Annotated in this window: 44 protein-coding genes and 1 pseudogene (1 of these 45 cut by a window edge); 38 read left to right on the top strand and 7 right to left on the bottom strand. The window is 44.1% G+C overall.

What is annotated here, in order from left to right; all coding sequences use genetic code 11:
- The 3 genes in view from AC50YG_RS23865 to AC50YG_RS23855 are tightly spaced (at most 34 nt apart) and all read left to right on the top strand, a layout consistent with a single transcriptional unit that may run on beyond the window.
- Positions 1–508, top strand: partial view of a pyocin knob domain-containing protein gene (locus AC50YG_RS23865; protein WP_494830275.1) — the final stretch only. 728 nt of this gene lie to the left of the window's left edge; the window shows 508 of its 1,236 coding nt (coding positions 729–1,236); the start codon falls outside the window, past its left edge; it ends in the stop codon at positions 506–508.
- A gap of 34 nt (positions 509–542) precedes the next feature.
- Complete coding sequence (locus AC50YG_RS23860) at positions 543–986, top strand: hypothetical protein (protein WP_494830273.1); 444 nt, start codon at positions 543–545, stop codon at positions 984–986.
- A complete protein-coding gene (locus tag AC50YG_RS23855; RefSeq protein ID WP_494830271.1) occupies positions 983–2,353 on the top strand; it encodes a polysaccharide deacetylase family protein in 1,371 nt (456 codons plus the stop codon). Before AC50YG_RS23860 ends, AC50YG_RS23855 begins: the two co-directional genes overlap by 4 nt.
- A gap of 162 nt (positions 2,354–2,515) precedes the next feature.
- On the opposite strand, the gene AC50YG_RS23850 is transcribed toward AC50YG_RS23855, so the two are convergent.
- Positions 2,516–2,605, bottom strand: a complete 90-nt coding sequence (locus tag AC50YG_RS23850; RefSeq protein ID WP_074904961.1) for a putative holin-like toxin — start codon at positions 2,603–2,605, stop codon at positions 2,516–2,518.
- Positions 2,606–2,759: 154 nt separating this feature from the next.
- Here AC50YG_RS23850 and AC50YG_RS23845 point away from each other — a divergent pair, with 154 nt between their 5' ends.
- From AC50YG_RS23845 to AC50YG_RS23835, 3 genes are read left to right on the top strand one after another with little or no spacing between them, the layout of a single operon-like run.
- Positions 2,760–3,035: a hemolysin XhlA family protein gene (locus AC50YG_RS23845; RefSeq protein ID WP_494830269.1), complete on the top strand. Its 276-nt coding sequence runs from the start codon at positions 2,760–2,762 to the stop codon at positions 3,033–3,035.
- A gap of 15 nt (positions 3,036–3,050) precedes the next feature.
- The gene (locus AC50YG_RS23840) at positions 3,051–3,335 is read left to right on the top strand and encodes a phage holin family protein (protein ID WP_494830267.1); all 285 of its coding nucleotides are present in this window, start codon (positions 3,051–3,053) and stop codon (positions 3,333–3,335) included.
- On the top strand, positions 3,307–3,981 hold the full coding sequence (locus AC50YG_RS23835) for a M15 family metallopeptidase (RefSeq protein ID WP_494830265.1): 675 nt from the start codon (positions 3,307–3,309) through the stop codon (positions 3,979–3,981). The genes AC50YG_RS23840 and AC50YG_RS23835 overlap by 29 nt, the downstream gene beginning before the upstream one ends.
- A gap of 145 nt (positions 3,982–4,126) precedes the next feature.
- Here AC50YG_RS23835 and AC50YG_RS23830 read toward each other — a convergent pair whose 3' ends face one another.
- From AC50YG_RS23830 to AC50YG_RS23820, 3 genes are read right to left on the bottom strand one after another with little or no spacing between them, the layout of a single operon-like run.
- Positions 4,127–4,423 carry a hypothetical protein gene (locus AC50YG_RS23830; RefSeq protein WP_494830263.1) on the bottom strand — a complete coding sequence of 99 codons (297 nt, stop codon included), beginning with the start codon at positions 4,421–4,423 and terminating at the stop codon, positions 4,127–4,129.
- A gap of 57 nt (positions 4,424–4,480) precedes the next feature.
- Positions 4,481–4,654, bottom strand: coding sequence for a hypothetical protein (locus AC50YG_RS23825; RefSeq protein ID WP_494830261.1), 174 nt, complete (start codon positions 4,652–4,654; stop codon positions 4,481–4,483).
- Positions 4,647–4,946: a hypothetical protein gene (locus AC50YG_RS23820; protein ID WP_494830259.1), complete on the bottom strand. Its 300-nt coding sequence runs from the start codon at positions 4,944–4,946 to the stop codon at positions 4,647–4,649. The genes AC50YG_RS23825 and AC50YG_RS23820 overlap by 8 nt, the downstream gene beginning before the upstream one ends.
- A gap of 113 nt (positions 4,947–5,059) precedes the next feature.
- Here AC50YG_RS23820 and AC50YG_RS23815 point away from each other — a divergent pair, with 113 nt between their 5' ends.
- Together AC50YG_RS23815 and AC50YG_RS23810 are read left to right on the top strand one after the other, a co-directional pair.
- Positions 5,060–5,269 (top strand): helix-turn-helix domain-containing protein, encoded by a 210-nt coding sequence (locus AC50YG_RS23815; RefSeq protein ID WP_494830257.1) that lies wholly within the window; start codon positions 5,060–5,062, stop codon positions 5,267–5,269.
- On the top strand, positions 5,266–6,207 hold the full coding sequence (locus tag AC50YG_RS23810) for a hypothetical protein (RefSeq protein ID WP_494830255.1): 942 nt from the start codon (positions 5,266–5,268) through the stop codon (positions 6,205–6,207). Before AC50YG_RS23815 ends, AC50YG_RS23810 begins: the two co-directional genes overlap by 4 nt.
- Positions 6,208–6,267: 60 nt before the next feature.
- Here the strand turns inward: AC50YG_RS23810 and AC50YG_RS23805 are convergent, their stop codons facing one another.
- On the bottom strand, positions 6,268–6,600 hold the full coding sequence (locus tag AC50YG_RS23805) for a YolD-like family protein (protein WP_494830253.1): 333 nt from the start codon (positions 6,598–6,600) through the stop codon (positions 6,268–6,270).
- A gap of 212 nt (positions 6,601–6,812) precedes the next feature.
- On the opposite strand from AC50YG_RS23805, the gene AC50YG_RS23800 reads away from it, so the two are divergent.
- The 7 genes from AC50YG_RS23800 to AC50YG_RS23770 all read left to right on the top strand — a co-directional run bounded on the left by AC50YG_RS23800 (position 6,813) and on the right by AC50YG_RS23770 (position 10,502).
- The gene (locus AC50YG_RS23800) at positions 6,813–7,460 is read left to right on the top strand and encodes a hypothetical protein (protein WP_494830251.1); all 648 of its coding nucleotides are present in this window, start codon (positions 6,813–6,815) and stop codon (positions 7,458–7,460) included.
- A 1-nt stretch (position 7,461) separates the two neighbouring features.
- A complete protein-coding gene (locus AC50YG_RS23795; RefSeq protein WP_494830249.1) occupies positions 7,462–7,980 on the top strand; it encodes an accessory gene regulator B family protein in 519 nt (172 codons plus the stop codon).
- Entirely contained in the window at positions 7,961–8,077 is a 117-nt protein-coding gene (locus AC50YG_RS23790; RefSeq protein WP_494830247.1) for a cyclic lactone autoinducer peptide, read from the top strand. Before AC50YG_RS23795 ends, AC50YG_RS23790 begins: the two co-directional genes overlap by 20 nt.
- A 14-nt stretch (positions 8,078–8,091) precedes the next feature.
- On the top strand, positions 8,092–8,472 hold the full coding sequence (locus AC50YG_RS23785) for a LytTR family transcriptional regulator DNA-binding domain-containing protein (RefSeq protein ID WP_494830245.1): 381 nt from the start codon (positions 8,092–8,094) through the stop codon (positions 8,470–8,472).
- Positions 8,473–8,661: 189 nt separating this feature from the next.
- On the top strand, positions 8,662–9,060 hold the full coding sequence (locus tag AC50YG_RS23780) for a hypothetical protein (protein WP_494830244.1): 399 nt from the start codon (positions 8,662–8,664) through the stop codon (positions 9,058–9,060).
- A gap of 137 nt (positions 9,061–9,197) precedes the next feature.
- Positions 9,198–9,446 carry a S24 family peptidase gene (locus AC50YG_RS23775; protein ID WP_494830242.1) on the top strand — a complete coding sequence of 83 codons (249 nt, stop codon included), beginning with the start codon at positions 9,198–9,200 and terminating at the stop codon, positions 9,444–9,446.
- 321 nt (positions 9,447–9,767) lie between these two features.
- Entirely contained in the window at positions 9,768–10,502 is a 735-nt protein-coding gene (locus AC50YG_RS23770) for a class I SAM-dependent methyltransferase (protein ID WP_494830240.1), read from the top strand.
- A 188-nt stretch (positions 10,503–10,690) separates the two neighbouring features.
- On the opposite strand, the gene AC50YG_RS23765 is transcribed toward AC50YG_RS23770, so the two are convergent.
- Positions 10,691–11,038, bottom strand: coding sequence for a hypothetical protein (locus AC50YG_RS23765; RefSeq protein WP_494830238.1), 348 nt, complete (start codon positions 11,036–11,038; stop codon positions 10,691–10,693).
- A 351-nt stretch (positions 11,039–11,389) separates the two neighbouring features.
- Here AC50YG_RS23765 and ppc point away from each other — a divergent pair, with 351 nt between their 5' ends.
- From ppc to AC50YG_RS23660, 21 genes and pseudogenes are all read left to right on the top strand, one after another.
- Positions 11,390–14,194, top strand: coding sequence for a phosphoenolpyruvate carboxylase (gene ppc, locus AC50YG_RS23760; RefSeq protein WP_494830236.1), 2,805 nt, complete (start codon positions 11,390–11,392; stop codon positions 14,192–14,194).
- A 371-nt stretch (positions 14,195–14,565) separates the two neighbouring features.
- A complete protein-coding gene (locus AC50YG_RS23755; RefSeq protein ID WP_494830234.1) occupies positions 14,566–16,011 on the top strand; it encodes a S1C family serine protease in 1,446 nt (481 codons plus the stop codon).
- 353 nt (positions 16,012–16,364) lie between these two features.
- Positions 16,365–16,931, top strand: coding sequence for an RNA polymerase sigma factor SigW (sigW, locus tag AC50YG_RS23750; protein ID WP_046233638.1), 567 nt, complete (start codon positions 16,365–16,367; stop codon positions 16,929–16,931).
- Positions 16,932–17,011: 80 nt separating this feature from the next.
- The gene (locus tag AC50YG_RS23745; RefSeq protein ID WP_341279757.1) at positions 17,012–17,680 is read left to right on the top strand and encodes a zf-HC2 domain-containing protein; all 669 of its coding nucleotides are present in this window, start codon (positions 17,012–17,014) and stop codon (positions 17,678–17,680) included.
- Positions 17,681–18,004: 324 nt separating this feature from the next.
- On the top strand, positions 18,005–18,844 hold the full coding sequence (gene cdaA, locus AC50YG_RS23740) for a diadenylate cyclase CdaA (RefSeq protein ID WP_341279756.1): 840 nt from the start codon (positions 18,005–18,007) through the stop codon (positions 18,842–18,844).
- Positions 18,837–20,285, top strand: coding sequence for a CdaR family protein (locus tag AC50YG_RS23735; protein WP_494830227.1), 1,449 nt, complete (start codon positions 18,837–18,839; stop codon positions 20,283–20,285). Before cdaA ends, AC50YG_RS23735 begins: the two co-directional genes overlap by 8 nt.
- Positions 20,286–20,360: 75 nt before the next feature.
- Positions 20,361–21,701: a phosphoglucosamine mutase gene (gene glmM, locus AC50YG_RS23730; RefSeq protein ID WP_473758932.1), complete on the top strand. Its 1,341-nt coding sequence runs from the start codon at positions 20,361–20,363 to the stop codon at positions 21,699–21,701.
- A 509-nt stretch (positions 21,702–22,210) separates the two neighbouring features.
- On the top strand, positions 22,211–22,561 hold the full coding sequence (locus tag AC50YG_RS23725; RefSeq protein ID WP_494830222.1) for a hypothetical protein: 351 nt from the start codon (positions 22,211–22,213) through the stop codon (positions 22,559–22,561).
- Between the two features lie 17 nt (positions 22,562–22,578).
- Positions 22,579–24,411 (top strand): glutamine--fructose-6-phosphate transaminase (isomerizing), encoded by a 1,833-nt coding sequence (gene glmS / locus AC50YG_RS23720; protein WP_494830218.1) that lies wholly within the window; start codon positions 22,579–22,581, stop codon positions 24,409–24,411.
- Between the two features lie 212 nt (positions 24,412–24,623).
- On the top strand, positions 24,624–24,965 hold the full coding sequence (locus tag AC50YG_RS23715; RefSeq protein WP_494830444.1) for a helix-turn-helix domain-containing protein: 342 nt from the start codon (positions 24,624–24,626) through the stop codon (positions 24,963–24,965).
- A gap of 889 nt (positions 24,966–25,854) precedes the next feature.
- Positions 25,855–26,718 carry a DUF4007 family protein gene (locus AC50YG_RS23710; protein WP_494830216.1) on the top strand — a complete coding sequence of 288 codons (864 nt, stop codon included), beginning with the start codon at positions 25,855–25,857 and terminating at the stop codon, positions 26,716–26,718.
- Positions 26,715–30,158 (top strand): hypothetical protein, encoded by a 3,444-nt coding sequence (locus AC50YG_RS23705; RefSeq protein WP_494830214.1) that lies wholly within the window; start codon positions 26,715–26,717, stop codon positions 30,156–30,158. The genes AC50YG_RS23710 and AC50YG_RS23705 overlap by 4 nt, the downstream gene beginning before the upstream one ends.
- Before the next feature lie 18 nt (positions 30,159–30,176).
- Entirely contained in the window at positions 30,177–30,977 is an 801-nt protein-coding gene (locus AC50YG_RS23700; protein WP_494830212.1) for a phosphoadenosine phosphosulfate reductase domain-containing protein, read from the top strand.
- Between the two features lie 168 nt (positions 30,978–31,145).
- Positions 31,146–32,990, top strand: coding sequence for a hypothetical protein (locus AC50YG_RS23695; RefSeq protein ID WP_494830210.1), 1,845 nt, complete (start codon positions 31,146–31,148; stop codon positions 32,988–32,990).
- Positions 32,990–34,537: a methylation-associated defense system protein MAD7 family protein gene (locus AC50YG_RS23690; RefSeq protein WP_494830208.1), complete on the top strand. Its 1,548-nt coding sequence runs from the start codon at positions 32,990–32,992 to the stop codon at positions 34,535–34,537. The genes AC50YG_RS23695 and AC50YG_RS23690 overlap by 1 nt, the downstream gene beginning before the upstream one ends.
- A gap of 1 nt (position 34,538) precedes the next feature.
- A complete protein-coding gene (locus AC50YG_RS23685) occupies positions 34,539–39,800 on the top strand; it encodes an FtsK/SpoIIIE domain-containing protein (RefSeq protein WP_494830206.1) in 5,262 nt (1,753 codons plus the stop codon).
- A 715-nt stretch (positions 39,801–40,515) separates the two neighbouring features.
- The gene (locus AC50YG_RS23680; RefSeq protein WP_494830204.1) at positions 40,516–42,771 is read left to right on the top strand and encodes a sensor histidine kinase; all 2,256 of its coding nucleotides are present in this window, start codon (positions 40,516–40,518) and stop codon (positions 42,769–42,771) included.
- Between the two features lie 22 nt (positions 42,772–42,793).
- Positions 42,794–45,067 carry a hypothetical protein gene (locus AC50YG_RS23675; RefSeq protein ID WP_494830202.1) on the top strand — a complete coding sequence of 758 codons (2,274 nt, stop codon included), beginning with the start codon at positions 42,794–42,796 and terminating at the stop codon, positions 45,065–45,067.
- A 495-nt stretch (positions 45,068–45,562) separates the two neighbouring features.
- Entirely contained in the window at positions 45,563–46,669 is a 1,107-nt protein-coding gene (locus AC50YG_RS23670; protein ID WP_494830200.1) for a hypothetical protein, read from the top strand.
- Between the two features lie 516 nt (positions 46,670–47,185).
- Positions 47,186–48,125 (top strand): annotated as a pseudogene (locus AC50YG_RS23665) (IS30 family transposase).
- Between the two features lie 715 nt (positions 48,126–48,840).
- Positions 48,841–49,266 carry a hypothetical protein gene (locus tag AC50YG_RS23660; protein ID WP_494830198.1) on the top strand — a complete coding sequence of 142 codons (426 nt, stop codon included), beginning with the start codon at positions 48,841–48,843 and terminating at the stop codon, positions 49,264–49,266.
- 214 nt (positions 49,267–49,480) lie between these two features.
- On the opposite strand, the gene AC50YG_RS23655 is transcribed toward AC50YG_RS23660, so the two are convergent.
- Positions 49,481–50,659, bottom strand: coding sequence for an IS110 family RNA-guided transposase (locus AC50YG_RS23655; RefSeq protein WP_494830196.1), 1,179 nt, complete (start codon positions 50,657–50,659; stop codon positions 49,481–49,483).
- Positions 50,660–52,118: 1,459 nt separating this feature from the next.
- Between AC50YG_RS23655 and AC50YG_RS23650 the strand changes: the two genes are divergently transcribed.
- Complete coding sequence (locus AC50YG_RS23650) at positions 52,119–56,786, top strand: S-layer homology domain-containing protein (protein ID WP_494830194.1); 4,668 nt, start codon at positions 52,119–52,121, stop codon at positions 56,784–56,786.
- Positions 56,787–57,181: 395 nt separating this feature from the next.
- Complete coding sequence (locus AC50YG_RS23645) at positions 57,182–57,481, top strand: GNAT family N-acetyltransferase (protein WP_494830192.1); 300 nt, start codon at positions 57,182–57,184, stop codon at positions 57,479–57,481.
- Positions 57,482–57,671 lie beyond the last annotated feature (190 nt).

The following is a 57,671-nucleotide window of genomic DNA, read 5'->3' as shown; positions in this document are numbered from 1 at the left end:
ATCAGGACGGCTCTATATTAGGCCACCTGCTGCATACTGGAACGGCGCTTATTTTACTTACATCGATGACCCTGATTTTATCGCTTCAAACATTCGGAAGGATGTTGATATGTTCGGGCAGATCGGAACGCTCATTCCAGGTAAGCGAGTGATTACGGGGAGTGTTGTAAGTTCGTCGGCAACAATGTATTTTGATACGTTGGCTTCGGGAGGGAGTAGTGTAAATTACATTGAAATTACAGGCCATGGTTTTGTGCCGGGGTTAATTATTTGCGACAATATTACGCCGCCAAATAATTACAGACGTCGTGTGACTTACTTTTATGTTGGGGGTTATGGCCCGAATTACCCAATAATTGATCAAACCATAATGACAGGATCAATAGGACAGACTTCAACAGGCGATTACTATGCCACGACGGCAAGTGTATCACTGACTGCATCCCTGATAAGAATACCGACAAGATTCGCGTCATCCTCATTCAATTACTATATTGTGGAGGCTTAATATAGCAATTCTTAATTAAAGATGGGGTGTTGTAATGGCTGATATTCAAAGATTTGAAATGCATTCCGGTCGCATCATCGGTGAGGATGGCACTTTCGTTAATTTGGTTGATCTCATCCGAGGCATAAGCGGTGGTGGTGGAGGCGGGGTAACACCTACGCTCCATCCGTTTCACGCTGCAGCAACGGCTACGGGTAACGGAATGACGCTGACGGTGGGGGGTAAAACAGGTCTACTGGTTGAGATAGCAGGGACGTCAAGTAGCCGGACAATAGAGTTTAAGGCTAAGGGGCCACATGGCGAAGAGTGGCGACCGTTGCCTGGAATTAAAATAACAGATGTTAATTTTCCAGCGGGCGTCGGCTCGAGCGGAAATGGCGAGTTTTGGCGTTTTGATATTACGGGCTATAAAAGTATTATGATCGATCTTACAGCCATCAGCGGAGGTACGGTTATTGTTAAAGGGACGGTGACATGATGGATTTAATAGCAATATCCAAAGCCCAACAAGCAGCGGCCAAGGCTGAAAAGGCAAACGATTTACTTCCGGAAATGCGGAGGCAGCAGCTTGCTAATGCTTATGGCCATGTCATCGGCACGAACGGCAAGGGGGCCGTAGCAATACGGCTGGACGATAGCACCAAAGTGCTGAAGGAAAAATTCTTCCCTGAGCTTAAGAGCCGGGGGCTGCCTGCTTCCATGTCCATGATTACTAATCTAGCTAACGGCAATAATGCCGGCGTTACGATCGCAGATATACAAGCCTGGAATGTGAGCGGCGGCATACAGTTTCATTCGCATGGCTATAACCATACAGCGCCAGTTAATGAAGCGCAGCTTGATACAGAGGTCGTGCTATCAAAAACCAGTATGGATTCATATGGCGTAAAGTGTGCCGGTTGGAACCAGGTTGGTATATCAGGCGGGAATGACGGGCTTTACAACGGGATCGGATCAAACAAGCTTGCTTCAAATTGGGACAGTGCTGCGGGTAGGCTCATCTATAACACATATGATGCAGCCATGGGGTATTTAGGCTCTACGGTGCGCCGTCTTCCAAGCTACGGCATAGGATTGACGCATGTCAGCGTAACATCCTTTCCGAGCGGTACAAGTGCTGCTTGGCGTGACAGCATGCTCGCTTATATCGAGTTGGCAGTAAAGTATAAATTCGGCATCGTATTTTTGATCCACCCACAAATGATTGATTATGAGGATGGGAATGCTCCGAACTGGATGAATATATCTGACGTGCGTAATTTACTAGATCGCATTGCACAATACTGGCAGCAGGACAAGCTTGATGTGCTTACCCAAAACGGCATGCTGTTTGCCGATCCATCCGTTTCAAAACGCCTTGACTTGATGGACGGGAATAACGGGGATTTCGTGGGCATCTCGCAGGCGACGCCTGGCTTCTGGAGTAAAACGGTATCATGGGCCGGCAAGACATTTCCAACTAGCGGTAATCCAGTTGACAATGGAGCGTATTACGCTGTCGATAATACGACATCATCAACCGACAGTTTGCTGACTGGACAATTTGATTACATTTCGGATTACGCGGGGGAAACGTTTATTTTGGAGGTGTGGCTGCGATCGGCAGGCGCCGGGAATCAGAAATCCCGAATCTACTTGCGTACCAACATTGGGGATGTTCTTAATATTCAGGCGGGCACCAGTTACACAGAGCTGCTTGCTACTCCGACATGGACCAGGGTGCGTATTCCGTTTTCGTTTCAGCCAGGCGCAACATTCTATAATTTCAGCCTTGGGCGAGCTGGTGCAAACGCAAATGCTGGTTACGGGGTTAACTGGTACAGACCGCGCATTCTGAAAGTGTAGTGTTGAACTTCAGGAGTTGTGTTATAATACAGGAAGAAACAGCTTATAATGCAAAGAGAGCCGTGCGACAACACGACTCCCAGTGCGACAGCCGCTTTAAGGGCGGAAGGCTTCAGCTAGAAGGACTATAAGAATAGACCGCTTCCTTTGACCGAGGGCGGTCTATTTATTTTTATTGAACAGTAGTGCTATTAGCGCCACGAGAAGCGTACCAAAGGTAAGCATAAGCATGAGTGCTTCAAATACTGTCACAAGGCATCCCTCCCTTCTATCGAGAGGTAGCCGACCGCCCTTAAGCCTATTCTGTTGCTCCTTGATTATAGCATAATTTTACCTGTTAATATATTCATAACATTAAGCTCCGCTGCGGCGGGGCTATTTTTTATGCCGCTGGAGGTGAAATGCAGTGAACGATGATATCAAACAATTAAATGAGACCATCACAGGACTGAGGCTCGACATGAGGGAGTTATCAACAAAGATGGACGGCTTGAAAGACGTTTCGCGGAAGGTGGAAGAGGTTGAGGATATTGCAAAAAAGGCTCTGGACAGCACCAAAGCGGCGCACCATCGGTTGGACAAGATCGACCGTTTAACGAGTTGGCTTTCTACCACGGTAATCGGAGCGATAATACTTGCAATAATCGGCTTCGCGCTTAAAGGCGGCTTTGTAATTAAATAGAGAGGGTTGATAGAAATGGAATGGAATGTTATTCAAGGGCTTATTAAAGCGGAGCTGGTTATTTTGGTCGCAGCCTGCTGGGTGATTGGGTATGTGCTTAAGCAAACGCCGCGCGTACCAAATTGGAGCATCGTATACATTGTGACGGGCGTTGCTGTTGTGGCTTGCCTGTTGCTAACCGGCCTTAACGTAGAGGCATTTATTCAAGGCATCTTAGTGGGGGCTGTGTCCGTTTATGGTCACCAACTCGTAAAGCAAGGAGGCGTTGCTGGTGCTGACACTGAAGCAGGTAAAGAGTAAATCGGCAGCGCGGCTGGCGAATCTATTGCCAGTCGTCGCCGCTGCAGTTGAGCGACTAATCGAGCGGTCATATAATCGCGGCGTGCCGATCGTCATTACGCAGGGTTATCGATCGGCTGCAGAGCAGGACGCGCTCTACGCGCAGGGGCGCACCAAGCCTGGTAGCATCGTCACAAATGCGCGAGCCGGTTATAGCTATCATAATTTTGGTGTGGCCATCGACTTTGCGCTGCTGTCTGAGGACGGTAAGCAGGTTTATTGGGACACAAAGCGCGACGGTGATGCTGACGGCGTTGCGGACTGGTCAGAGGTTGTGCAGGAGGCCAAGGCGCTTGGATTTGCGTGGGGTGGGGATTGGACGTCGTTTAAGGACTATCCCCATTTTGAAATGACGTTTGGGCTGTCAACGGCACAGCTGAGGGCTGGCATTCGGCCGACAGCGAGACAGATTGATGCTGTAATGGCGAAGATTAATGCGAAAGGGGCGGAACCGGAAATGAAAGCAGAAGATGCGAACGCAATTATCAAGAAGTATTTACAGCCAGAGTGGGCGGCAGCTCACGCTAAAGGAGATGTACCAAGAAAGGCAGAAGCGAACCGGTTGGCAAACATCCTGCGACGGGCCAGTGGTCAGAAGGAGCAGTAAAAGCGAAAGCCCTGCTGACCTAATGGTTAGCAGGGCTTTTTGTGTTTATTGGTATAAAATAGAGACTACTAAAGCATTTGCACGACTCTTCGTGCAGTTCTGGCAACTAACCACTCATGAAATAATAATCCATCCACATGACTTTTCACTCCATCCACTCTTCCAGTGATTTAACCAAATCAGCTATTCGCTGATCGTTTTCGCCCCACTTTTTCAGCTTAGGAAGGAGGGCGAAGTCGTTTATTAAATACCGCGGATCGCCCAAAGCTCTCGTTGTTGAAAAACGATTCAGCATACCGTTGAATATTTCCCGTTTGGCATCTATCAGCCATTTACCCTCTTCTGTCATGACCTCCTGTGTATCGTTTTCTAAATCGCTGCAAATTGCACTTATTGCAGCCTCCATAGCGCCCAAATACTCGCCCTTTATCTTCATCGCCATCACCCGTACCTTTCTACTGGAAAGGCCGCCTACCCTAAACGAGTACGCGGCGGAACCTTAATCTATTTTGTGCTTTTCGAAGTAAGCGGCCATGTGCGGCTGGAGACTTTGTAGCTCCATCATTGCCATGTAGTTGCTGCTTTCCGCTATCGTCGCCACAATGTTAAATAGCGATGCGTTAATCTTGGACAACTCATTCACCTGCTGCTGCAATTTTTGGAATTCAGTCATGTTGAACCCCCTCTTCTTCTCCATACACATTCTTCCTTACCAACTTCCCGGACTCTTCATAGATAGACCTCATGAATGAGCTAATGCAGGCCATTTTGCGCGATATTTCTTGATATTTCTCCTCGCCACCCGGAAGCTCCCGGCCAGTAAACAAACCCTCATCATTAAGTTCCGCTATTGCGTCCAACTCCATCAATTGAACTTCCAACCTGTTACGTTCATCAAACAATGCCGGAAATACTACGTGAAACTGATCGAGAGACATTTCAACCATAAATGTTTTTACTGACATTTTTTCCAACTCCTTAAATTTGTTAATCTAAATATATGCGATCGTGAATATTTTGTCAATATCTTCTTGAAAATAAATATGCGATCGTGTACATTTGATTTGAGGTGATTACAATGCTTTCGTTTGCGCCGTTTCATGCATGGTACATTACAACCAAGAAAAAAAAGAACGACATACTTATTGATTGCGGTTTTGCTCCAGCAACTTCCGCGAAAATATGGAAGGACAAAATGCCGTTCCGCTCGGATGTGCTTGACACGATTTGTCGTGTCTACAATCTGAGGGTTGAACAAGTAATCGAATGGAAGGCGGATGAGGAATGAAGCAGATGTTTGATCCAAGGAATGGCTTCCCGTCAAGCTCTGAGGAGCGTGCAATGTATGGCCGTGGCGGGAATGGAGCTTTAAACGGAGTTGTTTATTTCCCTGTGGCTGCTGGAAATGTCCCTGCGGAATGGGGAACTATGAAGCCTACAAAGATAGAAGGCCAGGACGCATATGCCGTGCCGGAGCTGCGGCTTTTTGTCGGAAACACAAAGGACAGTAAATTGCTGCAACGTAACAAGGTACAGATGCATTTGCTGGCCCACAACGTTCAGGGTATCTACTTGGTGCATTGGTTGCTATGTATTCGGGACCAGTGGCCGAACCCATTCATTGTGGAGATTACACTTAACCCATCAATTCACTTTGAAACGCTGCAGGCGCTGGCAGAGTCTCCCGTCGTTTTAATCAACGTGTACAACCGTTGCGATTACGTAGAGACGCGATACATCGACAATCCGATTCGTGCGCAGGCTCAAGCAGCAGTTGAGCAATGCAAAGATGCACCGTTCCAGGAGAGTGGGGTCTTCATGCAAGCGAAGGCTGCTTTCGAGTCATTCATCAGCCTAGAATATCGGAATTTCGATTTTTCCGATATGCAGCAGGCTCTACGAGTTAACTTCGAGGGAAAGAAACAAGAGAGGGAAATCCGCCCTAGCTTGCAAGCGGTCAAGCACGGCGTTTCCATTCAACCATATCCGGGGCTGCCAGAGGAACTGGAGCCGTATCACTTTTACATTAGTGAGTCTGGTCACTCTATCATGTGCGTGCTCGAGAAGCATTGGCCAGCAGAAAATCCGGATGATAGGGAAGTTCCTATTCCAGTCAGATATGTACTGGAAAAGGGCTGGAGGAGCGAAGGTGGCTATATTATTGTCGATGCTCCCTATCATTCCACATTCGGCGTTGATATTCCGGAAGAATATGAAGAGTTCTAACAAAACAAGCCCTAGCCATTTGGCCAGGGCTTGTTTTATTTGGAAGTTTAATAATGCGACTCACCAGTCTTCGTATGGCTCTACCCGTTCTATGTCCTCGATTGCATACCAATCATCGTCCACTTTAAAGGCTCCGCGCAGATCGGCTAGGGCGTTCACAACGCCCTCCACGCGCAACTCCTCGAATGGATCGTACATTTGTATGCTCAATGGCACGCGATGCTTGTATGACGATCTCAAGGCTATAGATATCAATTCCTTTTCTTGTTCGTCCAACTCGATGCGCTCTCGCCGGTGACGTTCCTTCACAAGACTTAAATAAGCGTTTCGATGCTCTGGCAGTATGATACGGCTGCTCTCCCACAATCCATTACCTGTTAGCTTTTGTCCCATGACCAACGCCTCCTTGATGAATATATTATATGCAAACAAATGTTCTTATATCAAAGGGAATAAATAACTGTCGATGTATAGGACTTGTTATTCATTTAGCATCTTGCTAACCTCGAAGCAAAGTGCAATGATGGATTAAAAGATAAAGCGGCAGCGATCAACCAGACACTCACAGCAAAGACGCTATAGGGCCGTAAAGGGAGACTGTGTTTATGATGGAATTTGTTTGGTCGATGCTATTTTCGGCAATCGAGGGCATTGCGGTTTTTGTTTGGATTCTTTATATTTTTAGGTTCAATCCTCAAAAGTATATTGCTCCAATAATAAAGATAGTGCTTTTGATAACTATTCTAGGTTACCTAATTGAAAAATTCACGGAATACGCTTTTTTAGTGCCGATTATTAACTTGGTTATCACAATATTATTTATAAAATTTATTATTAGGGTGCCTATTGTATGGGCGGTGTTTTCTTCGCTGACAGGGTACTCCGTGTACGGTTCCTTGCAAGCGTCTATTTCGTATCTATCAATGGGGTACTTGTCAATAAACGAGGTGCAGACGGTAGAAGCGAAGGGCTATATACTGCAATTATTATCAGGTGTGATAAGCATCGTTCTGGCGCATGCGCTGTATAAAATAGGTCGAGGGTTTTCCTTTGACTTCACTCGCTTTCAATTCAAGTCTGAGGATATGATTATACTCAGCTTGAGCACGTCGTTTTCGGTAATTTCCAGTGTGATTTTACAAAGTAAAAATTTAGACTTTGCTTTTATCTTCTTCGTTTTATCAGTTGTTGGTTTTATCTACTATGCGAAACGGAAGGAGCGTGAGGAAATTGCTAGAGACTTTGGCGTCTAGGATGGCTGCAAAAATCAAATCAGAGGTGCCAGATCACCCAGTCTCCGAAGGGAAAATGCGAGTAGCGTTGTCGTTTCTCATGAACGTCATACCAATTTTTGTGCTGACATACTTCATCACGCTTTTTACAGGAAAGACACAAGAAGCATTTATAGCTATGTTGGTATTCGCGCAGCTCCGCCAGCTCGCGGGAGGCATACATTTAAAATCAACAGAGGCTTGCATAGTCGTATCAGTGGTTGGCGGGACGCTGCTGTCATTCGTTGATTTCCCACCTATATATATTTACATCATGTCGGGGGCGAGCCTTGTGTTGGCTGCGTTGTATTCTCCAGCCAACATCAAAGGCAAGACGTTGATGCCAGAGCGATTCCACCGCTATTTAAAGCCTGCTACGCTGGCATACATCAGCCTAAGCCTTTTTGCCGCATCGCCTGTGGTGGCTGCTGCTGTTTTTGCGCAATGCTTGACATTGATTCCAATTGGAGGAGGTGACAATGATGAAAAAACATTACTTTAAACTGTTAGCAACATTTTTAGGTGTGATAGCCATTCTAGTTGTATTGCCCGCAAGTTGGGTTTTTGTGCATCAGCCAGACATACCAGATGATTTTTGACACGGAGGAACAAAATGGACATAACAGTGGCAATTGATACATCAGCGGATGGCGGACTGAAAAACATACCGAGCTGCGGGGTTATCTATTTGGAGTTTGATGCTACAATTGATCGCGTAATAGCCCACACCGAGTATAGTAATTATTATTTGATAGGATCGCTGCGGTATTGGGCGCATGCATTAAACAACTCTGGCTGTAACTTCGCAATAGTCGATCGTAGCAATGCGGTCAACATTGACGCAATACGATGTATGGATTCAGGCTTTAAAAAGGCTTATTTTACCGAGTATCCAAAGCAAAAATCAAAGTTTTGTATAATGTCTGAGGAAAAGTTTAAGGCCGTTTCTGCGCTTTTGCCTCCGAGTTTCGACAATGCTAGAAACACGGTGTGATAATATTCGACGCTCATCTCCATAAGATGAGCGTCTTTTTTTGCTCCCTATAACATATAGAAAATGAAAAGTATGTCGTAAGATGTCGAGGAAATAGGGAAATTCACGACCGCCAATTTTCCTTTACATATCCCAACTACCGCCTAATAATACATGTATAAGGCAAACACATCAGGGAGGGTACAGGGAATGCATGTTCCAAATTTTGAAGTCATCATGATAAATATATTTAAGAAACTTAAAAAGGCATGGTCAGGAAAAGGTCCGTTAAAAACGTTATTTGATCTACAAACGGACACGGCCATATTGGTTTACGAAGCTGAGTTCACCAAATTTGAACAGTACCTGCTCAATCTTCTGAAGCGTGTAAATAAGTTTGAGTTTTTCTTAGAGGATGTAACATCGATAATGAAAGCAGACTTTGAACCGATTTTTGAATCGATGCATCCGGGGCTGAAAATTGAGAAAATGACGAGCGTTGTTGAGGGAGATAATTGCCTGCGGCAGATTGTCACGATTAAATTCAATCAAAATTTACGTGAGTTGGTCAATAACGATCAGGTTGATATGAGTAAATTAACAGCATAACCGTTGAACTGCAAAGGACAGCTATATCGTTTTGGGATATAGTGACGCCGGATCAAGCCGACACTGAGACGCTGACAAACAGCGGACTTTGTGTCGGCTTTTTTTGTAAAACATCGATTGAAGGAGACTGTCCAGACATGTATATTAATGTAGAGAAAAATTTTGTGAGTGAATTAAACATTGAGCCAGGCGACATGATACTGGTATCAGATACGAATATTTTTGAGCAGGGGGATATTGTGGCCATCCGTCTAAATGATGAAATAGCAGTTAGGAAATTACAAAGTTACGAGGATGAGCAACCTGTATATGAGGATAATGATATTGAAGGGTATAACGGCTGCGTACTTCTAGGCAAGGTGGTCCAAGTAGTGTATTCCCCCTAAAATAAAACTGGGGGGAATGAGGGGGAAAGGGGAAAAAAAGGGGAAAAAATATTCGTTCAATTGATATTCTGTGAGTTCGAGAGATGTTCAAAATTTCAGGAAATGCAGTAACGACGGAATTATGAAGCTAAAGGAATCTCTCTGAATGAGAGTTCCTTTAGCCTTCCAAGCTAATAGCGTGGGTTCGATTCCCATCACCCGCTTAAACGTTACAAAGTACGAAGAAAGCCTTGCGGTATGCAAGGTTTTTTTTGTTCCTGTTTTTAAAGGATGATAATTTTAAAAGACAAAATAGCCAAGCACTAAGGAGGTTGAAGGCGGATGAAGCAAAACAAATATGATGAGTCCTCTTTTTTCACAAATTATAGCCAGATGGCTCGTTCGATTGGGGGACTGGATGCTGCCGGAGAATGGTCGTTTTTTCGCAAAATGCTGCCGAAGCTGGAGGGTGCAAACGTGCTCGATCTCGGCTGCGGATTCGGCTGGCATTGCCGCTATGCACGGGAACAGCATGCCCGCTCGGTTGTAGGGATTGACCTTTCGGGCAATATGCTGGAACGGGCAAGGGAAATGACAGACGATGGACAGATTGAATATCGCCAGCTTGCGATTGAGGACATCGATTTTCCAGCGGAGGAGTTTGATGTCGTCATTAGCTCGCTTGCGCTGCACTATGTGGAGCAATTGGGCGGCCTCTTCAATAAGATTCACCATTCCCTTACGCCAGGCGGCACATTTGTCTTTTCGGTTGAGCATCCAGTGTTCACCGCGCTTGCCGGGCAGGATTGGCATTATGGGGCGGAAGGGGAAAAGCTGCATTGGCCGCTGGATGATTATCATAGGGAGGGCCAGCGTCAGTCCAGATTTCTGGAGCATGATGTCGTTAAATACCACCGTACGGTTTCGACCTACATGAACGCGTTGATTGAATCCGGATTCGAGCTTAAGCAGCTTTCGGAGCTGCAGCCGACAAAGGAGCTGCTGGCTAGCCATTCGGCTTGGCAGGAGGAAATGCGCCGTCCGATGTTTTTGCTAGTTTCAGCAGTGAAAAAATAACAAAATAAGTCCCAATACATCGATAATAAGTGACAATGGAGAAGCGATGAACAGAAAGCTTCTATGGCGAGTTTCAGCCATGGAAGCTTTTTTAGTAGCGTTTGTCTGATTGAAGAGGCTATAAAGGATCGTTTATTTACTGGAAAAAGATGCCTGTTAGCTGGAAAAAAGCATACGCGTGCTACCAGCTAGTTTATTTTTATAAGGGTAGAAATGATCCCCGATACGCAAGCGACAGCAAGAGAAAGGTAGGCCCATTTATTTTTTCTAAAATAGATGAGGAATACCGCGAGCAGGGCCAAGGCGGTGGACAGCAGCGAGGACAGCAATGCACCGCTCATAAATGCAGCATTCCGATAAGGGATATACAACTGTATGAGCATAAGAAGCAAACTGAAGGCGATAATGGCGATTTGATGAGGGGTCAGGCGCAGGTAGCTGCCTTTTTTAGCCGTAGCTTTAACCGTTATAAAAGAAATAGCTGCGATAATTATCAGCAATGGCAAGTAGAGCTGAACGATGAAAATCTCCTCCATTTCTTGATAAATCGAGGTAAATTCCTTTTTATACCATACCTAAAGATATGTGTGAATGGCAACTATTCTTTTTTTTATATCTTTTCTACAGCGTGAAAATGATTCTATTTATCCATAAAAAATGAATGAGATAGAATTGTATCATACAGGGGTAATGTATGACGTTAGCGGAAATCCAGGGGATCATCTCCTCATTTTATGATTAATGCTCCCTTTTTAGTTGTGAGCATAATAGACAGCCTCCCATACATCTTGGTAAATGGCGGGGCTTCAACCGTGAAGGATTTTGTAGTATAGTGTAAGATAGTTAAAATGAGTCCGTTATAGGGCACGCTACAGGAGGATTTCAGTATGTCGGAACAAGCTGCAACGAATTTATCGGCAAGCCGCCAGCAAGCGAACAATTTGCTGCGTAGGGATGTTCGGTTTCTAGGCAACATACTCGGCGAAGTGCTCGTCCACCAGGGCGGCAAGGAATTGCTTGAAATTGTGGAGCAAATCCGTGAAACAAGCAAATCGTTGCGAGCGGAATATATTCCGGAGCTATTCGCGCAATTCAAGACGACCGTGTCGTCATTGAGCCCGGAAATTAGGCACCAGGTTATTCGTGCCTTTGCGATTTATTTTCAACTGGTTAACATTGCTGAACAAAATCACCGTATTCGCCGCAAGCGCGATTATGAGCGTTCCACTGGGGAAGGCGTTCAACGCGGCTCCATTGAGAGTGCTGTAGCGGATCTGAAGGAACGTCAAATCGCAGTGGAAGATGTACAGCAAATGCTGAGCGGCATTTCGCTGGAGCTTGTTATGACTGCACATCCAACGGAAGCTACACGCAGAGCGGTACTGGATATCCACAAGCGGATTGCCGAAGATGTCATGGAGCTTGATAATCCGACGCTGACTTATCGTGAGCGCGAGAAGCTTCGCGAGAAGCTGCTGAATGAAGTGCTTATTTTGTGGCAAAGCGATGAGCTTCGCGACCGTAAGCCTACGGTTATCGACGAAGTTCGCAACGGCTTGTATTATTTTGATGAAACGTTGTTCGAGGTGCTGCCTGCTGTCTACGAAGAGCTGGAGCGCTGCCTTGAGAAATATTATCCAGGTGAAAAATGGCATGCGCCAGACTTTCTCCGTTTTGGCTCGTGGATCGGCGGCGACCGTGACGGCAACCCTTCCGTAACGGCGAAGGTGACGTGGGAAGCGCTGACGATGCACCGCCTGCTGGCAATTCGCAAGTATGAAGAAACGCTGAATGAGCTGATGGGCCAACTCAGCTTCAGCACGAATATTGTGGAAGTGTCGGATGAATTGATTGAATCAATTCGCCGCGACCGCGAGCAGGTTGAGCTGAAATGCGTAGAACTGTGGCGCAACACGAAGGAGCCTTACCGCATCAAGCTTGGCTTTATGCTGGAGAAGCTCGCCAATACGCGCAATGAGGCGCTCAAAGGGTCGGCTATGCGCTATAACAGCCCGGAAGAGCTGCTGGAGGATTTGAAAATTATTGACCGCAGCCTGCGCAATCACTTCGCGGATTATGTGGCAGACACGCATATCGGCAAGCTGGTTCGCCAGGTTGAGCTGTTCGGCTTCCACCTGATGACGCTGGATATTCGCCAGCACAGCAAAGAGCATGAAAATGCAATGACTGAAATTTTGGCGAAAATGAACATTACGCCGGATTATGCAGGTTTGAATGAGGATGAAAAGGTTGAGCTGCTGCATCGCCTGCTGAATGATCCGCGTCCATTGACGTCGAGCCACTTGGATTATACGGATGCAACGCGTGAATGTCTCGATGTGTACCATACGGCTTACCGTGCGAAGCAAGAGTTTGGCCCGAACTGCATTTCCAGCTACCTGATCAGTATGACGCAGGGCGCCAGCGACATGCTGGAAGTCATGGTCTTCTCGAAGGAAGTTGGCTTGTTCCGTCAAGATCGCGATGGCACGGTTCACTGCTCTGTTCAATCGGTGCCACTGTTCGAGACAATCGACGATCTTCATGCGGCTCCGGCTATTATGAAGCAGTTGTTCGAGCTGCCGATTTACCGTCAAGCCGTTGCGGCTCGCGGCGATCTGCATGAAATTATGCTGGGGTACTCCGACAGCAATAAAGATGGCGGAGCGGTTACAGCAAACTGGGAGCTGCGCGTAGCTCTTAAGGAAATTACAGCAGCGGCGAACGAATACGACATTAAGCTGAAGTTCTTCCACGGACGCGGCGGAGCACTCGGTCGCGGCGGCATGCCGCTGAACCGCAGCATTTTGGCACAGCCACCGCATACGGTTGGCGGCGGCATCAAAATTACCGAGCAAGGCGAAGTGCTTTCCTCGCGTTATTCGATGCAGGGCATCGCTTACCGCAGCTTGGAGCAGGCGACTTGGGCGCTGATTACAGCAGCGCGCTTGGCAAAATATCCGGAGCAGGGCCAGACGGCCGAGCCGGAGTGGGAAGAAATCGCCCGTTCGATTTCCGAGACGGCGCTGGAGAAATATCAGGATTTGATTTTCCGCGATCCGGATTTCCTCACGTACTTCAAGGAATCGACACCGCTGCCCGAGGTTGGCGAGCTGAACATTGGCTCACGTCCGTCCAAACGGAAAAACAGCGACCGCTTTGAAGATTTGCGTGCGATTCCATGGGTATTCGCATGGACGCAAAGCCGTTATCTGCTGCCAGCCTGGTATGCAGCCGGCACAGCGCTCCAGCAATATGTGGATGGAAGCGAAGAGCGTCTGCAAACGTTGAAAACGATGTATGAGCATTTCCCATTCTTCCGCTCTTTGATCGACAACCTGCAGATGGCACTGGCGAAAGCCGATCTTATTATTGCGAAGGAATATGCGGGCATGATTTCCGACGAGGCTATCCGCGATCGTATTTTCCAGCAAATTGAGTCGGAATATGCGCTGACGTCGCAAATGATTTTGAGCATTACGGGCCAAACGGAAATTTTGGATAACGTACCGGTTATTCAAGAATCGATTCGCCTCCGTAATCCATACGTTGATCCGCTCAGCTACATGCAGGTTCAGCTTCTGACTGAGCTCCGCGGACTGCGGGCGAAGGACGAGGATGATCCAGAGCTGCTTCGTGAAGTATTGCTCACGATCAACGGAATTGCAGCCGGCCTGAGAAACACGGGCTAATACGAATACGTAGCTTGAAAAATAAATAAGTAAACGCCACGAGATTCTGGCGTGAATAGGAAAGCCAAGCAGGGCAGCTATTGCCTCGCTTGGCTTTTTTTTGCGTTGTAAAAGGTGGGGCAAGCAGCAGCAGTGGCCCTTATTATGCGCTTGTACTGCTTTTTAGCACGATATATGGTCAAGGTTTAAAGGTTTTATGTTGCTTTAAATTTCACTTAAGTTTGATTTAAGGTGCGTCCTGCATGATGTATACATAGAAGGCAAACGAAATGACCGAATGCAATCGAACGGACAAGTGCGAATCGTTATTTTCCCGATACTTAGCTTAACTGATGAATTTTACTCGGTAAAACTTGAAGGAGGCAATCAAGATGAGCGAGGACAACCAATATAGAGGAACAAATAACAGCTTGAATGGACAGGGAGATGATCGTATGGCAGATCAAGTGAATGGTGGAGGACAAGGAAACGAGCAGGCGGACATGAACACAGCCGGATCGAGCGATAGCAAAGACGGACAAGCGAGTGCAGTTGGCAAGCCCGGGAGCGAGCAGGTTTTCAAAACGGTTTATGGTTATGAGGATGCTGCTGAACCGCGGCAAGAGGCTTCGGCGTCGAAGGAGGCGGAGGCGGATAGCAGCAAGGCAACGCACCAGCAAGCTGATCCACTCGTATCATCGGTATCGCAGCAGGAAACAGCTGCAGGCCAAGAGGCTGCAAAACAGACGGCTCCGCTAGTAGCATCCTACATCTACGAGGCAGAACGCTCCCCTTCGAGTTTGCGCCATTCGTATGAGAAGCAGCTGGGTGAGCTGCAGACGATGACGGATAAAGGGCAAAGCGGCGCAGGCAGGGGCGGGGACGAGGCTTCCTCCAAGCTGGCGAAGCGTTCGCCGTTGAAGTCCATTTTCGCCGCGTTTCTGGCAGGGGCTGTCGTCATCGGCGGCTTTATGTATACGGCGGATCGCAGCAATTTGTTTACAGGCGGCGTAGCTACAGTGAATGCGACAAATGGCAGTGTCGTCAGCAATGGCAGCGAGAACAGCGCAGGATTGACAACCGCTGCCAACTCGGTGGATAGCCAAATTTCCAGCATTTATACAGCGGCATCCCCAGCGGTCGTCAAAATCGAAAACTATGGCCAAGCGACGCGCTCGAGCGGACGCGGCTCGGACTACTGGCAGTTTTTCGGCCAGCAGGTACCGCAAAGCGGCCAGCAGCAGCAGCCAAATGCAGGCTCCAATGATCAAAACAGCACAGACGATTCCAATTTGCAGCTTACCGGCTCCGGAACGGGATTTATATTCCAGTCCGATGGTTACATTTTAACGAATGAGCATGTCATTAGCGGGGCTTCCCAAGTGAAGGTAACCGTAGAAGGTTATGATGAGCCTTTTGTGGCCAAGGTTGTTGGCTCCAGCGCCGATCTGGATTTGGCTGTTCTGAAAATTACCGGAACGACGGCATTCCCGACGCTGCCGCTGGGCGACTCGGATAGTACAGCCATCGGTGACTGGGTTATCGCCATCGGCAATCCTTATGGCTTCGACCACACGATGACGGTTGGTGTGCTAAGCGCGAAAGAACGTCCAATTTCTGTACAAGACGAAAACGGCGGCACGAAGGATTATAAGCATTTGCTGCAGACCGATGCCTCCATTAACCCAGGCAACTCGGGCGGTCCGCTGCTGAATACGAGCGGTCAGGTCATTGGCATTAATACGGCGGTAAGCGCGGAGGCGCAAGGCATTGGTTTTGCTATTCCATCGAACGAAATTCAAAGCGTGCTTCAAAAGCTGATGACAAATTCCTTATAATATTTTTCATATAAACAGGCTGGGAACGATGTGCGGAACGATTCGCATTCGTAACGAGCCCGGCATGAGCAGCATCAAGCGAAAAGCTTGAGAGCTGCTTTTTTTGCCATAGATAGTGAAAAACGTATATAATAATTCAAATAAGGTAGCGGTGTTGTTTCGTCATACGTTGGAAAGATTGGATGTTTCTTACGCAATTATCTTGCTTTTTAAGTCCATGTGGATTACGATTTTCTATAGAGTTTAAGGGCAGAGGACGCGGCAGGAGTTATATTTGTTTTAGTAGGCATTGCTGATTCATAATAGCACTCGCGGCAACAATCCGTTCAAACGGAAAGTTTGGAGGAGTAGAAGTGAATGTATTGGAAGCCCGCCTTGCAAAATTATCGTTAAAAGGCGACCAGCGGGCATTTGCTGAGCTCGTAGGGCTCTATCAGGACAAGCTTTTTCACATGGCGTACCGCATGCTGAGCAACCGTCAAGAGGCGGAGGATGTCGTGCAGGAAGCGTTCATGCGAGTGTATAGAAATTTAGAGCGTTACGATGAAACCTTGAAATTTTCCACCTGGATTTATCGGATCGCGACGAATCTTTGTATCGACAAGCTGCGCAAGCGCAAGCCTGTGTATTCACTCGATGCGGAATCGACGGATCACGAGGGTCTCGATGGCTATTCGATGATTCCAAGCGACAATCGTACGCCTGAATCGGAGACGCTGCTGTCCGAGACACAGCGGATTATCCATCAGGCCATTGATTCGCTTCCACCCAAATACAAGACGGTGATGATGCTGCGGTATATTGAGGATTTATCTCTACAAGAAATTAGCGAGGTCATGGATATCCCTGTAACGACGATTAAGACGAGGGTACATCGGGGGCGCGAGTTTCTGCGCAAGAAGCTGGAGTACAAGCTTTAAATATGTCCGAAGGCTTGTCGCGAAATTTTGAAACACTTTCGGATTTGATACGTATCCTATAGTTGTAGTAGAGCGTTAATGTGAGCAAAAGAAAGAAAGGACTGGCTGCTATGGAATGCAAAGTCGCCATCGGAATGATGCACGACTATTTTGACGGTGATCTGACCAGACAAGGTACGATGGATTTGAAGGGGCATATGAGTACTTGTCCCGCTTGCCTCGCTCGGTTCGAACAGCTGGAGAAGACGGAAGCGATGACTTTTTCCGCCTTGGAGCATGCCGCAGTGGTCCCGCATTACGATATACAGTCTTCCGAGAAGCTGACGCAGCTTATTCTGGACCAAATACCGAAACCGAAGGCGAAGACTCGTCCGCTGTATTTGCGTTTGCTTTACAAGTACCCGGGCGTAACGGTCGCAGCGGTTTTTGTATTGGTCATGCTGGGCAGCTTCGTCTCGATGTGGGGACATGATACGAAGCTGGTGGTATCGGGCGAGGATCTGCATCAGGTCGTTATTGACGGCAACACGGTTACAATTCCAGAAGGTGTGCATATTAAAGGAAATTTGATCGTTGAAAATGGCATGGCTGACGTAAGAGGCGAAATCGAGGGCAATGTAACGGTTATTGACGGTTCCTTGAATCTTGCTTCGACCGGTTACATTGCCGGGCAAAGCCGAACCATTGATCAAGCACTTGATTGGTTCTGGTATAAGGTGACGACAACTTTCAGCGGATTGGCTTCTTAGGTGGCTGCCTTCCTGACGGGAAGGCAGCTTTTTTTGAAAATATAGGGAAGGATAAGATGGTTGCATCCTTTCTCTATATTTCTCGGACTGAAACGCGCTGCACCGCCAAAGGATGTCTACAGCCGTTTCACCTTAAAATATAGGGAAGGATAGGATGGTTGCATCCTTTCTCTATATTTCTCGGACTGAAACGCGCTGCGCCGCCAAAGGATGTCGACAGCCGTTTCACCTTAAATAAAGGAGTTTCCACACCCAATATAGAAAATAATAAAGTTGTAATTCAAAATACATGCGATACGTGCTCGGTTGTTTGGGGGTTCTTACATGAGTTACTTTGCAGATTTGACTTGGCAGAACGGCATCAAGGATGTCATTGATATCGGGATCGTCAGCTATATTATTTACAAAATCATTTTGCTTGTACAAGGGACAAGGGCGGTTCAGCTCTTGAAAGGAATCCTTGTGCTTATTGCTGTATGGGCAATTAGCACGTGGTTCAATTTATATACGCTCAAATGGGTCATGAACCAAATGTTCACCTTTGGCGTCGTTTCGGTGCTCATCATTTTTCAGCCTGAGCTTAGGCGGGTGCTGGAGCAGGTGGGACGCGGGAAGCTGTTCGTCAGCTCGTCCTTTATGGACAAGGATGTTGTCAATGAACAAATTGATGAAGTGATGAAGGCTGTCCAGTTTATGGCGAACCGCAAAATCGGCGCGCTCATCGTTTTTGAACGGACAACCGGCGTTAATGAACTGATTGAATCAGGTGTGCAGATGGAGTCGCGAATAACTTCCGAGCTGCTGAACAATATTTTTACGCCAAATACGCCGCTGCATGATGGAGCGGTTATTATTCGGGGTAATCAAATTATGGCGGCAGGCTGTTATTTGCCGCTGTCTGAAAATCCTTTTATAAGCAAGGAGCTAGGTACCCGCCATCGTGCGGCAATCGGCGTAAGCGAGGTTAGTGATGCGATATCGGTTGTGGTGTCTGAAGAAACGGGACAAGTTTCATTGGCGCTCAACGGCATGATTGTTCGTGATATTAAAGAAGAATCGCTAATCTCGAAGCTGTTCGAGGAGCTGACTCCGAAGACGAATGGACGCACGAAGGAACGCTCTACGTTCGCGTTCTGGAAGCGGAAAGGAGGCCAGGATGGATAAATGGCTTAGTCATCCGACAGCGATTAAAATTATTTCGATCGTCATTGCGCTGCTGCTGTGGGCAGTTGTGCATTTCGATCCGGAATCGACTCCTGCTGCGGTGACCTCCAATACAGATAAAAAAATTATTGAGGCCGCGCAAATTATTCCAACCGGGCTGGATGAAACCAAATATTCGCTCGTGCAGATGGAGCCGACCGTTGTAAGAATTATGGTGGAGGGCCGCCGTTCCAAGCTGCTGACCGCCAAAGACGAGGATTATATTATTACGGCCGATTTATCGGGCCTCGGAACAGGCGAGCATGTTGTGCCATTAACGTATACGATGCCGAGCGGCGTCACCTTGCTGGAAATTTCACAGCGCACGGTGAAGGTAGATATCGAAGAAATTCAGACGAGGTCCTTTGATCTCGGGCTGAAGACTTCAGGCACGCCTTCAAGCGGCTATATTGTCGGCACACCATCATTGGTGGGCAAAGAGACAGCCGCGTCCGTTAAAGTGACGCTTCCAAAGGATGAAATGGAATATGTCGGTTCGGTCAGCGCGACTGTTAGTGTGGAAGGCGCCAAATCGACAGTTGAGGATAAAAAGGCGAGTGTTGTTGTTTATGATACGGAAGGAAAAGTGATGGAGCATGCCATTACCAATCCTAAGATCGTTGATGTGGAGGTTCCCGTCACTCCGCCAATCAAGATGGTTCCGCTCCAGATCAGCTACACAGGCAGCTTGCCGGAAGGTTTAAGCATTGCTTCGATTAAACCGGAAATCGACAAGGTTGCCGTTTATGCGGATCAGAAAACGCTTGATGCCCTCGAAGTATATAATGGGGTGACGATTGATCTTGGAGCTGTAGAGCAGTCGGGCACAGTGAAGTCGAAAGTAACGAAGCTGGATGGCATCGTGCTCGTTGAGCCTGCTGAAATTAATGTTGAGGTTAATGTCGTCTCATGGGAATCGCTGACTTTGACGAGAGCGATTCAGCTAACGAACGTTGGCGAGGGTCTTTTCGCCGAAATCAGCAAGCCGCAGAGCGGCGAGGCGAGCCTGAATATTCACGGTGCGCCAGATGTGCTATCGGCGATTAGCGACAAGGATTTGCAGCTGACAGCTGATTTGCAGGGGCTAAAGGCAGGCACACACACCATCAAGCTGACGACAACGGTGCCGCGTTTTGTGACCGTAACAAACGAAGAAGCGGCATTTAGCGCTACGGTAGTTATTGGCGAGAAGTCTGATCCGGTAACGGCAGATCCAGATGCAAGCGGTGGTACGACCGAACCAGAGCCGAGTCCGACGCCTGAGCCATCGGCAACGCCGGATAGTGGTGAGAGCACGCCTAGCGCTGGAGCGGGAAACGATGGCAGCAATGAAGGCACTGGAGCTACGAATGCTGGTGGCGGCGAGCCAAGCAATGGCAGCGCCACAAATGCAAATGGCTAATGTAATGTAAAGAGCATCAACAAATATTTGGCTGGTTCAGCCAATATCGACATCATAAAAGGGGCTAGAACGATAATGGGGAAATATTTTGGTACAGATGGCGTGCGCGGTGTCGCGAATCAGGAATTGACACCAGAGCTTGCTTATAAAATTGGCCGCTGCGGCGGATTTGTATTAACGGGAGAGGCAGATAAGCCGGTCGTCGTTATCGGACGGGATACGCGTATTTCCGGCCCCATGCTGGAATCGGCGCTAATTGCTGGTTTGCTGTCCATCGGCGCGAGCGTGGTTCGTCTTGGCGTTGTATCTACGCCAGCAGTTGCTTATATCACGCGTGAGCTCAAGGCGGATGCGGGTGTGATGATTTCCGCTTCGCATAATCCGGTCGAGGACAATGGCATAAAGTTTTTCGCTGGCGACGGCTTCAAGCTGTCGGATGAGACGGAAATTCGCATTGAGCAGCTGATTGATGCGGAGCAGGATGAACTGCCGCGCCCTGTAGGCGGCGACATTGGCACTGTAACCGACGATGACTCGGCGAAGAAGCGTTATCTGGACTTTTTGAAAACGACGATTACAGGCGGCTTCAGCGGCCTTAAAATCGTGCTCGACTGCGCCAACGGCTCCGCCTATGAGCTGGCGCCGGCTGTATTCCGCGAGCTTGGCGCGGAAATCATTACGGTAGGGGCGGAACCGGATGGCCGCAACATTAATGCGGGCGTCGGTTCGACGCATCCGGAATATTTGCGTGAGCAGGTGCTGGCGCATAAAGCGGATCTGGGATTATCCTTTGACGGCGATGCCGACCGCCTGATCGCCATTGATGATCAAGGCGAAGAGGTCGATGGCGATTATATTTTGTGCATCATTGGCGATGCAATGAAACAGGCTGGAAAGCTGAAGCATGACACGGTCGTTACGACGGTTATGGCGAACATTGGCTTCTTCAAGGCTGCGGGGCAGCTAGGCCTGCAAACCGCACAAACCGCTGTTGGCGACCGCTACGTGATGGAAGAAATGCGTCGCGGCGGCTTCAATCTGGGCGGCGAGCAGTCCGGCCATGTTATTTTTCTAGATTATATTACGACGGGTGACGGCATTCTGACCGCTTTGCAGCTGGTCGATACGATTAAAGCTTCCGGCCGCAAGCTCAGCGAGCTGAAAACCATTATGCGCAAGTTCCCGCAAGTGCTCGTTAATGTGCGCGTAGAAGACAAGAGCAAATACCTGGGCAACCAGGCGATTGAAGCAGCAGCGGAAGAAGTGTCCCGTGAGCTTGGCGACAACGGCCGTGTGCTGGTTCGTCCATCCGGTACGGAATCGCTTATTCGCGTCATGGCAGAAGGCCCAGACAAGGCTCAGGTTGAAGCATACGTCGCAAAGATTGTTGATGTGGTGAAAAAAGAACTCGGTTAATCATTAATGGGCTGAGTATTTAGCGTCAGCAATCGTAAACGATAGTACACGTTAACAACCGCAAACGTCGACGGAAATTCATATTAATAGCAGTAATCTTAAACGGGACTTATTTTTAAGGTTAGCAATTATAAACGTCAGTAATGTTAAGCGATATAAAAGATTGGTGCCCTAAATGATTAATGCCGCTTGCATTCGGCGATTGAATCGAAGCATGTGCGCTAAAGCTTCAGCACAGGCTGAGAGGATTGGCGGAATGCCGGCGGCTAGGCACCGATACGCTTTTTGAGACATAGAATGAAGTAGGTAGTGGTGGCAATCGGTGGTTATAGCTGCTTATGAATGGATACGAGCCCGATGTTGTTGCATATTTGCCTGAAAATGAATACAATAGAGATTATGATTTCATTCCAGAAGGAAAGCGAGGGTCGAGGTTATACAGCAATATAAGCGCCAGAGCTTGCGTGATGATTCGTTTCGATGCTCTACGTAACCGATGAATGGGCTGCATGATGGATGTGCAGACAGTGGTTATGGAAGCAGTAGGGGCGATCATACGGGAAGCTGACGAGGTGGAGGTGTTCGAAATGTTCGGCGGGGGCCTCCCGGTTATAGCATGCCAACCGAAAGCTGAGACGCAAAATGATTGGGCGACCATTCATACAAACGTTCAGCAGGCATCAACAGACGAAATAATTGAACTTTTATTCCCGTATGTCTATGGTGCCGCCTGTGGGGCTGGTACGGGCAGAGGGTTACACAACTTCTTTGTACAAAAGCAAAAGCTGAATTTGTGCCAACCGAATAGCGCCTGTGCCGCATATAGGCAGGCATCCGTCATAAGGGCATTATACCTATAACGGAGGTCTATTAAATTATGTGTGGAATTGTAGGATATATTGGTAAACGTGACTCGCAGGCGATTTTGATCGAAGGGCTGAAAAAGCTGGAATACCGCGGCTATGACTCGGCAGGCATTGCTGTATTCACGGACAACGGTCTTGAAGTATCCAAGGCAAAAGGACGTCTTGCGAATCTTGAAGGCAAGCTGCAAGGCGAGCCTTTGCACGGTTCCGTGGGCATTGGACATACACGCTGGGCAACTCACGGCAAGCCATCTGATGTGAACTCCCATCCGCATACGGACAATTCGGCTAAATTTTCGGTCGTTCACAATGGCATCATTGAGAACTACCTGGATCTGAAGGATGAATTGACTGCGAAGGGGCATGTATTCGTATCGGAGACGGATACAGAAGTGATTTCGCATCTCGTAGCTGATGAGTATGACGGCAACATCATTGAAGCGGTGCAGCGTGCGGTTAAACGTATGCGCGGAGCGTTCGCGCTTGGCGTATTGACGGAGTTTGAACCGGAGAAGCTGGTAGCGGTTCGTTTTGCAAGCCCGCTCGTAATTGGCGTAGGCAAAGGCGAAAACTTCATTGGCTCGGATATTCCGGCGATTTTGGAGCATACGCGTGACGTTTATATTTTGGACGACGGCGAAATGGCTATTTTGACACGTGATGGTGTCGAATTGATGACGACAGAAGGCGCAGCTATTTCCAAGGAAATATTCCATGTCGACTGGGATCTGGTAACCGCAGAAAAAGCCGGATTTGATCATTTTATGCTGAAAGAAATTTATGAGCAGCCGAAGGCATACCGCGACACAATGCTCGGCCGTGTTGCAGACGACGGCAAATCGGTACAGCTGTCTGAGCTGACGATGACGAAGGATTATATTAAAACGATTCGTAAAGTGCATATCGTAGCTTGCGGAACAGCTTACCATGCTGGCCTTGTTGGCAAAACGGTTATTGAGTCCATTGCCCGCATTCCGGTTGAAACGGATGTAGCTTCGGAATACCGTTACCGCTCGCCTATCATTACGCCGGATACACTCGTTATTGTAGTCAGCCAATCCGGTGAGACAGCGGATACGCTTGCTGCTTTGCGTGAAGCGAAGCGCAATGGCGCTCACGTACTAGCGATTACGAACGTAGTGGGCAGCTCGATTGCTCGTGAAGCGGATGATGTATTGGTAACGTTGGCAGGACCGGAAATTGCGGTTGCTTCGACCAAAGCTTACACGTCGCAGCTCGTCGTATTCTACCTGCTGAGCTTGTACTTCGCAGATACGCTGGGAACGAAAAATACAGCTGAGGTAAGCGAGATTCTTGCTGCTATGCAGGAGCTTCCTGAGCAAGTGGAAAGCATTTTGGAGCAAGCGCCAGTACTGCGCGATATTGCTGAATCGATTTCCTCGCATCCGAGCCTGTTCTTTATTGGCCGCGGCATTGACTATCCCGTTGCGCTGGAAGGCTCGCTGAAGTTGAAAGAAATTTCGTATATCCACTCGGAGGCTTACCCAGCTGGCGAGCTGAAGCACGGTACGTTGGCATTGATCGAAGAGGGCGTTCCCGTTATCGCACTGGTCACGCAGGAAGAGCTTTACGAGAAAACCTTGAGCAACATTAAAGAAGTGAAAGCACGTGGCGCGAATGTGCTCGGTATAGGTAATGTAGGTTATGAAGAGGAAGCGAACAAGTCGGTTGATACACTGTTCTCGATCCCTCGCACACTGCCGATCCTGACGCCAGCCCTGTCCGTGGTGCCGCTGCAATTGATCTCCTACTATGCTTCGCTTGCGCTCGGGCATGATGTCGATAAGCCGAGGAATTTGGCGAAGAGCGTTACGGTGGAGTAGGGGAGAATGATTATCTCCTGTTAGTGGAGTTTGGTATTAAAGTTGTGTTCCAGATCGCATTAAAGTTGTGTACTGAGCTTTAATGTTGTGTTCTATTCGGGATTATAGTTGTGCGCTGAGTAATAAAGTTGGTGCTACGTATTGAAGACCCTGAGTTGGTTTCTCAGGGTCTTCAATACACTTACATCTATATAGAATAGTGGTGTTTTGGGATAAGTGATATAGGATTCCGAATTAAAAGTATTCGTAAAGCGAGTAATCTTAATCAATCACAATTTGCTAAGACGATTGGAATTTCTAAAGGTAATTTAAGTGAAATTGTAATGGGAAATAGTAATCCTTCAGCAGAGACATTAATCTCAATTAGAGTTCAGTATATAGTAAATCTTAACTGGTTGTTAGCTGGATATGACTGGACAGACGGGTTTACATATGATGACAGTAGTGAGAAAAAGTTAGTTGAGGAATATAGAAGCTTGAATGATTACGATAAGAATGAAATTATTGAGATTATTCAATTAAAAAACAGACTAAGATCGATAACATCATCATGAAAACTACTATCTTACTAAGAGTTGTGTATTTCAATTCAAAAAGGCAGACTAAAACTTTATTTTGAGTTTTAGACTGCCTTTTGTTTGTTCAAGTGAGTCGATCGAAACTTATTGTCTACAGAAAATATAAAGTTAGTTAGCTTCCGATGCGCTTTCAATAGGTATACACTATCATAAGACTCGCCGCTCGTCTCCTGCTACCCCAAACTTCCTCTATCATTTCTCCTGCTTTCCCACATCAAACTTTAACTGCTTTTTTTCTTTGTTTTTCCTTGTTCTATCCCTGATATTTGCCTGCTCTTACGTCGAACTTTTAGTGGTTTAGCCTAATGAAGAAATGGCGGGGGATAGCAGGCAGAGCTTATGGGGTAAGGAGCTTGAGGGTTTGAGCGGGTGGGGAGAAGCAAACTTTAGGACTAATTGACATCAGTCATTCTAAACAATTTGGCTCACTCATCTGCAAGAGTTTTAGGGTTTTTCAGGCATTTCCTTGTAGATGTCTTCGCGGAAAACCTTCTCCCCTGCATTTACATTCACAAATTTCGTTCTAGGGTGGCATCATTCTACTCATGATTTATTTATAGACAGCAACTATATGTGGAGCAAAGTTTAATGCATAACATTTCAGAAAAAGTGATAGTTACGATGGAACGCACCAAATTTAAGGAAGAGTGATATTGATGATTTTCGTAAAATTGTATATAATAAAAATGAAATAAGAACATGTGTTTCTGTATTGAATTTATTTCGAATCAACGAGCGTATCTTATCCCATTTTGTTTTTAAGTTGCAACGGATTTTTGACATTTTAACAACAATGATTTATTAAAGAGCATGTATGTGCTATATTATTCTGGAAGGTAGTCTCCAGAAAACGAGAGGTAACGAAATGGGATACGGACAACATCAAAGTTTCTATTTGAGAATTAATTGGTTGAGAAAAGCGATTAACGAACTTGGTGACAATAAATTTTTATATAGAGATGACGCGGCAGAAAGAATCGGACTAGGAAAAAACATGGTGCAGTCGTTACGGTATTGGGTCTTTGCGACCGGTATTGTTGACATGCCTAATAAAGCGGAACAAGATATTTCCCGATTCGGGACAATGATGAGTAATTATGACCCGTATATTGAAATGATTGATACTGCTAGTATCGTACATTATCATTTGGTTGACAACATAGAACCAAGCACCGCTTGGTATTGGTATTTTAATATATATGAGAAGAAATCAGCGCGGAAAGACGAAGTTGTTGAGGACTTCTTGTTTTGGTTGGAAAAAAATGAGCCAAAGAAGCCATCTACTATTTCTATTAAAAGAGATATTGATTGTTTGGTACGCCTTTATTGTGATAAAGGAAAAGTAGATGATCCGGAAGATGTTATTCAAAGTCCGTTAAGTGTTATAGGATTATTACTTGAAGAAAAATCGATAATTACAAAAAAGAACTTGAAGTACACAGACATTGGACTAGCTGCGTTGATGTATACGTTGTTAGCTTATCAAGAGCAGTTTGAAATCAATCAGTTATCTGTTGAAGAAATTCAAAAAAAAGATTTCCTTTGGGGCAAAGTATTTCATCTTCCTAGAAATGAAATCATCAAGGCTCTTGATGCATTAGCAAACCATCCGTATAACCCGATCACGTTTGATCGCACAAATCGGTTAGACACCGTTCGATTACCTGTAGTTAATCGGTTTGATTTCTTAGAAGAAGAATATAGGCGGTATGGAAGGGAACGAGCATGATTAAGGAAAAGACATACTTTCAACCAAGTATAAACATACGTTTCGACTTTGGAAAAGCGGCTTTATTTGAGCGTTATTTACCGACGCCTTCCCATGTCGATCCTACAATAGGAATATTAAAAGGAATTTTGGGAAAAGGGAATAATTCCCATATTATTGTAGGGTCATACGGATCCGGAAAATCGCTTCTAGGGACAATTTTGTCAGGAGTCCTTTCCAATAACTTAGAAGATAATCTTTATAAGTCATTGATAAGTAAATATGAGATGGTCGACAATCAGATTCATGAGCTTCTTCTGGAATTAAAGAAACAAAACAAAACGTATATACCTGTCGTGTTAAGCGGGGAAGAAGGGGATTTTAAAAGAAGCCTCTTATCAGCTATAAACACAGCCTTGCGTGAATACAATCTTGATTTTACAAAAGACATTATAGGTGCGGACATTATAAACATTGTCGATACATGGGAAAATAAATATAAATCCACCTACCAAGAATTCCTGACTTTACTTGAAAAGAAAACGTGGACGATGGAAACATGGCGAAAAGATATTGAAAAGGTCAATGTTAAAGCCATCGATTGGTTCAGAAAAACATATCCTTTGCTTACTTCGGGATCAAAATTAAGCCTTAGCTACGATAAGGCTTTAATCACACAGCTAGAACAGATTACAGAAACATTACGGAAACAAAACCTGGGCTTATTTATCGTCTATGATGAGTTTGGGCGTTTTTTACAGACACTTCCTACTAGTGCTGTACATGAAACAATGGAAAATTTACAAGAATTAGCTGAGTTCTCCAACTCAGCTAAAGGAAGCGATCTAAGTGTATTATTGATTACGCATCGTAATTTAGGCCAATATGCTTTGCGTTATAATGAAGAACTGCAAAAAGAGTTTCAGCGAATAGAGAAGCGTTTTAACACTTACTATACAAAATCAGATCCATCTACTTTTGTGAGACTAGCTAGCTTTGTTACGACGGAATACAGGGAAGACAGGAAGCTAGTTAAAGATGAGTTTATTAAAGAGCTACGCTACTTCAATTTGTTTCCAGATCTTAATACATTTGAAATGGATGCTTTAGTTATTAAAGCATCCTATCCATTACATCCTGTCTCGTTATTTGCATTACCAGCATTAGCTAATATTGTTGCTCAGAACGAAAGAACATTATTTACCTTTTTAGAAAGCGATGAACGTGGTGGACTTAAGGAATATTTCAAAAGTAAACAGGATTGGTATCGTATAGATACGGTTTTTGATTATTTCGAGCCATCCTTTAGTGAATTTGAGCCTGATTCCTTGATTGGTCAATCTTATATACTGTACCAGAGGTTGCAAAAGAGAATGATAGAATCTTCAACTCGTGAAGATGAAATAAAAGTAATCAAACTACTCACCATTTGGAACATAGCAAGTTTATATGGACAACAAGATCCGAACGAAGATTTTATATCGTTTGCGCAATCATGGGAAAGCCCACATACGAAACTTGTATTAGAATCTCTACAAGTTAAGAAAGCTATTCGCTATAACAACGCACTTGATCATTGGGAGTTATTTGAAGGCAGTAGTGTAGATATTGAATCGGAAGTGGATAGAAGACTTCAGCTAAACCCGCAAAGTAAACGTCAGAAGATGGATCTGCTTAAATCTGTGCTTCATCATAAGTATGTATTACCTAAACAATATAACGATGATAGAAGTATTACTCGATTTGCCCCAATTGCTCCGATCTATCGTTCTGAGTTATTGGATCCAGAAACCTATAAATTATTCGTACCTGACCAGAAGGAAGCCGATGCTGTTATTTATTATGTATTCAACGACATCCAATACGGCAAAAATACGATCTTAAGTGATTTGATTGAACGCAGTCGGGATGAAGTAAAGTCCATCTATGTTTTTGCTGATGAACACCGCAATCTAAATCGATATTTGGAGCAGTTGGCGATGCTTTATCTCATGCGCGAAGATAAATACTTTATTATTCAGGATAAATTTTTGTTAGATGAATTAAATGCGGTCATCACGCGATTGGTTTATAAAATTAATGATGTGCTAAAGCCAATAACCAAGCTTCAAGGCTGCACATGGGTTTATAGTGGAGAAGAAAGAAGACTAACAAGCAGTATAGAACTAAGCATGTTTTTGTCCTATGATGTAATGAATGTGCTTTACAATAAAACGCCTGAAATTAGGAACGAAGCATTTAATCGTAGATCCATAACGAAAATTCAAAGAAATGCAGCAATTACAGTGCTTAATCAAATTATTCAGTTCCATAAGACTAACGAAATAAATATTAAAGGGTTCGGTCCTGAGCATCTTATTTATGCCACGGTAATTAACAATAACCATATTGATCTAAATAATCGGAACATAACCGATAATGAAAATCTGATTGCATTAAGAACGGAGCTCCAGCGAATTTTGCATCAAGGGAGTGGACGAGTCTCTGAACTTGTTCATGTCTTTGAACGCCCACCATACGGTATTAGAAAACCTGTTATACCATTGTTATTAGCTACGTTATTGTATCAAGAGTGGAATTTTATTATGTTCTATCATCATGATATGCATAATAAAAAAGTGGATGGCGAGATGTTATTTAACATCACAGAGAATCCTGATCTATATACGTTTAAGTATATACCGTTCCAAACAGAACATTTCGGAGTTATTAATGCCATTAAGACCACTTTTGTTGAATTTTCCCAACAAGAAGAGGATCAATTGCTTCATCCTGCTGTTTTTGTGAATCAAGTGTTGTTAAAGTGGTTACGATCTTTGCCGCGAATAACACAAAATACAAGACAAATGTCAAATCGTACGAACCTTATCAAAGATTGTATTCGGGAGGGAGAAATCCAACCTGATACTTCCCTAGAACGGCTTTATGAATTATGCCAGAACGGCATGAACCTTGGGACTTTAAGCGATGTCAAAACAGAATGTGAAGCTTATGACGGACAACATAAAATAGACATCGAAGGACAGATTTTTCAAACCGCGGGCGTTCATACCTTCAGTGAACTTCGGATGTGGGCTAGTGAGAAAAGCACAATCATCAAGGCGAGCAATCCTTTTGTAAATTCACTCGTTACCTCAGATGAATCCAATTGGGTGGAACTATTATGTGAGAAGATCGTAGGTGTGAAGAGAGAAAATTGGTCGGATACAACGGATCAAATTTTTGTTTCTCAGATCATTAGCAACCTTGAAAGTTTGATCGAAGAGACGACAAATGACAGCTTCCTTGAGGTGAAAATTGGGGAAAGTGCGTATGCGATTCCCAATGTTGAACTTACTGAACAATCGAAGGCGATGCTGAATGCAACGAAAGCTAACATGAACCAATTAAAGAGAAGAATTCCTAAATCGGAGCTTCAGGTTATGCTGTTAGAACTACTTAAAGAATTCATAAGTGAGTAATTGAAATGAGATGATGATATGGAAAGTCGTAAAACCAAGCATGTTGCCATGTTTAGCGGTGGTGCTGCAAGTGCGTATGTGGCCTACTTAATGGTTCAGACACATGGTATAGATAACTGTTTGCTTTTTTTCACAGATACGCTTTGGGAGCATCCGGATAACTACAGATTTATGTATGATATTGCTGAGTATATTGGCGTCGAGTTTAAACATGTGATGGATACGAGAACTCCGGAGACTGTCTTTACAGAAACGCGGTTCTTAGGAAATTCTCGTCTTGCTAAATGTTCTTCCGAACTGAAAGTTAGGCAAACGGTTATTTTTATTGAAGAACTAAGAGATCAAGGGTATGAGCCTATCTTGTACTTTGGTATTGGACCTCATGAGAAGCATCGACAAGAAAACCTATCTGAGTTTTATGCGCATCAAGCACTTGAACCCGTAGAAACAAGATTTCCTTTAATTGATTCCAATCTCAAAGATAAAAACCTCAAAGATATTATAGAACTTGAATGGAAGATTAAATTACCGGAAATGTATTACCTAGGATTTTCTCACGCCAATTGTGGGGGACGTTGTGTCCGCGGCGGATTAACACATTATGTGCATTTATATAAAACGTGGCCAGAGGTCTATCAACAACAAGAAGAGATGGAGAACAGACTTCGTGAAATGCTGGGTAATGTTACGATTTTAAAACGGGACAGTGTGCCGTTAACTTTAAAGCAGTTCAGGGAAGAAATTGAAGCAGGGATTATACGGGAAAGCTCAGTTTCTGAAGAGAATGAAGCGGTGCCTTGTGTTTGTGTGTTTAACTAATATGTGTTTTAGCGGACCCGAGTTTGATCTGGGTCTTTTTTTATTGGATTCTTCTTTAGAAAAAAGAGGAAGTATATGGATTAATGCAGAATCTATAACTTATGAACTATTTTGTCGAAAGAGCATAATATTAAAACGAAAACTCACTACGATGAAGCGGAGGTTGAAATGACAACTTCTCATACCGAATGGATAAATTTTTTGCGACAGTACGGACCCATACCGCGTAATGATAATATGTATGATGAAACGATTCAGCGGGTCGTGAAAAGGAAGCAAATTGAGCCGATATTGATTAAGGCTAAATACCTAGATGAGTTAATTGAAAACTTTCGTTCGGAAAAACCGAGCTCTGTTATCTTAACTGGAACAGCTGGAGATGGTAAAACGTACCACAGCCGTGAAGTTTGGCTAGATTTGGGCGGTACCTATGAACAATGGGAAGTGCCCGGCAATATTAAACAGCTTTACATAGGTAGTAATAAGACTCTTTATGTTATCAAAGACCTCAGTGAATTGTCGGACCAAGAACGTGAATATTTGGTTCTATTTGCGCAAGCGATAAAAGGGCGGCGTACGGATGTTTTGTTTCTAATTGCAGCCAATGATGGGCAGCTTATAGAGGCATTGAAACAGGTGAATGAAGATTTCAACGCTATAGGCATTCGAGAGATTATAGAAGAGATGTTGGTAAACGAGCAGCAAGAAAATGATCGATATGAACTACGTCTTTATAATCTTAGTCGAATAAGTGCTGCTTGGGCTTTACCTCAGGTTATCGATGCAGTAGTAAATCACTCAGGATGGAATGATTGCAACCGCTGCGAGTATCAAGATCATGAAGTTGTAAACAAGCGATGTCCGATTTGGGAAAACAAAAAGCGACTCGAAGATGTCGACGGGACTAAAACATTACGAACACGATTAATTGATTTACTTGAATTGTGTGAAATTAATAATGTGCATTTACCCATCCGGCAATTGCTGTTACTGGTTTCCAACATGATCCTAGGCCATTCCGATGTAAAAGATAAGTTAATGAAATGTAAAGATATTCCTGGTATCATTGAAAAACGAACAATGGTAAAAGCAAGTATTTACCGTAACGTTTTTGGAGAAAATTTGACCGATCGTAAACGAGAAGCTACGGATGTTTTCAATACGTTAGGTCGTTTTGGGATCGGCAATGAAACGAGTAATAAAATTGATAATATTTTAATCTTCGGCAATGATGATCCGGATCTAAAAAAATTATATGAAGAGTTAATGCTCTCAGACGAATACTATGGGGCAGATGCTACCTTTAAAACACAGCAGAAGGCATATTTGGAGGGTGTAACGGAGGATGGAGGAGCCGTATTCTTAGATTTGGTTCGTTCACAGCGGCAGAGATTGTTCTTTAGTATTCCTCGTGAGAAAGAGGATGAATTAAAGCTGTGGGAATTAACCACTTTCCAATATGCTGGGGAGTTCTTAACAAAAGTATATCGTTCCTTTCATCAAGGAGCCAAACCTTCTTTACAAATCGTCTCTAGGCTTGTTCGGGGATTAAACCGCATATCCACGGGGCTGTTGACGAGAACGCAAGATAAATTAATTTTAGCTACCTCTGGGAGTCACTCACAGGCGAAAGTAAGTAAAATATTTGAAAGCTTTATTTCGGTCACTCGCGATCGTGGGGAAAGTGTGCAGATAAAAGCGGAGTCATCCGGAAAGCTAAATTTGGAAGTCAGTCTTTCTTCCAATCCGGCTATTCCTGTGGTGAAATTACATCTTCAATTAATTCGTTACGAGTTTTTGTCGCGGGTGGCTGAGGGAGCTCTGCCAGGAAGTTTCTCGCGGGAATGTTACGAAGATATTCTTGCATTTAAAAGTCGCTTGTTAAAGCAACTCGATGTTAGGAAAAAGCAAGACGAAGAGGACACTGACTTTAATGACAGTATGTCTTTTCACATGATTAAGTTAAATGCGGATGGTATTCTGGACAAAAAGACGGTGGAGGTTTTATTCTAATGCGCGATATACTGCCTCGTCCATCAAAAATTGATTCTGATATGTGGGTAGACGAAGCCATTTGGGGTCATCGTCTTTACGATGAACAAAATCCATGGCTCTGTTTCATGGAATTTTTGAATGTACTGAATTCCGAAATGGAAGCGGATCGTGCCTTTGTTGAAACGGTTCCCAATTCATTGTCATATTCTCCACAATCGCGATTATACTTACGAAACATTCTATTTAACAATCCACGTATGACCGTTATCGAGAGGCAGCATCGTAACGATAATCGTGCACAGTGGGATCGTTGGAAAGACTCTATGGCAAATAGTGCAGGTATCGCAAGTCCGGATTATACATACTTGGAAGAACGTTTTTCGTCATTCGAGGATTTTAAAGAAGTGGTAGAATTTCTATGCTCCTCTACAATAGAAGGGGAAAACAATAAGCGCTGGAGTTCACAGTTTGTGTTTCCGTTTGGTCCGGACTGTCTTTATGAAGATTTAAATGTCCGAGATAATGGCACTTCTCAAGATCGCAGATTTTTTGCGCGGACAGGGGAAATGCTGTATTTGATGTTATCACGAAGCGGCCAAGGAGAAGAATTGATCGCTCACTTTCAATCACGTATCTTGAAAAAAGATACGAAATTCAACCGTCTTGTTGCTGCACTGCAGCCTAGCCACGACCTCGTACATTCGACAACGACAAAACGGGAAGGAACGTATCTCCCTTATATAGATTTACCCGAATACAAAGCCATTGCAGAGGACTGGTCACAATTATTTAGATGCAATATTCCAACATACGATGTTGTTCCTTATTTGATAAACATCTTAGGTCTGCATATGCTATTGTACTGCTTAAACCGATCTAAAGATATTTTAGGCCAGACGGAAAAGGCGACATTTGTCGTAGAAATTGTCTCGCCTAAAAAAACAGTCATAAGGGAAATATCGGCTGACTCTTTCAGTGATAATCATAATTTGTCCCGATTTGCAGTTGAACGCTATATTGGAAAAGTTCGGGAAACAGAAGAATGGAAGAGCGCTGTCGAAGAGAATGAAATACTTGTCTGTCGAGAAATTTTAAAACGGGAGTTCGCCTGGCCTCATGAGAAAAACGAAAAAGAGTTCGATGTTATCGAAACTGCTGATGAGCTTTTTGAGACAATCTTTGAAAAAGCGATTAATAGACATAAACAGCATTTAAATAAATTTCACAATGTATGGAGCAGAGAGATTGGTCTTTCATCCCGCCGGGGTAGCCGAAGGTCTCGTTATGCTCCTCAAGATTTGTTGCTTAAATCATTGGTTTTATGTGTTGTTCCTTCACGAATGGAGTTCCAGGAGTTTTTGGAAGAACTATACGTGAAATATGGTTTGATCATAGGGGACAAACAAGCTGCGGAATATATTAGTACGGGCCGGGCTGATCAAGAAGCATTCTCTGAAAATGCAGCCAGATTAGAGCAGAGGTTATCTAGCATGGGATTGTTGAAGAGACTATCCGATGCTTGCGCTTATGTGGAAAATCCTTTTGCTACTCGGGAGGACGAATAAAATGAACGGAATTGAATTGATAGGACATGTAGCGACTGAATACTTTAGGAAACACCTTCAGGGCGATGGGGCGGATAATCCTGATGGGGTCGCTCGATTTTTGCTGGATCGTTTGACCGGTGAGGTCGTCTCAACAATATGCCAGAGTATCCTGCAAGATGTTCATTTGAGTGCAAAAGTAGACATTAAAGTTCCGAAACAATTAGTGGAAGGTTTTGATCTGCCTGATGATGTCATCACAGAACAAAGAACGACGTATTGGAGAAATGCATCTTGTGAGAAAGATGCACTTATTCTTGCGAATACGAATGATGACCAGGGACCATCTCTAAAAGATATAACTACGATTGGAGCAGGAGATTTAAAAGGAGTACCAGAGCTTTGGGTGGAAACAGCGAGTCGCGATTTATTGCTAACAGAAGAATTAATCGGATATTGGGAGAAAGCGCTGAAGGGTTTACAAGAAGCAAATGAATGTAGCTTAGAACAATTCAGTGCATATGTTGTATGGACACGAAGCATTATGCTGACGGAAGGATTGCCTCTCATCAATGCGCTCGGATGGGCATTGCCTGCATTACGCATTCCGAGAGATTCGGGTTATTTTGAAGCGCTTTCGATCAAAACGCTTAATCATCTGTCTAAGTGGAAGAAGATGTTTCAGAATGCGTTTAGCAAAAGAGCTTGTTATTTAATCAAGCAAAATCCGAATCGACAAACATTGGAAATCGAACAGCTTGAGGCCATGTATCTTAGAAAGCAAGATCAAATTCCCGTGGGACTTCACGCTATTGTGGAAACCTATATTGAATCAAAAGCAGGCTGGTCGGATGCTTCGAAACAGCTTGCGGAGTTAGAGTGGGAACGGGATAACATCTACCTTTTATTTGATGATATCAAGATTTTGAAAGCCCCACTGGCTACCCGTACACTACGGCATTTTGAAGATGAATTTCCTGATGTACTTAACGAAGCAGATAAAAGTTATTTGTACATGCTAGAGAAACGAAAGATTAAGGAAGCTAATGAAGAAGATCGGGATTTTTATGAGCAGCACCGCCAGGAGTTAGAGATGGAGAGATCTCTGAAATCGGATTGGGATAAATTTGTATATGGTAAACCGATCGACTGTGATGACTTATATGTGGGTTTACTCGAAGCAGTCGAACGATTATTTGAGCAATGCGAGAACTCGAGTGGGGCTAAAACATTGGTTGTTAAAACCACTAGAGGAAGCGGAAAGAAAACCTGGCTTGAACTTAATGAAGATGTCGCCATGTATTTTTGTACAGCTTATCGTGGAATCGAGAAACTAACGAATCGATATGTGAAATGGGAGACCAACCGCTTGTTTCAATACGATGAGTTGATTGGAAGCAAAACGGATCCTAAAAAGAACGCATCAACATCGAGGGCAGCGTTACAAATTGGTTTTGATGTCGAGCTCCAATACTCGGATCTTGCGGGCAATAGACAAAAAAATGCAGTTCGTATCATTTGGCAAGGAAAACCCGCTGCTATGGGAATGGAACTTTACGATGACTTGAAACGGTTATCCGTTCATAGTTTTTCTTACTCTAATGTTAGCAAAAATCCAATTAGTAAAAAAGGGAAGATTCAAAGCATTTCGCTTACTGATGTAGGTACTTTACAAGCCGTATACGGACAAGACCGCGGTTCATTGATTGGTTCGTATGGAAAGTCCGATGATATTAGCAAACTTTTCAAGAAAAATCTTAAGCAGGCTTTATCAGAAGGACGAGTTAGCTCCTCAGGATTCCAAGAAATACAATCGAAATGGGAAGCATTCGCCTTACTGTATTCCAAGGCCATTGAAGATTGGAAGTCTGAAGGGGTATCAGCGGATTCTTTACTTGGCCAGTGTGAAGCTTATGATCAATTACTTCGTAGTTTGAAACTTCACGCGCAAGGTGATGTAAACCGAATAGAATTGTGGCATCTCTTGATGAAGATAGGTAATGTCCAGGTAGAAGGTAAAAAGCCAATCTCTATAATAGCACCGTGGCACCCCATGCGCTTAGCAGCAAAGGCAATTAAAGCACGGCAAGTGAGCAGTCTCATTAATTATATTCTTGTTTCTGACGTAGTGGATTTTGGTGATTCCAAATTGTTTTTCTCCGACTTACGGGCAGAACTCAAACATCCTTATTATCCAGAAGTCGCAGTGGGATTTGAAGGGCAACAAGCTCATTTACTAACCGTATCTGATACGCTTAATGATTATAGTTTAATGGAATATCCGGTAAAAGAAGCTGAGGGTCAAGATACAAATGAAGACCCTCGTGAAGCAAGTGCTAAAGTATTGGCTCTTGTAAAAAGATATTTGGATTTACAGCCACATGAACGAACCAATTTGAGCATTGTTTTGTTTAACTGCGATTCGACTCGGTTACCTGAAAATATTGTCGGCGCATTGACTTCCTTACATGATCGTGAAGATGAAGTTCGTTGCCAGGTCATATTAAGACATCGTGATGCAGATAAGTTAAATAATCTGTACATGAAGATGATTGAAGGCGATGATATCGGTCCGGACACGTTTGTTGCTAGCGAGGTCTCGCGTGATTTTATGGCAAGGCTTAGAATTGAAGTGATGGCTGATGCAGCCCCACGTTCGGATACGGCAGATGGAAAACCGGCTGACATCGTATTTTTACAAGATGTCATTTCACGGCAGGCAAAATTAGTATGGATGGAAGATAAAGTCGCTAATATTCCTGTGATACAAGAACATTATCCGCCTCGATGGGCAAGAAGGCGATCTTCGGCAAAAGATGACTTGAAGTCAACTGTTTATTTGACTTGCCCGAGTCAACCGACTGTTGGCATCACCTATTTGGCTACGGTATTTTCTATGATCAATAGTATAGAGTCTAAAGAAGATATACTCTATCTGCCTGCAAGACAAATCACGTTCCAAAACGAGTATGTTCGAGGAATATTTGATGAGGCTCATTCCCTCGGAGAATGGGTTGTCAATTATGACGATTTACTGGAACGGAGACAATTGAAAAGCCAGGGAGTTAAAGTAATTAAATATCAGCACAGTCGTACCCAGGGACCGAATCTAATTGTTTCTTCACGATCAAAGCTAAACTTGCTTCAGGTTCTGGTAAAGAGAAGATTAGAGTCATTAAACTTAGGGCTGGATGAAGGGACATTATTTCAATTAACTGAAAGATTCATTGACGAAGCGAATGGGATTTCTGGAGATATTGTTTTACGTGCTGCTAAACGTGGAGTTTTCGCAGGTGAGTTGATAGGTGTAGTTTTAAGTAAATTATTGCTTCAATCTGAATTGAATGCTTCCTCAATTGGGTGGTTTTTCTTAGATGACTATGCTACGTGGCTGGGTCAAAAAGAGGAGCAGATCGCCGATATTTTGGCGCTGTGTCCAAAGATTAAAAACGGGCAGCCGTATTTGCAAGTATTGGTGACAGAAGCCAAATACGTGGATTCCAAAGGCGCGGCGGATGCTAAGAAGAACTCACAAAAGCAACTTCGGGATACCATGGTCCGCATGGATAATGCGATATTTGGAAGTCCAGGAAGACTAGATAGAGATTTGTGGTTGTCACGATTAAGCGATTTGTTAAACGATGGACTGGAGTTTACTCAAAACGATGAATTTTCAATTGAAGAGTGGCGCGATGGCATTCGCAACGGTTCGATTCCGATCGAGTTAAAAGGATACTCGCATGTTTTCTTGTACAGTGCCTCGGATATGCCTATGGACAGTGAACAATGGCCGATTCAAAATACAACTCACGGCTATCAGGAAGTATATCCTCGGGAGTTGGTCAGAGAACTTGTCTTAGCTTATCATCGTGGCGAATCGGTCATCAACATTCGAGAACGAATTGGTAATGAGCGACCTTGGGAAAACTATCATGCACAGCTTCCTGCTAAGAGGGTCAGTTTAATTGAAACTGAAGAAGAAGCACCTATTCCTACTTTTCTCCAAATGCAGGAAGTGGAGCAACGTGTAACTCACAAGGATGATGCCGTAGATGTGAACTTTGATAGTACTCAAGTACTAGAAGAACAAATTGATGGAGACTTTGAAGTTTCATGGACAAATCCACTTTTGTCAACATGGATTATGAATCATTTATCAGCAGATACCGAGAATGAAGAAATAGCTCGTTGGGTGAATCAAACCGTAACGGTATTGAGGTCAGCCTTGATAAGCTACAATCTGCAGGCAAAGGTGTTAGATTATCGCTTAACACCAAACGCAGTCGTCATTAAGCTTAAGGGATCCGATCAACTGCGAGTTGAAGATATTGAAAAGAAAAAGTCTCAGCTACTAACGACTCATGCGCTAGACATCATCAACATTATCGCACAGCCTGGTGAGATCGTTGTTTCAGTTGCTCGGCCACAGCGTGAAACGATTACGCTTGGTGATGTGTGGAGATACAGAGAAGTGCAGTCTGATGCTTCCGGCATGAATATGAGCTTTATTGTTGGAATCAAAGAAGTTGATGGAGAAATATTGTATTTAAATCTTGGCGGACCTTTTGGCGATTTAGAGCATCACGCTCCACACACATTGATAGCAGGTGCAACAGGAAGCGGTAAGTCGGTTCTCCTGCAAAATCTAATTTTAGATATCTGTGTGACGAACTCTCCGGACCTGGCTAAGATTTACTTAATTGACCCTAAATTCGGTGTGGATTATCAGAACCTTGAGGAACTGCCTCATTTGGCAGAAGGAATTATTATTGATCAGTCACGTGCTGTCAGTGTGCTTGAATTCCTTGTTGAGGAAATGGATAACAGATACTTAGCTTTCAGGGAACAAAAAGTAAATAGTCTAAAAGATTATAACGCAAAGATGTCAGCTGGAGAGAAGATTCCGTTATTATTCCTTATCCATGATGAGTTTGCGGAATGGATGCTTGTGGACACATACAAGAGCGCAATCTCATCCATCGTTCAACGACTGGGAGTTAAAGCAAGAGCGGCGGGCATTCATCTGATCTTCGCCGCGCAGCGTCCCGATGCAAATGTACTACCTGTGCAATTGCGTGATAACCTTGGTAACCGTCTAATCTTGCGTGTCGAAAGCGTAGGGACCTCAGAGATTGCTCTTAGTGAAAAAGGCGCTGAAAAGTTACTTGGAAAGGGTCATCTTGTTGCTCGATTGCAAGGGGAGCCTAACTTTATTTATGGACAAGTTCCGTTTATTACGAATCAGGGGATTGCTGAAGTTACGGAAATAATCAAATTGATTTAAGAGTGGTTTAAGTTTCTGTGATGCTTTATTGATTACTGGAGCTGAAGAAACGTCAGCGGATAAAGTGGAAAGGTGTCGCAAAGTAAACGCTAAGGGAAATACTGGTGGTTTTCTGGGCGCTACAGTGGACGAACAGGTCAGGAGCTACCGTGACAAGAGAAAAACTCTGGGGATACTAGTAGCTCACTGGGCACTGGAGCGGATGAACAGATCAAGGGATACCGCGGCAATGTGCAAGAGAATAAGATACTGGGAAAATCCTGGCGGTTCGCTGGCGTCGGACAAATGAAATGTCAGAAAATATCATGCAAGTTGATAGGGGGTAACACACTATGGAATTATTGGTAGTTACTGAGCGCCGGAGCGAATGAACTGGACAGGAGATACCGCGCAAGCTGCTGTAGATTAAGCGCTAGGGAAAGGTGGTTCACTGGGTACTGGAGCTGATTGTCAGGAAAAGTTGCGGACTTCTGATGAAAGTTTGGGGATTGCTAGGGCATTGCAGACTACTAGATTACATTGTGAATTTAAGCAAAGAATGGTCTTGGAAACGTTATTCACCTAATTGAAATTAATCAGTGCTTTTATTACTGAGATACGCTTGAAAGGAATACTGCATTGAGAATGTTCGTTTACATGGATATAGAGTATCAGGGGATTACAGAGTTCCTACATAAGTTTCAAATAATTGGTCATCAAGAAAGGAGGAGTTAATATGACTAAGTTTTCAGCAATGGCTAGAATTTTATCACATTTGGGAGATCAATTGATAAGCAGTTCTACTGTTGCCATCTTAGAGCTCATAAAGAATGCCTATGATGCCGGCTCACCTTCAGTTAAAATCACTATTGATCAGGCTCGACGTACGCTCGTAATTGAGGACAAAGGATCTGGTATGTCACGAGACGATATATTAAACAAATATTTAGTGATTGGCACAACAGATAGATTAGACAAGAAGGAAAGAATAAGAAAAAGACTAAAAGAACAATTATCAAACGAGGAGCATAAGGAGGAAGAGGAAGAGGAAGAGGACAACAATGTACCTCTAGGCGAAAAAGGTTTGGGGCGCTTTGCTACAATGAAGTTAGGAGAGAAGCTCGTCTTATTTACTAGATCTAAGACTCAGGAAGATGGAAGTTTACTCTTGATCAATTGGAACAAATTTAATTACTCAAGCAAAAATAAGCTTGAGGATATCAAGGTCCATTTGTTGAACGTTAGCACTGATGTTATTCCTAAGAACTATGGAAAGAATTTTGTCAAAATCAAAATATACGATATTAAAGATTTTTACAATCCTGACGAATGGAATAAAAAAAAGTTCGAAAATTTCTACAAAAAAAATTTTATGAAGTATATCAATCCTTTTCAGCCAAACAAAGGCTTTCAAATTACATTAGAAATCTTCACTGCGGATCAAAATTTTTATCGTTATACCCCAGAGATAATCGATCGCAAGTTTCTAGATCAAGCACCGTATAAGATTGTTGGTAATATTGAAGGTGCACTTTTAAATGCAAACTATTACATTCAAGGGGAAGACGACAAAGAGCATTTCGGCAGGATGCCTGAAATTATTCAGGAGTTAGAAGGGCGTCTTGAATACATGGAAGATCAGATTGGTCCGTTTTCTTTTGAATTTTATTTCTTTAATCGTAACAAAGCACGGTTGGATCAGATTAAAGGTTACGAAGATTACGCCGAGAAGAGGAGAATGCTCGACCTTTATAACGGTGGCATCATGATATATCGCGACAACTTTCGTGTTCTTCCTTTCGCAGAACCGGGAAACGACTGGTTAGAGTTAGATAGTAGTGGCTTCAGAGCGAGTGGCATTCGATTTAATACATTACAAACCGTGGGGACCATACATATTACCACCCTCGACAACGGTAACATAAAGGATCAAACAAATCGGGAAGGGCTCGTCCATAACAAGGCTTACGAAAATTTAAAAATAACTCTTAAATCAATATTAAAAAGTTTTAAAAATAAGGTAGAGGACTACTACCCCAAAAAGACGATCAAAAAAGGGCCAGTGGAAACGGAAGACATTCATGAGGCGATAAAACCTTTGCCTAACCGGATAGAGAAATTGAAATTGGAAATGGGATTGCTTTTCGAGCTAACAAAACATTCTAATCCAAAGATCGTTCAGTCCGCCAAAATTTTGAATCACAACATTACTGAAATCGAGGAAGAGTATTCGGAATTAAAAAATTCTGTGAATGAGCTTGATGAGAAAATAAAAGAAGTAGAAGTACAGCAAAAGAGAATTTTTGATTTGGCAGGTATTGGAATGACAGCTGAGACGGTAGCTCATGAAATGAGAAGTTATCTAGGGCGTATAAATAGTTATTTGGTTGACTTAAGAAGGCGAGTGCCTACTGAAAAGGAAACTATTACGACACTTTTGCACAATACAAAAGCCCTCGAAATTGTTGTTTCTAGACTTGATCTACAATCAGTAACCAAAAGAAGAAGTAGGTCAAAGCTTGATTTAATAGCAGCAATAAAAGAAATATGTGAAAGTAAGTCATTAACGTGGAAGCTAGATGGAGGCAAAAATATTGAGATTGAAATAGAATGTTATGGTCAAATTTTTGTCAAAGCGAATCAAGGAATGATTGTACAAGTGTTTGATAACCTACTCAATAATTCATTTTATTGGTTGCAAAGGCACAAAAAAAAATATCCTGAAAAGCAGGCGAAGATATGTGTTCGAATTAAAGAGGATGCAGTTGTCGAGGTTTCAGATAATGGAGCGGGAATTTCGCACGGGGATGCAAGATATATATTTGAACCGTTTTTCACTAGAAAAGTGGATGGTGAAGGAAGGGGACTAGGTTTATATATCGTATCGCAAATACTTAATTTTCATCATTCCGATATAAAACTTTCAGAGGAACAAAATGAATTTGGAAACTATTATAAATTTATAATTGACTTTTCAGAAATACAGATCTGACATAAGGAAGGACAGAAAAATATTGATTACACATGACCAACTAAAAGAAACATTGATAGCCATGGGGATTACCCATGCCGTTGTCATCGATGATAAATTAAATGAAGATCAACAAGTTATTTTGGATATTTTGGAAGGATCTTATGATTCGTCTGATTTTGAGGTTCGAACATTCATAGAAAATCTAGGTTATACAGTTGAAAATTTGAAACAACAAGAAAGCTTCCCGCCACTAGTAGTGAAAAAGCTAAAAGAGCACTTTCCGAGTGTCGTTAAATCAGAAATAGGTGAGTTGCTAGCGATTTTATCTAATATTTTTGATCAGGATAACATTCAGCTTTTGGATTCGGTTACTAGAACACCAATAATAGAAAGCAATACAATTTTGTTTTTAGACTACAAACTAGAGGGTAGTGTTATCAAATCCGAACAACTTGCACGAATGCTAGCAGAAAACGATACGTCGGACTTCAATCCAAGATGCATTGTTTTCATAAGTAGTGATAAATTATTCACTTTTGAAGGAGAGCGTTATCGTATGCTGGATTATAAGCAGCGTACAGAGTATTTTAGAAAGCTGCGGGAACAGCATGAATCCAAAAAATATAAAAACACTGTCTATGATTACATTCATAAAGGCAACTTATCGACAGAGGTTAACGCGCTAGGGGAACTATTCAAAGTCTTTCAAAACTTGTACGGTAGTAAAAAGTTTTTTGAGTTATTAAATTGTGTAGAAGAAATACTTTTTAGTAGTAGTGAAGCCGTGTTGGGACAGTTCCACTTGTTGAATGCGCGTTCCATTCAAGGTATGATCAAGGAAAAAGTGGTGGAAGAGGGGATTTCAGGCCCGACGTTTCTAATACAATGGATTTCAAGGCATATCGCTAAGAAAGTAGAGCAAAAAGAAGAAACAGGTTTGAAAATTGATCGAATATTACGCGATATTAACGATTGGACGCAATCGTATTACGAAACACATGAGGATGTAGTATTACGTGAAATATTAATTTCTGAAATGTGGGACAAAAAGGTTAATGATAGATTTCTACCTGTTGATTTTGGGGATATATATGAAATTGACTATAATAGCGAGAAGAGGAGAGCAATCCTTCTAACCCAAACCTGTACTCTTGCGATCCGTAATAACGGCAAACGAACAGGTAGAGTAGCAATGCTCGCTTTGGAAAACAAAGAGAAGATCGGAAGAGATTCTAGTATTACGATAGATGATTGGAAAAATGAGAAGATTACTTTCGATTTGGATGAAACCATCAGTATCCCTATTTCGTTCTTAGATTTGACAACACTTAATAACGAGGGTAAAGCCGTCTTGCAGTGGGTATCCGGTGGAGAACCGTTTACTTGCCCGTCACAAGCTTTTTGGAGTGATGGTTACAAGCTGATGATGAAAACATTTGTCGAGGAACTCGCGCAAAAGTTAATCAGAAGCAATACAAAAATGCATCAAATTGATGAAACTTATATGCCCTTTAAGAACGGAAATACCGCACAAATGTATAATTATGAGTTTCCCATAAAACGATTGAGTCGTTTGGATCAGCAATATGCTCTTTACGTGTTTCAAGAAGCGCAAGCTTGGTGGGGAAGAATTGGCTTACCTGTTAACGTTAATTTTATGGATGATTACAAAGTAAATGAAGGTACTGTAAATGCTCATGGAGCCATATACCCATGTAACTTTTACGTCAAAAAGCGATTGAATGACATTGTGGATATTGGTATTTCTCTTGAAGATCTTAGTCATATTATAGGAAGTCTTTATGATGATGATGCCGAAAGTATTGAGCAGATACAGATGCTTATTTCTACTAGACCTGAGCTTGCTCATTTGCATTTCGCATCGGGTCAAAAAATATTGTCACTCAAGGAGACCAAAACTGGTGTTGAACTTCTCCAAAAAAATAAAGTATATATTAAACTAATTGGTGAAAATCCATGTACAATGGACTTAAAGATCGGTAAAATAAGTAAGTTTATGATGGATGGGATCGACATCACTGCAAGTGTTGTTGATTTTAATACGGATTCAGTAGGTAACATTAAGTTGAAGTTAGCAAAAATTTTGCTTGAAGAAAAAGACTTATTGCAATATATTGAAAGAATTGATAACAAAATAAGTGAAGTAGATGGAATCGGTTCTGTCGTTAGTTTGTCGCGAAGGGATCAGATTTTTGAATGCATAATTGAAAAAAATTACTTGAAACTGCAAGTACGCTTAGACAGAGCACAACAAGAGACTGCGGCAGCGGTAGAGCAGGTCACAGGCGATTAGAATCTGCCCATATGAACGTAAGCATAAAATAACAGGTTAAATAGAAACATTAATCATAGAGGATGCCCGGTTAATAAAGGTGCTCCCTGTCCGGTTCGTAAAATATTAACACTTGAGGAAGCGATTTAGGGTTTGACATTGAGTCTCAGGCAGGAGCGAAACGATCTTATTGGCCACAATGAAAATGAGCGTGGGTGAGACTTAATTGCAAGTAACGCTTTGGTTTGGTTCTTGTTCACAACGACCGGTTTGCAATATTACATGTAGGGTGGTTCTCCACTTTGCTTTTGATTGACTGAATTATTAATTTAACTTGAAATCTTAGGATCTGGAGGGGAATCATGCAGCTTCAAGTCTCTCCACTCGCACCATTTTATAAGTTGTGATTAAAAACTCCTTGGATCAATATGATTTAGGAGTTTTTGTTTGTGATACTATAAATTAGTAGGTTTTTATTAGCACAGCATATTAAATAATATAAAGAAGGAATTATATATGGGACTAATCGATTTAACGAAAGTGTGTCTGCGTTTTCAGGAAGAACTTGAGTTAGCAAAGGTTGGGGGAAAGAAAAATTATTTAAGTGAAGTTGCAAAAGCTAAGAAGTATCTTAGTAAGTTTTTTATTAATGAGAAAGAGTTGAAGGAAATTCATAAATCAGGGGCTATGATTTATGAGTATGCTTTTCTCTTACGACTTAGTGATGAGTTCTGGGTCAAGAAGCTCCTAGAAAAACTTTTAGCCGAATATAGAGATGCATATTTGGTAGATCAGGAGAGATGCTTTGGTGTGTGGAATAGCAGTTTAGATACTATAAGTAGAGCAATAAGGAATATTAAATCTGCTGCTCATTTGGAGATTCCAAAAGATGATTCTCAAAACATGGAGCTGTTTACAAAGTCTTGTTTTAGGGATATTGGAGATATACTTGAAGGTTCATTACAGCCACTGGTAAGGCTAAGACTCGAACTGCAGAGTATAAGTGGACATTGGAAAGGAAACTCCAAACTCGTCTCATCAATGAGCTTTGGTGATGTAATTAGCGAGTTGAATGCCAAGGGAGATGAATATTTTCCTGCACCGTTCACTATATCTGTAAGTCAATGGCGAAATATTGCAAACCATAATAGCTATGAAGTAGAAAGTGGTGATATCGTTTGTAGATATGGAAAAGGTAATAAAAATTCACTCCGATTAAAGCGAACTGAACTGATTCAGGTGAGTCATTACATAATGAATTTATACAACACTCATAAAATTGCGTTTGAAATATTTAGTATAGATAATTTGGAGGGAATTACAAGAAAAAGAAATGCGAGAGAAGCGGGAAGCTCATTTGGGACTAATTTTGATTTTGAAGGAACACTAACAGCGGGTCTATTTTTATCTGGTTTCACGATATTAAATGTCGGTTATAAACCAGGAGTACTAGGATTATTGCTTACTGATACAGCTAATAGAAGTCATGATGAAAGTAAGAGATCACTCCAGAGTGCTTTGTTTCCATTTATTGTGGTTTTTGGACCTTGTGAAGTTGGAGCTGTAGTTCAATCAAGAAAAATGGCCTATAGGTTTAGTTTTAAATCTATGATAAGGACCTAAGGTAAAGGTAATAGCAGTTTTTTCGATGATTATACCAGGGAATTCCTGATGATAAAACCATCTCTTTTCATTTGATTAAAAACAGGAGTAGATTGAATGCATTTAACAGGTTTCCTGATCGAGGATGCGGAGCGTTAATGCCAAGGTAATAAGAAAATACAGGCTGCATTCCTGCTTTGAATCCATCCCCTGGATATAAAGGTCAAGTAAGACTTGACTGGATTCACAGGCTGCCACTATCGCCTTTTCTAGCGATATAACGAACGCAAGGGTACGATAGGCAATAGAATACGAACGAGGGGAACGCCGCTAAGGAGCCATCTTCCAATTAGGTAGTCGTTTTGTCCATTCGACGCTGGCCAGCTCAAATGGGGACAAAAGGCTCTTTCCTTCTCTCTAACATAATAGATGTAACATGACGGATTGTAATATGAAGTGAGACACCTAAAAATGATCCATGACCGATTCGTGTGTAGAATGAAGTTACCACACTACCCCTACACAGGAGAATAAGCCATGAGTTACCAACATCTTACCACAAGAGAGAGAAGTCAGCTAGAATTATTACTCCATCAATTGGGATGGTCGGCTAGAGCGATTGCACGTAAGCTCGGGCGTCATCATTCCAGCCTATCCCGTGAGCTCAAGCGTCAAGGAACCGAAGAGTCTTACTGTGCAGAACGAGCCCAGACATCGTATATAACCAAGCGAGCCCGTTGTAAACCTTCGGGTAAATGGCATGCCGAAAGGCAACGTTACCTCACGATGAAGCTCGCAGAGACCTGCTGGTCGCCTGAACAGATTGAAGGGTGGATGAAACGGGATGAGCTCCATCTTCGTGTATGCCATAAAACGATCTACCGCTGGCTGTACCAAGGAAGGCTTGTTAAACGAAATACAGCCTTTCTAAGGCATAAAGGAAAACGTCGCCAACTGCTGGAGAGGCGCGGACGTTTTACGATCTACGAACGGGTTGTCCATTCACCAGCGCGCCATAGAGATACGTAAGCGTGAGGCCTTTGGGCACTGGGAACTGAATACGGTTGTTTCTAGTCGTGGAAAAAGCATAGCCTGTGTAGCTACATTCGCTGAGCGTAAAACAAGGTTCTACCACGCGATTAAAATGCAGGATCGTAAAGCCTCTTCCATGGAGATGGCCTATAAACAGTCTGTTCTATCGTTCCCGGCAACTGCCTTCATAACCGCTACCGTTGATCGCGGAAAAGAATTTGCCTGCCACGAACGCCTAACCGCTTTGCATGGCATGAAGGTGTATTTTGCCGATCCTTATTCCTCTTGGCAGCGAGGTGCGAATGAAAATGCCAACGGATTGTTAAGAGAGTTCTTTCCAAAAGGCTATGATTTCGCAGATGTTACAGAAGAGGAATTAGCGTGCGCTTTGTTCCTTATTAATAACCGCCCTCGAAAGTGTCTAGGTTGGAAAACCTCACACTAAGCTTTTCAGGTTGAAGTGTCGCACTGGGCTTGACAATCTGTAAAAATTTCAAAAATGAACTTAATATCAAAGGCTAACAACAAAGAAATCAGAAGTTATTAAGGTGATAATAATACTGCAGCAAGTTGAAGGATATAAGACAAGTATATATGATATTCGGAATGAGCTACTCTCAATTAACGATAATAACATATGGTTCACTTGGGGCGAAGAAGTTTTTTTGGAAAGATTGGAGTTGTTCTTTTTACTATATAAAGATGATGAAAAAGCTCAAAATTGGTTAATGGAATGTGTTAACACAATGGTAAATAGGACAACTGGTTACTATAACCCAGGGTTCACATACTCAAGCAACTCTTCACGATATCTCAATGTTCTAACCGCTCATATTGTAGCTAATTACATTGAATTTGACCGGGAGACTACACTAAGTAAGTGGCAGAAGATTCAGCCCATTAACCAAAGTGCAAAATTGAATTTGTTTAGCTATTTAGATTCTACTACAAAATCATAAATTATTGCTCAATTAAGTAATCGCTGTGATTTAACGAGCCCAACGTATAATAAATAATTAAGAGACTTCTATGATAGTGCGATTCATAATCATCGAGAGGTAGTATTCGACAGATGGGAGGTTCTCGGCTATGAATTTAGAACTGAAGTGATGCAGAGGGTTTTCCAACAGTCTGAAGATATAGCGGATTCATGCAAAGAAATGCTCATCAAGCATTTGAAAAATAATCCACAGATTATCTTCTTAAACGGGTTTGTTGATTGGGAAGTAAACGAGGCTTATCGGAAATTAATTCTCACAAGTTTACTAGATAATATGTCATTGGAAACTTGTGTAAGTTGGGTGTCAGAAGCAGTTGTTACGATGAATCAAGAAGGATTCCAAAAGTGGAGAGGTTTTTCGGTTGAATATGCTGCTAAAATAGGCAAAGTGCAATTCAGTTCTATAAAGGCTGCGTTAGAGACAGCGCTTGATTTGGGACAACAAAGAGCTCAACTTGCGTTAACAATATTATCAAAAGTGAACTTAAGAAAAAGTGCTTTGAAATATTTCAGGAATAAGATTATCCCGTATTATAATGAGCATCCTGAGCTTGTTGATCATTTTGGATATAGGTTTAAGCTCTAACTAATTACAAAAGCTGAGTACTTCATAACTTTAATGTTACAAAAAAAACATGAGGCAATTCACTTCACAACTTTTAATGTAGTCGAACATCAGAAGAAAACCAGCTAATAGTTGTCAAGTACTTGAGACTTGGTTAATAATTAGAATGCTGTTATACTTTGTATGCATTACAAATAAACCTTCATTGATGTGAAGGTATGGGTAAATTTGGATTTTAGTTTTGGTAGGGCTGACCCTTGATGAGGATGGCGTAGACGTGATGGAGAAGCTTGTTGGCGCAAGCAATCACAACCACCTTGTAGGGCTTGCCCTCTTTCTTTTTCTTATCGTAATAAAGCTTCAAACGATTGTTAACTCCACGTCGCAGCCCACATTGAACCGCTAAAAATAGAGCTCTTCGAAGTCTTTTTGAACCTCGCTTTGTTATTCGGTTACTGGTAGCTGTAAACTTACCCGAACTATAGACACCAGGATCAAGCCCAGCAAAGGCAACTAGCTGTTTGGCGTTTGTAAATTGACGTGCATCGCCGATTTCCGCTATAATCGCTGCTGCGAGTTTATTGCCGATGCCTGGAATGGTCTTTACTAGTTCCACCTCTAGTAACTTGGAGGAAACATCTTCAATCTGCTCTTCTAACCTGCTTAATTGGTTTTGAAATTCAATTAAGAGGCATACCATTCCTGCCAGAGCTATACTTTGCGATGAACTCCTTTTCTCGATGGAACCATTTAGTGAGACCTGTCTCAACTGTGCTGCTTTTTCTCCAATCCAGGTCTTTGAATGTGATTTCCCAACTTGCTTCAGCATAATATTTTCCACATCTTCATTCTCATTGCTCAGGCAACACTGCAATACCTTAAGTGCCGTAGCGGAAAACAGATTGCGGAATATCAACTCATAGGCGGGAAATACTTGATCTAGTAAGGCTCTCGTACTTAGCTTCGCCTGTACGTACATCGAGGTTATAAACTCATGCTGCCTTGTTACATGCTGCAGATCCGTATACTGCTCATCCCATGTACGATGTGGCTTTACATCGCCCCGATAGTACATGTCAGCTAAGTGCCATGCATCCGCAGCATCGGTTTTGACTTTTCGTAGTTGTGTGCTTCTAGCGCGTTTAGATTGCAGAGGGTTAATCACATAATGCTTGTAATTTCCTCGTAAAAGATAGGCGACCAACCCTCTATGATAATGACCGGTGGCTTCCATAACGATGACGGGCTCCATCCCCGAGAGCTCTTCCAGTTCATCAAGTAATTCTCCTAACCGTTTAAAGCCGCTTTCCTCATGTTTGATACACTCCAGTTTTGCATAAGGCTCATTCCGCCTAACAAAAGCCTGTACAATGCTGATTCCTTTTGACACATCCAACCCTACGACTGGTTCCATAATACGCTCCCCATTTCATAAATTGCCGGCACTTCCCATGATGGTTCCAAACCCATAGCTTCGCTTGTGATGCGAGATCCTTGTCTCTACCAGCTCAAACATGGTCACTGGAAGAAAGTGGTAGAACTGTTTTCACCACGGGGTTTGCCCCAATAAAGTATACGTTCTCCCGGCTTACCGCCATCATATGACACTTAAGAAAAAAGGCCAACCAGAAATCTCTGGCTGACCTAATAATACGAATAAAGTATTGGACTCGTACAAACGGACTTACTGCTACTATCCGCTTTTCTACAGTTTACAGATTCAACATTAGGAATAAACAACATGACATTATTTTAGGGCTACCCCGAGGCGGCCCTATTTTATTTTGTTTTGGGAGTGATCATGATGGCAAAACGGAGACGTGAGATCACACAAGCAAAAATCGAAAGTTTATTAAAGAAGGGAGAAGTCAAGGTTCAGGCAAGGATTATCTTCCTTGGCTGAGAATTCAGGATGTTCCATCTGAAGGTAGAGCGACTCGTGGGGGAGGCTGGACGACTGGTCGTAGACATGAGCTGCTCTCAGTGTTAGAAGAAAATAAAGTACTAGACTAAGAAAATTAAGCTGTAGACTGAACAAATAAAGTACTAGACTCGGTAGAGCGATCGGCAGATAGCTATTCCATGAAGCTTCGGCTCGTGCTCTTGGTTCTTCCAGACGCGCTGGGCGTAGCCATCGTTAGCGGGATACTACAGTTACCTGACTGAGTCCCTTGATCCGGCTTCGTTCCACTCGCCAGTTACAACGTGTCTCCGATGAACAATATACCTGCTGTTCATAGCTATGGCAGTCCAAACAGGATCGAGAAGCTACGATGGGACCTTATAACGTTTTGGGTATTGTTTGCCTCCGGCGCGCTGGCCAACCCGAAGGAACTTTAGCCATGCCTAAACGTTAGAATATACGTAATAATATGGTTAGAAATGTGATTATAACGCGTCATTTGGGGCTTGTGAGAGACAAGTTAGTTTGAAATGTAATTATAGAACGCCTACGTTTACCTACCCCTTTTCCTTGTTGACCTACCCGTCTGGGTAGGTCATTTTTTGTTTTTCAACCATTATACTTAATTTAGATTTGCCTTACGGAAAGCGAGTATTTAGATCTTTTTAAATGTGGCTTTTTCCAACATCTAATTTCTGCTTATCAAGATGCCTCTGAGTCAATACATACGTTTAGGCACATAATGTCCCCGGGCTCTTCTCCTTTCCTCAGCACAAGGTAACGCAAGTGGTCCACCATCTTTGCTGCAAACATTACTCGATCAGACCACCACAGAAATACTCTAACAAAAAATACAGGAATCGCATCGTAAGCTTTGACGGGAGGGAGAGAATTTACAGGTAGGGTAGTCGAGTATGGTTATTATTTTTTTAAAAATAGAAATGGGATTACAGGGAGGAACAAGATACTTATGAAGCTTTTGAAACGCAGATCGTTAATTTATCTATTAATAGTAAGTATGATGCTGACGTTGATAGCTAGGCCTGGAACGGTTAAGGCAGCAGCCTCTAATTGGATTATGGTAGATGGCGGTGGGGCTACTGGCCTGAATGTAAACACTTCGAGTCATGCACCGCAAGCTATGCGTACGGCCGTACACCATAATATTCTTTATGCAGCCTGGATTGAAAGGGCATCGGCAGTTAATCAGGTGCGAGTAAAAAGCTTTAATGGAACAACCTGGAGAAGTGTAGACGGAGGCGGTGCGACCGGTCTGAATATAAATCCAGCAGATCGAGCGCTTAACCCTTCCTTAATTGTATATGACGATATTTTGTACTTGCTTTGGGAGGAAACAGGTAAGATTCGCGCAAAAAAATACGATGGAACCAGTTGGATCAGTGTGGATGAAGGCGGTTTAAATGGAAGCGCTTCGGCAACATCGTCTACTCCACGCATGGCCGTCATGAACAACATCCTTTACGTAGCTTGGCATGAGAAGGTAGACGGCGGAGTTAATCAGATTCGAGTCATGAGCTTTGACGGTACCAATTGGAACAGTGTCGATGGTGGAGGCTCTACAGGTTTGAACGCAAATCCATTGAGTTCTGCAACCTATCCGACGATGGCCGTATTCAACAATGCTTTATACATCTCTTGGTTTGAATATAATAGTAGTGCTGCACAAGTGAGAGTAAAGAAATATGATGGCTCCAGTTGGATTAATGTCGATGGTGGAGGAAGCGACGGTATAAACGTAGATCCTTCTTCCAACGCATTAGCGCCCGAATTAATCGAATTTAATAATGCGCTGTATGCAACATGGTATGAGAGTAGTCAGATTAGAGTCAAGAAGTATGATGGAGCAAGCTGGACGAGCGTCGATGGCGGGGGTTCAATTGGCTTGAATGTAAATACTAACAGGGAAGCATCTTTTCCTAAACCGATGGTGTTCAATAATGATTTATACGTTACATGGCTTGAAGATAATGGCACTACTAGAGCTCAAATTCGGGTAAAAAAGTATGATAGAACAAGTTGGTCATCTGTAGATGATGGAGGTTCAAATGGTATTAATGCCGGAGCTGCCGATACAGCTTGGGAACCTTCCCTGCAACAATTCAATGGTGATTTATATGCTTTTTGGGCTGAAGCCAATGGTTATTCCGGTCAGGTTAGGGCAGCCAGGATGTTGATTAACGCTGATTCTCCGACCATCAGTACACAGCCAGCGAATCAGGTGGTAAATGTGGGAGTGACGGCGACGCTTAGAGTGACGGCATACACCATTGACGGAGGGACGTTAAGCTACCAGTGGTACAGCAATACCAGCAACAGCACCTCTGGCGGTACGCCTGTGACTGGAGCGATCGGCGCAAGCTATAACGCGCCGACTGCCACTGAAGGGACTCTGTACTACTACGTCGAGGTGACGAATACAAATTCGCGCGCTGTGGGAACGAAATCGGCGAGCGTTACGAGCAATGTTGTTTCGGTGACAGCGAACGCGCTCGTGAACGCGGCTACGCCGAGCATTGGGACGCAGCCAGCGGATGCGACGGTGGAGGTTGGAGGAACGGCTACGCTTAGCGTAGCGGCGAGCGTGAGTGATGGAGGTGTGCTGAGCTACCAGTGGTACAGCAACGGTAGCAACAGCACGAGTGGAGGCACGTTCGTGAATGGAGCGAGAAGCGCAAGCTATAATGTACCGACGGCAACGACCGGCACAAGGTATTATTTCGTCGTGGTGACGAACACGAATTTGAGCGTGAGCGGAACGAAGACGGCTAGCGTGATAAGTGGAGTAGCTCAAGTGACGGTGGATACGCTCGTGAACGCGGCTACGCCAAGCATTGGGACGCAGCCAGCGGATGAGACGGTGAGCGTTGGAGGAACGGCGACGCTTAATGTAGCGGCGAGTGTGAGTGATGGAGGTGTGCTGAGCTACCAGTGGTACAGCAACGGCAGCAATAGCACGAGCGGAGGCACGTTGGTGAACGGAGCGACAAGCGCGAGCTACAACGCACCGACAGCAACAGCCGACACGAGGTATTATTACGTCGTAGTGACGAACACGAATGCGAGCGTGAACGGAACGAAGACGGCGAGCGTGACGAGTGGAACCGCATTGGTGACGGTGAACGCGCTCATAAATGCAGCTGCGCCAAGCATTGGGACGCAGCCAGCGGATGAAACGGTGAGCGTTGGAGGAACAGCGACGCTTAATGTAGCGGCGAGTGTGAGTGATGGAGGTGTGCTGAGCTACCAGTGGTACAGCAACGGTAGCAACAGCACGAGCGGAGGCACGTTGGTGAACGGAGCGACAAGCGCGAGCTACAATGCACCGACAGCAACGGCCGGCACAAGGTATTATTACGTCGTAGTGACGAACACAAATGCGAGCGTTAATGGAACGAAGACCGCCAGCGTAACAAGCAATGTCGTTTCCGTCACCGCAACTGAGGTTCTAACCTACGAAATAGAAGCGATAGATCATCAGACTGCATCTGCCTTGACGCAAGGGTATGGACCCGGTACTCAGCAAACGCTGGTGATCTCCGTTACGAATACCGGTACGGGACATTTAACAGGCTTATCCGTAGCGAAGGGGGGAGCAGACGCCGAAGCTTTTGAAATCTCGCAGCCGGCCTCCACCTTAAATAGCGGTGCGCCGCCCACCAGCTTTACAGTCAAAGTCAAGGATGGTCTCGCAGCCGGGAGTTATACCACAACGGTTACCGTATCCGCTGCCCTTATGGGCGATCGGACCTTTACCGTTACGCAGAACATTACCCTGCCTGGCGTGCCTGCAAGCCCGACTTCGCTACAAGCTATAGCCGGAGATCGGAGCGTTGCCTTGCATTGGGAAGCGGTGGAGCATGTCGATGCATATGAGATCTATGTAGCGACGGTTTCGGGTGATTTCAGCGATTCCGTCGCTACGGTGAGGGATTCAACCTACGAAGTGACAGGGTTAACCAATGGAGTTACCTATTATTTTGCGGTCAAGGCTAGCAATTCGGGAGGTTCAAGCCCCATCTCGGAAGAAGCCAGTGCGATACCTGCAACGGTGCCATTAGCTCCGACGAATGTGAGAGCGAGCGCGGGCGACACGATAGCCACCGTTCGTTTCGATGCTCCGGCTGACCATGGGGGGAGCGCCATTCTTCGGTATGAGGTGATGGCTAGCCCGAGCGGAATTACGGTAGTCGGAACGACAACGCAAATTGAAGTCACAGGGCTGACCAACGGGACGGACTACACGTTTACGGTTCGGGCAATCAACAGCGTCGGACCTGGTGCCGTATCTGCTGCATCTCATTCCGTTAGGCCGACGGCGAGCGTCACAACGTCACCGCCGCAGACTTCGTCCCCAACGATGGAATGGGTGAAGTTTTTGGTGAACGGACAGCAGGTAGAACAGCTTGGTCCTGTCATCGCAACGACCCTAGCGGGGCGAGCGGTCATCACTGCCGAGCTGGATTCCGCTAAGCTAACGGCCAGGTTAGAGCAAGAAAAGCCTGGAGCTGTCCTGTCCATTGTCGCGGCTAATGGCTCCGACACGGTAAACATCAAGCTAAACGGCCAACTGCTTCACAACCTGAAGCAGAAAGCGACGACCTTGGTCATTCAGACGGAGAAGACAGTTTTCACACTGCCTGCTCAATCAATCTATAGCGACGCGATCGTCGGGGATCGTTTGGGTAGCCAAATTCTGCTGCAAGACGTAAAGGTGTGGCTCTCTGCCGGCCATACTACGAGTGAAACATCCAAGCGCTTGCAGGATGCAACTGAGCGGTTAGATGCGGAGATCATCTCGCCAGCTATCACGTTTGCCATCAAGGTGGAGCATGGCGATAAGACGGAGGACGAGGTCCGGTATTCGAAGTACCCAGATAGACTGCTTGCGATTGCACCGGAGGTGGATGTGAATCGGATCACGACAGCAGTCGCTCTTGAACCGAATGGAACGATTCGTCATGTTCCGAGCAAAATCGTGGAGGTCGACGGCAAACGCTATGTGAAAATCAGCGACCTGTCGAATGGCACCTATGCTGTTATTCATCATTCGCAACGCTTCACCGACGTGGAGAAGCATTGGTCCGAACCAGCCGTAAACGACCTGGGGGCGCGTCTGATTCTGAGTGCTCCGGTAAACGGAATCTTCCATCCCAATCGCGACATAACCCGAGCCGAGTTTGCGGGAATCCTCGTGCGGAGCCTTGGGCTGAGCAGGGTGAAGGGGCCGATGCGTTTTGTGGACGTGAAGGAGGAGGAGTGGTATAGCGGCGCCGTGCAAACGGCCTATGCATATAGCTTAATTTCAGGATTCGGCGACGACACGTTCCGACCGAACGATAACATAACGCGCGAGCAGGCGTTTAACATGCTTGCCAAAGCCATGATGCTGATTCATACGGATAAAAGCCAGCAGACGGTTAATCCCTCTGCGCCGCTCCACCGTTTTGTAGATTCGGATAGCCTATCGGAATGGGCGGAAAGCGGTGCGGCGATAGTAGTGGAGGCTGGTCTGGTATCGGGCCGCGGAGGAAACACGCTAACGCCGAAAGCTTATATCACCCGGGCGGAAGTAGCTATGATCGTATGGAAGCTTTTACAGCAAACCAAACTTATCTAATGTAATGTGTGATTAATTTTTTTAGAGATCGGTAATAGCTGAACCATATTTAGTTTCTTTCAACCAAGGGACCTCGATCTCCGCTTTCAGTGGAAGTTGAGGTCCTTTTGTTTGCACTTTTGGCTGAATCTGCACTCTACGAACTCGATAAGGACTTGCTCACTGGTGGTGGTAGAAAAAAGTGTGTCATTCATTCAAGAGTTGTTCTTAAATGATTCTTTACCTAGGAGAGTGTAAATCTTACATGCTATAGTTAGCGTTAACGGATTGATATGAGGGAGTGAAGACATGACGATTGAATGGGCGACAGCGGCAGATGAGGCATTTATTGCTGATCGGGATCATCATATTTTAGCGAGTCTTATAGGCAGGAAATTGAGAATCGAGAATATTATGTGTTTCGGAACGAGCTAGGCGATAGAATCGGCTGGATGAGGTACGGCTATTTTTGGGATAATACACCGTTTTTGAACATGATTTGGCTGGATGAGCAGGAGCGGGGCAAGGGCTTCGGCAAAACCGCGACGCTGCTTTGGGAGCAGCATATGCGGGAGCAAGGCTGCAAGCTCGTCATGACCTCAACGCAGGCGGACGAGGATGCGCAGCATTTTTATCGGAAACTCGGATACAAGGACTCGGGCTGTTTGATGTGGGAAAATCAGGCTTTGGAAATTATTCTGACTAAAGCAATTTAAGGAGGGAATTGCGATGAGCGGTTGCCTTCCGAGCTTCCAGCACATGCTAAGCCCGCTTATCAGATAGCCGACGCCAAGAGTATGTCCTTCGGATCGGGGAACTGAAACTTATTGAAGTCCGACATACCGTAATCGTCCATCCAATTATCGTCGATGATTAGAATCTCGAGAGTATGCCGTTGTCGAGATT

This window comes from Paenibacillus sp. J31R34 (assembly GCF_059383715.1).
This window is presented reverse-complemented; position numbering and strand designations above follow the sequence as displayed.

Coding starts and splice junctions, on each gene's coding strand:
- AC50YG_RS23860 (WP_494830273.1), top strand. CDS start 543: ATGGCTGATATTCAAAGATTTGAAATGCATTCCGGTCGCATCATCGGT.
- AC50YG_RS23855 (WP_494830271.1), top strand. CDS start 983: ATGATGGATTTAATAGCAATATCCAAAGCCCAACAAGCAGCGGCCAAG.
- AC50YG_RS23840 (WP_494830267.1), top strand. CDS start 3,051: ATGGAATGGAATGTTATTCAAGGGCTTATTAAAGCGGAGCTGGTTATT.
- AC50YG_RS23830 (WP_494830263.1), bottom strand. CDS start 4,423: ATGGCGATGAAGATAAAGGGCGAGTATTTGGGCGCTATGGAGGCTGCA.
- AC50YG_RS23825 (WP_494830261.1), bottom strand. CDS start 4,654: ATGACTGAATTCCAAAAATTGCAGCAGCAGGTGAATGAGTTGTCCAAG.
- AC50YG_RS23820 (WP_494830259.1), bottom strand. CDS start 4,946: ATGTCAGTAAAAACATTTATGGTTGAAATGTCTCTCGATCAGTTTCAC.
- AC50YG_RS23815 (WP_494830257.1), top strand. CDS start 5,060: ATGCTTTCGTTTGCGCCGTTTCATGCATGGTACATTACAACCAAGAAA.
- AC50YG_RS23810 (WP_494830255.1), top strand. CDS start 5,266: ATGAAGCAGATGTTTGATCCAAGGAATGGCTTCCCGTCAAGCTCTGAG.
- AC50YG_RS23805 (WP_494830253.1), bottom strand. CDS start 6,600: ATGGGACAAAAGCTAACAGGTAATGGATTGTGGGAGAGCAGCCGTATC.
- AC50YG_RS23800 (WP_494830251.1), top strand. CDS start 6,813: ATGATGGAATTTGTTTGGTCGATGCTATTTTCGGCAATCGAGGGCATT.
- AC50YG_RS23795 (WP_494830249.1), top strand. CDS start 7,462: ATGGCTGCAAAAATCAAATCAGAGGTGCCAGATCACCCAGTCTCCGAA.
- AC50YG_RS23790 (WP_494830247.1), top strand. CDS start 7,961: ATGAAAAAACATTACTTTAAACTGTTAGCAACATTTTTAGGTGTGATA.
- AC50YG_RS23785 (WP_494830245.1), top strand. CDS start 8,092: ATGGACATAACAGTGGCAATTGATACATCAGCGGATGGCGGACTGAAA.
- AC50YG_RS23780 (WP_494830244.1), top strand. CDS start 8,662: ATGCATGTTCCAAATTTTGAAGTCATCATGATAAATATATTTAAGAAA.
- AC50YG_RS23775 (WP_494830242.1), top strand. CDS start 9,198: ATGTATATTAATGTAGAGAAAAATTTTGTGAGTGAATTAAACATTGAG.
- AC50YG_RS23770 (WP_494830240.1), top strand. CDS start 9,768: ATGAAGCAAAACAAATATGATGAGTCCTCTTTTTTCACAAATTATAGC.
- AC50YG_RS23765 (WP_494830238.1), bottom strand. CDS start 11,038: ATGGAGGAGATTTTCATCGTTCAGCTCTACTTGCCATTGCTGATAATT.
- ppc (WP_494830236.1), top strand. CDS start 11,390: ATGTCGGAACAAGCTGCAACGAATTTATCGGCAAGCCGCCAGCAAGCG.
- AC50YG_RS23755 (WP_494830234.1), top strand. CDS start 14,566: ATGAGCGAGGACAACCAATATAGAGGAACAAATAACAGCTTGAATGGA.
- cdaA (WP_341279756.1), top strand. CDS start 18,005: ATGAGTTACTTTGCAGATTTGACTTGGCAGAACGGCATCAAGGATGTC.
- AC50YG_RS23735 (WP_494830227.1), top strand. CDS start 18,837: ATGGATAAATGGCTTAGTCATCCGACAGCGATTAAAATTATTTCGATC.
- glmM (WP_473758932.1), top strand. CDS start 20,361: ATGGGGAAATATTTTGGTACAGATGGCGTGCGCGGTGTCGCGAATCAG.
- AC50YG_RS23725 (WP_494830222.1), top strand. CDS start 22,211: ATGATGGATGTGCAGACAGTGGTTATGGAAGCAGTAGGGGCGATCATA.
- glmS (WP_494830218.1), top strand. CDS start 22,579: ATGTGTGGAATTGTAGGATATATTGGTAAACGTGACTCGCAGGCGATT.
- AC50YG_RS23710 (WP_494830216.1), top strand. CDS start 25,855: ATGGGATACGGACAACATCAAAGTTTCTATTTGAGAATTAATTGGTTG.
- AC50YG_RS23705 (WP_494830214.1), top strand. CDS start 26,715: ATGATTAAGGAAAAGACATACTTTCAACCAAGTATAAACATACGTTTC.
- AC50YG_RS23700 (WP_494830212.1), top strand. CDS start 30,177: ATGGAAAGTCGTAAAACCAAGCATGTTGCCATGTTTAGCGGTGGTGCT.
- AC50YG_RS23695 (WP_494830210.1), top strand. CDS start 31,146: ATGACAACTTCTCATACCGAATGGATAAATTTTTTGCGACAGTACGGA.
- AC50YG_RS23690 (WP_494830208.1), top strand. CDS start 32,990: ATGCGCGATATACTGCCTCGTCCATCAAAAATTGATTCTGATATGTGG.
- AC50YG_RS23685 (WP_494830206.1), top strand. CDS start 34,539: ATGAACGGAATTGAATTGATAGGACATGTAGCGACTGAATACTTTAGG.
- AC50YG_RS23680 (WP_494830204.1), top strand. CDS start 40,516: ATGACTAAGTTTTCAGCAATGGCTAGAATTTTATCACATTTGGGAGAT.
- AC50YG_RS23670 (WP_494830200.1), top strand. CDS start 45,563: ATGGGACTAATCGATTTAACGAAAGTGTGTCTGCGTTTTCAGGAAGAA.
- AC50YG_RS23660 (WP_494830198.1), top strand. CDS start 48,841: ATGCTCATCAAGCATTTGAAAAATAATCCACAGATTATCTTCTTAAAC.
- AC50YG_RS23655 (WP_494830196.1), bottom strand. CDS start 50,659: ATGGAACCAGTCGTAGGGTTGGATGTGTCAAAAGGAATCAGCATTGTA.
- AC50YG_RS23650 (WP_494830194.1), top strand. CDS start 52,119: ATGAAGCTTTTGAAACGCAGATCGTTAATTTATCTATTAATAGTAAGT.